This is a genomic window from Aeromonas sp. 75A (assembly GCF_051919425.1).
GTDB lineage: Bacteria > Pseudomonadota > Gammaproteobacteria > Enterobacterales > Aeromonadaceae > Aeromonas > Aeromonas veronii.
Genome location: NZ_JBQBES010000002.1, coordinates 1940001 through 1997671 on the forward strand (window position 1 = coordinate 1940001; position 57671 = coordinate 1997671).

48 protein-coding genes and 1 riboswitch (1 of these 49 only partly in view) are annotated in these 57671 nt (G+C 59.6%); of the genes, 27 read left to right on the plus strand and 21 right to left on the minus strand.

All coding sequences use genetic code 11. The features are described from left to right. Window positions 1-113 precede the first annotated feature (113 nt). Genes hemG through pepQ form a run of 4 tightly spaced genes read right to left on the minus strand, consistent with a single transcriptional unit; the run spans window position 114 to window position 4079 of the window. Complete coding sequence (gene hemG, locus ACTG2T_RS08935) at window positions 114-638, minus strand: menaquinone-dependent protoporphyrinogen IX dehydrogenase (protein ID WP_330125624.1); 525 nt, start codon at window positions 636-638, stop codon at window positions 114-116. Window positions 639-645: 7 nt separating this feature from the next. Beyond that, the gene (locus tag ACTG2T_RS08940) at window positions 646-2103 is read right to left on the minus strand and encodes a TrkH family potassium uptake protein (protein ID WP_005339482.1); all 1458 of its coding nucleotides are present in this window, start codon (window positions 2101-2103) and stop codon (window positions 646-648) included. Window positions 2104-2139: 36 nt separating this feature from the next. After that, window positions 2140-2757: a YigZ family protein gene (locus tag ACTG2T_RS08945; protein ID WP_330125625.1), complete on the minus strand. Its 618-nt coding sequence runs from the start codon at window positions 2755-2757 to the stop codon at window positions 2140-2142. Continuing rightward, the gene (pepQ, locus tag ACTG2T_RS08950; protein WP_330125627.1) at window positions 2757-4079 is read right to left on the minus strand and encodes a Xaa-Pro dipeptidase; all 1323 of its coding nucleotides are present in this window, start codon (window positions 4077-4079) and stop codon (window positions 2757-2759) included. Before pepQ ends, ACTG2T_RS08945 begins: the two co-directional genes overlap by 1 nt. A 191-nt stretch (window positions 4080-4270) precedes the next feature. On the opposite strand from pepQ, the gene ACTG2T_RS08955 reads away from it, so the two are divergent. The 6 genes from ACTG2T_RS08955 to ACTG2T_RS08980 all read left to right on the plus strand — a co-directional run bounded on the left by ACTG2T_RS08955 (window position 4271) and on the right by ACTG2T_RS08980 (window position 13431). After that, entirely contained in the window at window positions 4271-6208 is a 1938-nt protein-coding gene (locus tag ACTG2T_RS08955) for an acetoacetate--CoA ligase (RefSeq protein WP_330125628.1), read from the plus strand. Between the two features lie 204 nt (window positions 6209-6412). Continuing rightward, complete coding sequence (fadB, locus tag ACTG2T_RS08960) at window positions 6413-8560, plus strand: fatty acid oxidation complex subunit alpha FadB (protein WP_330125629.1); 2148 nt, start codon at window positions 6413-6415, stop codon at window positions 8558-8560. A gap of 21 nt (window positions 8561-8581) precedes the next feature. Further along, a complete protein-coding gene (gene fadA, locus ACTG2T_RS08965) occupies window positions 8582-9745 on the plus strand; it encodes an acetyl-CoA C-acyltransferase FadA (protein ID WP_439973784.1) in 1164 nt (387 codons plus the stop codon). A gap of 278 nt (window positions 9746-10023) precedes the next feature. Beyond that, complete coding sequence (locus ACTG2T_RS08970) at window positions 10024-10746, plus strand: response regulator (protein WP_005339475.1); 723 nt, start codon at window positions 10024-10026, stop codon at window positions 10744-10746. Then, on the plus strand, window positions 10743-12188 hold the full coding sequence (locus ACTG2T_RS08975) for an ATP-binding protein (RefSeq protein ID WP_069528615.1): 1446 nt from the start codon (window positions 10743-10745) through the stop codon (window positions 12186-12188). Before ACTG2T_RS08970 ends, ACTG2T_RS08975 begins: the two co-directional genes overlap by 4 nt. A 4-nt stretch (window positions 12189-12192) precedes the next feature. Then, window positions 12193-13431, plus strand: a complete 1239-nt coding sequence (locus ACTG2T_RS08980) for an ABC transporter substrate-binding protein (RefSeq protein WP_330125631.1) — start codon at window positions 12193-12195, stop codon at window positions 13429-13431. 75 nt (window positions 13432-13506) lie between these two features. Here the strand turns inward: ACTG2T_RS08980 and ACTG2T_RS08985 are convergent, their stop codons facing one another. Next, window positions 13507-13698 carry a hypothetical protein gene (locus ACTG2T_RS08985; RefSeq protein WP_005339471.1) on the minus strand — a complete coding sequence of 64 codons (192 nt, stop codon included), beginning with the start codon at window positions 13696-13698 and terminating at the stop codon, window positions 13507-13509. A gap of 169 nt (window positions 13699-13867) precedes the next feature. Here ACTG2T_RS08985 and tusA point away from each other — a divergent pair, with 169 nt between their 5' ends. Next, the gene (tusA, locus tag ACTG2T_RS08990; protein WP_005339470.1) at window positions 13868-14113 is read left to right on the plus strand and encodes a sulfurtransferase TusA; all 246 of its coding nucleotides are present in this window, start codon (window positions 13868-13870) and stop codon (window positions 14111-14113) included. Between the two features lie 21 nt (window positions 14114-14134). Continuing rightward, window positions 14135-14482: a RidA family protein gene (locus ACTG2T_RS08995; protein ID WP_021229265.1), complete on the plus strand. Its 348-nt coding sequence runs from the start codon at window positions 14135-14137 to the stop codon at window positions 14480-14482. 144 nt (window positions 14483-14626) lie between these two features. Here ACTG2T_RS08995 and ACTG2T_RS09000 read toward each other — a convergent pair whose 3' ends face one another. Continuing rightward, window positions 14627-15283: an OmpA family lipoprotein gene (locus tag ACTG2T_RS09000; RefSeq protein ID WP_005339468.1), complete on the minus strand. Its 657-nt coding sequence runs from the start codon at window positions 15281-15283 to the stop codon at window positions 14627-14629. Window positions 15284-15412: 129 nt separating this feature from the next. Next, entirely contained in the window at window positions 15413-15985 is a 573-nt protein-coding gene (locus tag ACTG2T_RS09005; RefSeq protein ID WP_128834545.1) for a DNA-3-methyladenine glycosylase I, read from the minus strand. Window positions 15986-16207: 222 nt separating this feature from the next. On the opposite strand from ACTG2T_RS09005, the gene glyQ reads away from it, so the two are divergent. Together glyQ and glyS are read left to right on the plus strand one after the other, a co-directional pair. Further along, entirely contained in the window at window positions 16208-17131 is a 924-nt protein-coding gene (glyQ, locus tag ACTG2T_RS09010; RefSeq protein ID WP_005339464.1) for a glycine--tRNA ligase subunit alpha, read from the plus strand. Window positions 17132-17140: 9 nt separating this feature from the next. Next, entirely contained in the window at window positions 17141-19222 is a 2082-nt protein-coding gene (gene glyS / locus ACTG2T_RS09015; RefSeq protein WP_330125632.1) for a glycine--tRNA ligase subunit beta, read from the plus strand. Between the two features lie 81 nt (window positions 19223-19303). Here the strand turns inward: glyS and ACTG2T_RS09020 are convergent, their stop codons facing one another. Beyond that, window positions 19304-20236, minus strand: coding sequence for an Abi family protein (locus tag ACTG2T_RS09020; protein WP_330125633.1), 933 nt, complete (start codon window positions 20234-20236; stop codon window positions 19304-19306). 585 nt (window positions 20237-20821) lie between these two features. Between ACTG2T_RS09020 and ACTG2T_RS09025 the strand changes: the two genes are divergently transcribed. Further along, complete coding sequence (locus tag ACTG2T_RS09025; protein WP_330125634.1) at window positions 20822-21586, plus strand: EAL domain-containing protein; 765 nt, start codon at window positions 20822-20824, stop codon at window positions 21584-21586. A 118-nt stretch (window positions 21587-21704) separates the two neighbouring features. On the opposite strand, the gene ACTG2T_RS09030 is transcribed toward ACTG2T_RS09025, so the two are convergent. Then, window positions 21705-23243: an ADP-ribosyltransferase gene (locus ACTG2T_RS09030; protein WP_330125635.1), complete on the minus strand. Its 1539-nt coding sequence runs from the start codon at window positions 23241-23243 to the stop codon at window positions 21705-21707. Window positions 23244-23441: 198 nt separating this feature from the next. Between ACTG2T_RS09030 and ACTG2T_RS09035 the strand changes: the two genes are divergently transcribed. Both ACTG2T_RS09035 and ACTG2T_RS09040 read left to right on the plus strand, forming a co-directional pair. Next, a complete protein-coding gene (locus tag ACTG2T_RS09035; RefSeq protein ID WP_330125636.1) occupies window positions 23442-23819 on the plus strand; it encodes a CesT family type III secretion system chaperone in 378 nt (125 codons plus the stop codon). A 126-nt stretch (window positions 23820-23945) separates the two neighbouring features. Next, the gene (locus ACTG2T_RS09040) at window positions 23946-24440 is read left to right on the plus strand and encodes a DM13 domain-containing protein (RefSeq protein WP_330125637.1); all 495 of its coding nucleotides are present in this window, start codon (window positions 23946-23948) and stop codon (window positions 24438-24440) included. A 74-nt stretch (window positions 24441-24514) separates the two neighbouring features. On the opposite strand, the gene ACTG2T_RS09045 is transcribed toward ACTG2T_RS09040, so the two are convergent. Both ACTG2T_RS09045 and ACTG2T_RS09050 read right to left on the minus strand, forming a co-directional pair. After that, on the minus strand, window positions 24515-26779 hold the full coding sequence (locus tag ACTG2T_RS09045; RefSeq protein ID WP_330125638.1) for a methyl-accepting chemotaxis protein: 2265 nt from the start codon (window positions 26777-26779) through the stop codon (window positions 24515-24517). 251 nt (window positions 26780-27030) lie between these two features. Beyond that, the gene (locus tag ACTG2T_RS09050) at window positions 27031-28035 is read right to left on the minus strand and encodes a substrate-binding domain-containing protein (RefSeq protein WP_005355925.1); all 1005 of its coding nucleotides are present in this window, start codon (window positions 28033-28035) and stop codon (window positions 27031-27033) included. 434 nt (window positions 28036-28469) lie between these two features. Between ACTG2T_RS09050 and ACTG2T_RS09055 the strand changes: the two genes are divergently transcribed. The 7 genes from ACTG2T_RS09055 to glpG all read left to right on the plus strand — a co-directional run bounded on the left by ACTG2T_RS09055 (window position 28470) and on the right by glpG (window position 34616). Then, on the plus strand, window positions 28470-29591 hold the full coding sequence (locus ACTG2T_RS09055; RefSeq protein WP_005339442.1) for a branched-chain amino acid ABC transporter substrate-binding protein: 1122 nt from the start codon (window positions 28470-28472) through the stop codon (window positions 29589-29591). Between the two features lie 66 nt (window positions 29592-29657). After that, window positions 29658-30584 (plus strand): high-affinity branched-chain amino acid ABC transporter permease LivH, encoded by a 927-nt coding sequence (livH, locus tag ACTG2T_RS09060; RefSeq protein ID WP_110304535.1) that lies wholly within the window; start codon window positions 29658-29660, stop codon window positions 30582-30584. Beyond that, window positions 30584-31852, plus strand: coding sequence for a high-affinity branched-chain amino acid ABC transporter permease LivM (locus ACTG2T_RS09065; RefSeq protein WP_005355922.1), 1269 nt, complete (start codon window positions 30584-30586; stop codon window positions 31850-31852). Before livH ends, ACTG2T_RS09065 begins: the two co-directional genes overlap by 1 nt. Continuing rightward, the gene (gene livG / locus ACTG2T_RS09070) at window positions 31849-32622 is read left to right on the plus strand and encodes a high-affinity branched-chain amino acid ABC transporter ATP-binding protein LivG (RefSeq protein WP_005339435.1); all 774 of its coding nucleotides are present in this window, start codon (window positions 31849-31851) and stop codon (window positions 32620-32622) included. The genes ACTG2T_RS09065 and livG overlap by 4 nt, the downstream gene beginning before the upstream one ends. 16 nt (window positions 32623-32638) lie before the next feature. Then, window positions 32639-33340 carry an ABC transporter ATP-binding protein gene (locus tag ACTG2T_RS09075; protein ID WP_005342433.1) on the plus strand — a complete coding sequence of 234 codons (702 nt, stop codon included), beginning with the start codon at window positions 32639-32641 and terminating at the stop codon, window positions 33338-33340. Between the two features lie 122 nt (window positions 33341-33462). After that, on the plus strand, window positions 33463-33786 hold the full coding sequence (gene glpE / locus ACTG2T_RS09080) for a thiosulfate sulfurtransferase GlpE (RefSeq protein ID WP_005355913.1): 324 nt from the start codon (window positions 33463-33465) through the stop codon (window positions 33784-33786). Continuing rightward, window positions 33783-34616: a rhomboid family intramembrane serine protease GlpG gene (gene glpG / locus ACTG2T_RS09085; RefSeq protein ID WP_005339431.1), complete on the plus strand. Its 834-nt coding sequence runs from the start codon at window positions 33783-33785 to the stop codon at window positions 34614-34616. The genes glpE and glpG overlap by 4 nt, the downstream gene beginning before the upstream one ends. Window positions 34617-34682: 66 nt before the next feature. On the opposite strand, the gene ACTG2T_RS09090 is transcribed toward glpG, so the two are convergent. After that, a complete protein-coding gene (locus ACTG2T_RS09090) occupies window positions 34683-37130 on the minus strand; it encodes a VolA/Pla-1 family phospholipase (RefSeq protein WP_330125639.1) in 2448 nt (815 codons plus the stop codon). A gap of 300 nt (window positions 37131-37430) precedes the next feature. Between ACTG2T_RS09090 and ubiK the strand changes: the two genes are divergently transcribed. After that, a complete protein-coding gene (gene ubiK / locus ACTG2T_RS09095; RefSeq protein ID WP_005339429.1) occupies window positions 37431-37688 on the plus strand; it encodes a ubiquinone biosynthesis accessory factor UbiK in 258 nt (85 codons plus the stop codon). Between the two features lie 54 nt (window positions 37689-37742). On the opposite strand, the gene ACTG2T_RS09100 is transcribed toward ubiK, so the two are convergent. From ACTG2T_RS09100 to trxA, 6 genes are all read right to left on the minus strand, one after another. Further along, complete coding sequence (locus tag ACTG2T_RS09100) at window positions 37743-38756, minus strand: GGDEF domain-containing protein (RefSeq protein ID WP_330125640.1); 1014 nt, start codon at window positions 38754-38756, stop codon at window positions 37743-37745. A 219-nt stretch (window positions 38757-38975) separates the two neighbouring features. After that, the gene (gene fre, locus ACTG2T_RS09105; protein ID WP_005339423.1) at window positions 38976-39674 is read right to left on the minus strand and encodes an NAD(P)H-flavin reductase; all 699 of its coding nucleotides are present in this window, start codon (window positions 39672-39674) and stop codon (window positions 38976-38978) included. Window positions 39675-39820: 146 nt separating this feature from the next. Beyond that, the gene (gene ubiD, locus ACTG2T_RS09110) at window positions 39821-41290 is read right to left on the minus strand and encodes a 4-hydroxy-3-polyprenylbenzoate decarboxylase (protein ID WP_005339421.1); all 1470 of its coding nucleotides are present in this window, start codon (window positions 41288-41290) and stop codon (window positions 39821-39823) included. Between the two features lie 33 nt (window positions 41291-41323). After that, on the minus strand, window positions 41324-42316 hold the full coding sequence (locus ACTG2T_RS09115; RefSeq protein WP_330125641.1) for a hypothetical protein: 993 nt from the start codon (window positions 42314-42316) through the stop codon (window positions 41324-41326). Between the two features lie 108 nt (window positions 42317-42424). After that, window positions 42425-43690 (minus strand): transcription termination factor Rho, encoded by a 1266-nt coding sequence (gene rho / locus ACTG2T_RS09120; RefSeq protein WP_005339417.1) that lies wholly within the window; start codon window positions 43688-43690, stop codon window positions 42425-42427. 204 nt (window positions 43691-43894) lie between these two features. Next, on the minus strand, window positions 43895-44221 hold the full coding sequence (gene trxA, locus ACTG2T_RS09125; RefSeq protein WP_005339416.1) for a thioredoxin TrxA: 327 nt from the start codon (window positions 44219-44221) through the stop codon (window positions 43895-43897). Window positions 44222-44334: 113 nt separating this feature from the next. On the opposite strand from trxA, the gene rhlB reads away from it, so the two are divergent. From rhlB to ACTG2T_RS09140, 3 genes are read left to right on the plus strand one after another with little or no spacing between them, the layout of a single operon-like run. Further along, a complete protein-coding gene (rhlB, locus tag ACTG2T_RS09130; protein WP_005339414.1) occupies window positions 44335-45624 on the plus strand; it encodes an ATP-dependent RNA helicase RhlB in 1290 nt (429 codons plus the stop codon). An 11-nt stretch (window positions 45625-45635) separates the two neighbouring features. Continuing rightward, a complete protein-coding gene (gene gppA, locus ACTG2T_RS09135) occupies window positions 45636-47126 on the plus strand; it encodes a guanosine-5'-triphosphate,3'-diphosphate diphosphatase (protein ID WP_330125642.1) in 1491 nt (496 codons plus the stop codon). A 30-nt stretch (window positions 47127-47156) separates the two neighbouring features. Next, window positions 47157-47411, plus strand: coding sequence for a Rho-binding antiterminator (locus tag ACTG2T_RS09140; protein ID WP_042054704.1), 255 nt, complete (start codon window positions 47157-47159; stop codon window positions 47409-47411). A 70-nt stretch (window positions 47412-47481) separates the two neighbouring features. Here the strand turns inward: ACTG2T_RS09140 and ACTG2T_RS09145 are convergent, their stop codons facing one another. The 3 genes from ACTG2T_RS09145 to prlC all read right to left on the minus strand — a co-directional run bounded on the left by ACTG2T_RS09145 (window position 47482) and on the right by prlC (window position 53097). After that, window positions 47482-48243 carry a class I SAM-dependent methyltransferase gene (locus ACTG2T_RS09145; RefSeq protein ID WP_280639533.1) on the minus strand — a complete coding sequence of 254 codons (762 nt, stop codon included), beginning with the start codon at window positions 48241-48243 and terminating at the stop codon, window positions 47482-47484. A gap of 54 nt (window positions 48244-48297) precedes the next feature. Beyond that, window positions 48298-50847, minus strand: coding sequence for a putative bifunctional diguanylate cyclase/phosphodiesterase (locus ACTG2T_RS09150; protein ID WP_330125643.1), 2550 nt, complete (start codon window positions 50845-50847; stop codon window positions 48298-48300). A 207-nt stretch (window positions 50848-51054) separates the two neighbouring features. Continuing rightward, a complete protein-coding gene (gene prlC, locus ACTG2T_RS09155; protein ID WP_330125644.1) occupies window positions 51055-53097 on the minus strand; it encodes an oligopeptidase A in 2043 nt (680 codons plus the stop codon). A 424-nt stretch (window positions 53098-53521) separates the two neighbouring features. Next, window positions 53522-53607: riboswitch (cyclic di-GMP riboswitch) on the plus strand. A 54-nt stretch (window positions 53608-53661) separates the two neighbouring features. On the opposite strand from prlC, the gene ACTG2T_RS09160 reads away from it, so the two are divergent. The 3 genes from ACTG2T_RS09160 to ACTG2T_RS09170 form a co-directional block, all read left to right on the plus strand. Further along, complete coding sequence (locus ACTG2T_RS09160) at window positions 53662-54891, plus strand: glycosyl hydrolase family 18 protein (RefSeq protein ID WP_439973785.1); 1230 nt, start codon at window positions 53662-53664, stop codon at window positions 54889-54891. After that, window positions 54888-55850, plus strand: a complete 963-nt coding sequence (locus tag ACTG2T_RS09165; protein ID WP_439973786.1) for an immunoglobulin-like domain-containing protein — start codon at window positions 54888-54890, stop codon at window positions 55848-55850. The genes ACTG2T_RS09160 and ACTG2T_RS09165 overlap by 4 nt, the downstream gene beginning before the upstream one ends. A 168-nt stretch (window positions 55851-56018) precedes the next feature. Further along, window positions 56019-57671 carry the start of a hypothetical protein gene (locus ACTG2T_RS09170; protein ID WP_330125646.1) on the plus strand. Its footprint extends 1854 nt past the window's final position, so only the first 1653 of its 3507 coding nucleotides appear in the window; its start codon is at window positions 56019-56021; the stop codon falls past the right edge of the window.

A 57671-nucleotide genomic window follows, 5' to 3' on the forward strand; every position in this document is an offset into this window, starting at 1 on the left:
TGCAAAAAATGGCACTTTTTACAGTTTTCCGGTTCAACCGTTGTTTTATTAAACAAAAGCCCCGCATCGGCGGGGCTGTTTCGGGCAAGAAACCCTGATTTCACATCACGCTGCTACCTTTTCGACCAGAATTCGCGTGCAAAGCTGCGCACCTTTTCCCAATCGGTAAATTCAATGTCCTTACTGGTGTCTGTACTACCACCGGTAATCTTCATGATCAGCTGGATGATGCGAGTTTGCCACCAGTTATAGCTGGAGTACTGCAGCGCGCCGGCAAACACCCCCAGGGTTTTCGGCTTCCAGGGGGAGAGACGCAGAAACTTCTTCATATAGGCATTGGTTTGCGGCGTCTGCTTCTCTGGTTTGCGGGCCGTCAGGTTGACACAGAAGAAGGCCGCATTGGCCACCTCCAACTGCTCCTGATGGGCATGAATAAAGCTGAACAGGCTGGGATGGAAGTTGCCATAACGGATAGAGGCGCCGATCAAGACCTTGGCATACTTGCTGAGGTTGCACATCGGCAAGGTGTGCAGATCGTGCATCACCACTTCGCATCCCGGCATCTGCTCCAGCATGACATCGACTATTTTGCGGGTTTGGCCATCCCGAGAGGAATAAAGCACCAGAATCTTGTCCATAACAACCTCAACTACGCCAGAATGCAGGAGTAAACAGTACCAGAAGCGTGAAAATTTCCAATCGGCCAAACAACATGGCCAACACCAGTACCCACTGGGCCGCTGGCGAGATATTGCCGAAGTTGGCTGATACCTCTCCCAAACCCGGACCTACGTTGGTGAAAGCCGCAGCTACAGCGGTGAATGCGGTCACTTCGTTCAGCCCCGTCATCAGCAAGAGCAGCATGAACATAAAGAAGAGAATAATATAGGTGGCGAAGTAGCCCCACACCGCCTCGACGATGCGCTCGGGCACCGCCCTATTCCCCAGCTTCAAGGTATAGATGGCTCTGGGGTGAACCAACCGCTTCAACTCGCGCATCCCCTGCATGAACAGGATCATAAAACGCATCACCTTGATGCCGCCGCCAGTACTGCCCGCGCAACAGCCGATAAAGGCGGAGAACATCAGCAGCATGGGCAGGAACGAGGGCCAGTCGGCATAGGTCGTGGTGCTGTAGCCGGTGGTGGTCCCCAGAGAGACCGCCTGGAAAAGACCGTGGTTGAGCGCCTCTTGCCAGGTGGCGTAGTGTCCGTGGGTCAGCAAGGCGACAAAGCAGATCATCACCAGGGTCGCCTGGATGGCCAGAAACACCTTGAGTTCAGAATCGTAAAGGTAGCGACCGAGCCGCACCGGGCGGTGTGAGAAAACGGTAAAGTGGAGCGCAAAGTTCACGCTGGCCAGCAGCAGGAACACCACGGTAATAAGGTTGATGACCGGACTGTTGAAGAAACCGATGCTGGCATCGTGAGTGGAGAAGCCACCGACCGACAGAGTCGAGAACGAATGGCAGACCGCATCGAACAGCGTCATCCCGGCGAGCCAGTAGGCCAGCGCACAGAGTGCGGTGAGCAGCAGATAGATGAACCAGAGCGCCTTGGCCGTTTCGGCGATGCGCGGCGTCACCTTGGTATCCTTCACCGGCCCCGGGATCTCGGCGCGATAGAGCTGCATGCCCCCGATCCCCAGCAGTGGCAGAATGGCCACCGCCAGTACGATGATCCCCATGCCCCCCAGCCACTGCAGCAGCTGGCGATAGAACAGAAACGCCTTGGGCAGATTATCGAGCCCGGTCAGTACCGTTGCGCCTGTGGTGGTCAGGCCGGAAAAAGATTCGAAGAAGGCCTCCGAGACCGACATATCCGGCACATCGCTCATGATGAAGGGCACCGCCCCCACACTGCCCAACACGGTCCAGAACAGCACCACAATCAGAAAGCCCTCTTTCGAGCGCATCTCCTTCTTGTGGTAGCGATTGGGAAACCAGAGCACCACGCCGAGCAGCAGGGCGATCAGAAAAGAGCTGACGAACTCGGCACCACCACCATCCCGATAGCCAAAGGCCACCAGTGCAGGCAACAGCATGGTCGAGCTGAACAGCGCAACCAGCAGGCCAACAATGCGAATAATGCTCAGAATGTGCATTACAGCTCCCTTTCCCCAATTAAAGAGCGATGGATTCTAGCCATCTAAGGGACTGAGGGATACCCGCCCATGAGTCCGGTCGGTCAATTCACGGTCCACCTGAGCCCAAACCGAGGACTCCCACGCCACCTGCAAGGTGACCTGCTGACCGTAATCCGCCGCCAGCAATTCGCCATTATGGCTGCTGATCAGCGACTCGACCGTCCCCATGTCACCGTAATCGCAGTGAATGAGAGAGGGAGTGCGTGGCACCTTGAGCAGGGTGGGCAGTTGCTTGAGGGCGGCACCGACGCCGCCCCCATAGGCTTTGACCAGTCCACCGGTGCCAAGCTGGATGCCGCCGTAGTAACGCACTACCACGGCGCAGATTTCACCGAGCCCCGAGCCCATCAACTGGGCCAGGATCGGCTTGCCCGCAGTACCGGACGGTTCGCCGTCATCGCTGAACCCATAAACCTGACTATCTTGCGGCGCACCAGCCACAAACGCCCAGCAGTGATGGCGCGCGGCCGGATGTTGGCGTTTGATCTCGTTGACCCACCCCTTTGCCGCCTCGACGGTCGGGGTGTGGGCGATCAGGGTAATGAAGCGGCTCTTATTTATCTCTTCGGTCAACTCCAGCGGGGCAGCTGGAATGGAGTACGCTGCCGCCATCAGAGTCCTGCTTGTCTGGTCATGTTCTCCACCCTGTTGGCGTGCAGCACCACGTTGTCTTCGATGCGGATGCCACCAAACGGCCGCAGTGCCTCTACCTTGTTCCAGTTGACCCGTTTGCCCTGTTCGCCCTGACGCAGCGGCTCCAGCAAACTGTCGATGAAGTAGAGTCCCGGCTCGATGGTGAACACCTGACCCACTTCCATCACCCGGGTGCAGCGCAGATAGGGAAACAGCTCGGGCGCCGCCAGATGGGTGCCGCGTTCATCCTGCATGAAACCACCCGCATCGTGCACCTGCAAACCGAGGAAATGGCCTAGGCCGTGGGGGAAGAAGACATTGGTCACCCCTGTGTGGATCATCTCGTCCACCGACATATCCACCAGCTCGGTGGTTTGCAGCAGGCGCGCCAGCTTATGATGCATCTGCAGGTGCAGCTCGCTGTAACGACGACCCGGTTTGATCTCCTTGATGATCTCCTGCTGCTGCTCGTCGAGGGCGGCAATCAGATCGGCAAACTCACCACGACGCCACGCCCAGGTACGGGTGATGTCGGAGGCATAACCGTGAAAATCGACGCCGGCATCGATCAGGAAGGAGTGGCGCTCCGCATCGGGCACCCGCACGGCGGACAAATGGGTGTAGTGCAGGATGGCCGCATTGCGGTTGATGGCGACGATATTGCCGTAGGGCGCCTCATTGGCCCCCTGCCCGACCGCCTTCATGTAGGCCAGATTGATCTCGAACTCGCTCGCCCCCGCCATAAAAGAGTCCTTGGCGGCGATATGGCCACGAACCCCGATCCGGTTCGCCTCACGAAGACACTCCAGCTCGTAGGGAGTCTTGTAGGCACGGTGATAGTGCAGGTAGTTGAGCACCGCCTCGGGATTGGGCTGGGTCAGCCCCAGCAGCTCGGCCACTTCCAGATGGCCCCCCAGATAGGCCCACTCCTGCTTGTTGGCAGGCAGATGGTCGGCCACCTGTTCCGGCCGGGTCAGGAAACGGATATCGAAGAACTCGACCCAGAAGGCATTGGGCAGGTCCGCCACCTTGTGCCAGAAATCCACTGGACGATAGAACAGCAGGATTGGTTTGTTCACCCCGTCCACCAGCAGCCAGCAGTGAGGATTGTCCAGCACCGGCAACCAGGCTTTGAAGTGCGGGTTTACCTTGAACGGGTAATCCTGATCATCGAGGAAGATGCGGTGGGTCTGGCCGGAGTGGATGGCCAGTCCGCTGAGCCCCTGTTGTTGCAGAATGTCGCGGGTGCGCTGCTGCAAGGTATCGAGGTGCTGGGCAAAAAGTTGGCTGTAGCTGCTCATGGCGTCCTGCTCCGAGGTGAATGTGATTGCAGCATAACATCAAGCGCTTGGCGGCTCGACCCGTCAAGCTGCCGCTTCGTGAGGTAACGCATACGTTACAAACGCGTTTGTTATCAACAAAGAACCAATCATTAACAAATCAAAAACAATTCAATACACTGCCGGTAGATACATGAAGTCAGGGATTACTCATGGACAACCTCTGCCTGTGGCAACCGGATCCGCTCGGGATGCAGCAATCCAACCTCTACCGTTTTATGGCGGAGGTGAACCGTTTCCACGGCTTGCAGTTGCAGAACTACCCGCAGCTTTATCAATGGTCGGTGGAGAAGACCACCCGTTTCTGGCCGCTGGTATGGCAGCACTGCGGCGTCAAGGGCGAGCTCGGCAATATAGTGGCGGAGAACCGTCAAGATATGCAGCGCACCCGCTGGTTCCCCGACAGCCGCCTCAACTTCGCCGAAAACCTGCTGCGCCGTCAGGACGAGAGCCCGGCCATCATCTCCCGCATCGAAGGGGGTCCAAGCAGTACTCTTAGCTGGGGTGAACTGAGTGATCAGGTGGCCCGGCTGGCTCAGTGGCTGCGTCATCAGGGGATTGGGCGTGGCGATGTGGTCGCCGCCTATCTGCCCAATATTCCGGAAACCGTGGTTGCCATGCTGGCAACCACCAGCCTCGGAGCAATCTGGACCTCCACCAGCCCCGACTTTGGCGAGGCCAGCGTGGTGGAGCGCTTCGGCCAGACCCAACCACGAGTGCTGTTTGCGGTGGATGGCTATCGCTACAACGGCAAAGCTATCGACATTCAACAGAAGGTCGCCAGCGTGGTGAGCCAGATCGGCAGCATAGAGCAGACGGTGATGATCCCCCTGCTCGGCAACCCGCTGCAGCTTGGTCACGACTGGCAGCAACTGCTGGCAAGCCTGCACGGTGCCCAGCTCGCCTTCGAGCCGATGGCTTTCAATGACCCGCTCTACATCCTCTACTCCTCCGGCACCACCGGCAAACCCAAGTGCATCGTGCACGGGATTGGCGGCACCCTGCTGCAACATCTGAAAGAGCACCAGCTGCACTGCGACATCAAGCCGGGGGAGCGAATTTTCTACTTCACCACCTGTGGCTGGATGATGTGGAACTGGCTGGTGAGCGCGCTCGCCTCCGGCGCCACCCTGGTGCTCTACGATGGCTCGCCGTTTTACCCGGATGGCAACGTGCTGTGGGATCTCGCCCGCGACGAGCAGGTCAGCTTGTTCGGTACCTCGGCCAAGTATCTCGATGCGCTGCACAAGCAGGGTTACGCCCCCATCAAGACCCACGACTTGCCGCACTTGCGGCTGATCTGCAGCACCGGCTCAGTGCTGTCGCCGGAGGGGTTCGACTACGTCTATCAGCAGATCAAGCAGGATGTGCAGCTCAGCTCCATCTCAGGTGGCACCGATATCTGCTCCTGCTTCGTCATCGGCAACCCGCTCAGCCCTGTCTATCGCGGCGAGAGTCAGGGGCGCGGCCTCGGTCTCGCGGTGCAGGTATTCAACGAAGCGGGCCAGCCGGTGCAGGGGGAGAAGGGCGAGCTGGTCTGCACCAAGCCGTTCCCGGCCCAGCCCATCTACTTCTGGGGCGACGAACATGGCGACAAGTACCACGCTGCCTACTTCGAGCGGTTCGACAACATCTGGTGTCACGGCGACTGGATCGAGCTGACCCCGACCGGTGGCATTCTGTTCTACGGCCGCTCCGACGCCACCCTCAACCCGGGCGGCGTGCGCATCGGCACCAGCGAGATCTATCGCTACGTCGAACAGCTAGACGAAGTGGAAGAGAGCATCGTCATCGGCCAGCAGTGGCAGCAAGACGAGCGGGTGGTGCTGTTCGTCAAGCTCAAGGCGGGCTGCAAGCTGGACGAGCCGCTGCGCGAGCGGATCCGCCAGCAAATAAAGCAACATTGCACCGCCCGCCACGTGCCCGCCCGCATCCTGCAGGTGGATGCCATCCCCCGCACCAAGTCCGGCAAGATCGTCGAACTGGCGGTTCGCGAAGTGGTACACAACCGACCGGTCAACAACACCCATGCCCTCGCCGATCCCGAGGTACTGAACCAGTATCGCAACCGGCCGGAACTGGCCAGTTGATAACAAACTCACATCTATCCGGGGCGCCGCAAGGCGCCTCTTTTTTGCCCGTTTTGTGATGAGGAGCTTTTACTCGAGATCTGTTAAACAAATGTTTTAAATAGGTGTTGAAAATGTCTCCTTTTGGATCAATAGTGAGCCTCGCCCCCTGCTGGGGATTAAGGAGCACCACTCCCCACTGAGTGGGAACAAGGAGACACTCTCATGATCTACCAAGGCGAAACCCTGTCGGTCAGCTACCTCGAAAACGGCATTGCCGAGCTGAGGTTTGATGCCCCGGGTTCAGTCAACAAGCTGGATCGCGCTACCCTGCTCTCCCTGAGCGAAGCGATCGCCGCATTACAACAAGAACGTGAACTAAAAGGTCTGATCCTCACCTCTGGCAAAGACGCCTTTATCGTCGGAGCCGACATTACCGAATTCCTGGAACTGTTCGATCTGCCGCAAGAAGATCTGCTCGGCTGGCTGAAAAAGGCCAACGACATCTTCAATGCCATCGAAGATCTGCCGGTTCCGACCCTCTCCGCCATCAAGGGCCACGCCTTGGGCGGCGGCTGCGAGACCATTCTCTCCACCGACTTCCGTCTGGCTGACACCACCGCCAAAATCGGCCTGCCCGAGACCAAACTCGGCATCATGCCGGGCTTTGGCGGCACCGTCCGTCTGCCGCGGGTGATCGGCGCCGACAACGCGCTCGAGTGGATCACCACCGGCAAGGATTATCGTGCCGATGACGCCCTCAAGGTGGGTGCCATTGATGCCGTGGTCGCCCCTGACGCGCTGCAGAGCGCTGCGCTGCAGATGATCAAGGACGCCATCGCGGGCAAACTGGACTGGCAGAGCCGTCGCGCCGCCAAAAAAGCCCCGCTGCGCCTCTCCAAACTGGAAGCCATGATGAGCTTCACCACCGCCGCCGGCATGGTTGCCGCCGTGGCGGGCAAACACTATCCGGCGCCGATGACCGCGGTGAAAACCGTCGAGGCCGCCGCAGGTATGGGCCGTGACGAGGCGTTGTCCGTCGAGGCACAGGGCTTTATCAAACTGGCCAAGACCGATGTCGCCAAGGCACTGGTCGGTATCTTCCTCAACGATCAGCACATCAAGGCGCTGGCCAAGAAGGCGGCCAAGCAGGCGTGCAAGGCCACCGGCCACGCTGCCGTACTGGGTGCCGGCATCATGGGCGGCGGCATCGCCTACCAGTCTGCCAGCAAGGGCATTCCGGCGGTGATGAAGGACATCAACGAGAAGGCTCTGGCACTTGGCATGGGCGAAGCCACCAAGCTGCTCAACGGCCAGCTCGAAAAGGGTCGCATCGACGGCATCAAGATGGGCCAGGTGCTCTCTGCCATCACTCCGACTCTCAGCTATGACAACGTCAAAGGCGTGGACGTCGTAGTCGAAGCCGTGGTCGAGAATCCCAAGGTGAAAGCCGCCGTACTGGGCGAAGTGGAAGGGATCATTGGCGAAGACGCAGTGCTCGCCAGCAACACCTCCACCATCCCAATCTCCCTGCTGGCCAAGGGGCTGAAGCGCCCGCAGAACTTCTGCGGTATGCACTTCTTCAACCCGGTGCACCGCATGCCACTGGTGGAGATCATCCGCGGCGAGCAAACCTCCGATGAAACCATCAACCGCGTGGTGGCCTATGCCGCCGCCATGGGCAAGTCCCCGGTGGTGGTCAACGACTGCCCGGGCTTCTTCGTCAACCGGGTGCTGTTCCCCTACTTCTTCGGCTTCAACAAACTGGTTGCCGATGGCGCCGACTTTGCCGCCGTCGACAAGGTAATGGAGAAGGAGTTTGGCTGGCCGATGGGCCCCGCCTATCTGCTGGATGTGGTCGGCATCGACACCGGTCACCATGCTGGTGACGTGATGGCGCAAGGCTTCCCGGCGCGGATGAGCAAGGAAGGCCGCACCGCCATCGACGTGATGTACGAAGTGAACCGCTTCGGTCAGAAGAACGGCAAGGGCTTCTACGCCTACGAGCAGGACAAGAAGGGCAAGCCGAAGAAGGTGGCTGACGCCGCTAGCTACGAGCTGCTGGCCCCCATCGCCAAGCCGAAACAGGATTTCGACAAGGAAGCCATCATCGCCCGCATGATGATCCCGATGATCAACGAGGTGGTGCTCTGTCTGGAAGAGGGCATAGTCGCCACGCCAGCCGAAGCCGACATCGCGCTGGTCTACGGTCTGGGCTTCCCTCCCTTCCGCGGCGGCGTGTTCCGCTATCTGGACACTATCGGTCTGGATCGCTACGTGGCCATGGCCGACCAGTATGCCGATTTGGGCCCGCTCTACCGCGTCAGCGACCGCTTACGCGAGATGGCCGCCCAGGGCAAAACCTTCTACTGATTGCGGAAAGGAGATCCACTCATGAAAGACGTAGTCATTGTCGACTGTATCCGGACCCCGATGGGCCGGTCCAAGGGCGGCGCCTTCCGCAACGTGCGTGCAGAAGATCTGTCCGCGCACCTGATGAAATCCATCCTGCTGCGCAACCCCAACCTCGACCCGAACGAGATCGAGGATATCTACTGGGGCTGCGTGCAGCAGACCCTGGAGCAGGGCTTCAACATCGCCCGCAACGCCGCGCTGCTGGCCGGTATTCCGAAGCAGGTGGGGGCGGTCACCGTCAACCGCCTGTGCGGCTCCAGTATGCAGGCGCTGCATGACGCCTCCCGCGCCATTCAGGTGGGTGATGGGGATATCTTCATCATCGGCGGCGTAGAGCACATGGGTCACGTGCCGATGAGCCACGGCGTCGACTTCCACCCGGGCATGGCCAAGTCGGTGGCGAAAGCCTCCGGTATGATGGGGTTGACCGCCGAGATGCTCGGCAAGCTGCACGGCATCAGCCGTCAGCAGCAGGACGAGTTTGCCGCCCGCTCCCACCGCCACGCCCACGCAGCAACAGTGGAAGGGCGTTTTGCCAAGGAGATCGTCGGGCTGGAAGGCCATGACGCCAGCGGCGCCCGCTTCTTCTACGACTATGACGAGGTGATCCGTCCGGAGACCACGGTCGAAACCCTGAGCCAGCTGCGCCCGGTGTTTGACCCGGTCAACGGTACCGTCACTGCCGGCAGCTCCTCGGCCCTGTCCGATGGCGCCGCCGCCATGCTGGTGATGAGCGCGGATCGCGCCAAGGCCCTCGGCCTCACGCCGCGCGCCAAGGTACGTGCCATGGCCATCGCCGGCTGTGACGCCGCCATCATGGGTTATGGCCCGGTGCCGGCGACCCAGAAGGCGCTCAAGCGTGCCGGTCTGACTGTCGGTGATATCGACCTGTTCGAGCTGAACGAGGCGTTTGCCGCCCAGTCCCTGCCCTGCGTGAAGGATCTGGGTCTGCAGGATCAGGTGGACGAGAAGGTGAACCTGAACGGCGGCGCCATTGCGCTGGGTCACCCCCTCGGCTGCTCCGGTGCCCGCATCTCCACCACCCTCATCAATCTGATGGAGGAGAAGGATGCCACCCTGGGGGTTGCCACCATGTGTATCGGTCTGGGTCAGGGCATCGCCACCGTGTTTGAACGGGTGTGATAACCAACCGGATCGACGGGATGCACTACTGAGAGTTGTCCCTTTTCGGGGCCTGTCTGACTGGCCCCTTTTCAAGTCTGTGACGATCGCCACACGGGGTGCTCGTCAGTGGTCAGAAGCTGTCTGTTGGCCGTCCCGTTTGGGTCGGCCTTTTTTCGTTTTAATCTTATCAATAGGCTGTTATTGCCTTAAACCTCACATTAGATAGGGGGCTTGCTTGCTTTTTACTCCCCCGACAGGTTCAATCTGCACAAAAAAATGGGTGGATGCACATACATATGTCAATGAGCAAACAACTGCTGATCGTCGATGACGACCAAGAGATCCGCGAGCTGCTCAATGAGTACCTGACCCGGGCGGGCTTTCAGGTATTGACGGCGGCGGAGGGCAACGAGATGCGCCAGCAACTCGCCCAGCACAGCCCGGACCTGATTATTCTGGACATCATGATGCCCGGCGAGGACGGTTTTACCCTCTGCCAGCAGATCCGTCGTGACTCCCAGGTGCCCATCATCATGCTTACCGCCGCCTCCGACGAAGCGGATCGGGTGATCGGTCTGGAACTGGGCGCCGACGACTATATCGCCAAACCGTTCAGCCCCCGTGAACTGCAGGCCCGCATCAAGGCGCTGCTGCGCCGCGCCGAATTCCGCCAGCCGGAAAAAGAGAAAGAGCCGAGCCGCCGCCTGCGTTTTGCCGAGTGGACCCTCGACACCCTGAGCCACCAGCTGACCCATGATGATGGCAGCCTGCTGGACCTCTCCGGCAGCGACGCCATGCTGCTCGGCATGTTCCTGCAACAGCCCGGCGTGGTGCTGGATCGCGACACCATCTCGGATGCCACCCGCGGCCGCGAAAGCCTGCCGATGGAGCGCGGTATCGACGTGCAGATCAGCCGTCTGCGCCAGAAGCTGGGCGACAACGGCAAGAGCCCGCGCATCATCAAGACCATCCGCGGTAGCGGCTACATGCTGATTGCCGAGGTGCACGAGCTGCCATGAGCAACAAGTGGTCCTGGGGGGCGCTGGTGCCCCGCTCCCTGTTGTCACGGATGATCCTGCTGCTGTTGCTGGCCATCCTGCTCTCCCAGACCATTCTGACCGGCATCTGGATGCAGCAGATCCAGAAGCGGGAGCTGGAGGGGATGCTCAGCACCACCCGCAACCTCGCCATGTCTGCCGCTTCCACCGTCAACTTCTTCAAATCCCTGCCGCTGCAGTATCGCCATATCGCGCTGGACCAGCTGCGCAACATGGGGGGCAGCCGCTTCTTCGTCTCGCTCAACGAGGAAGAGATACACATCAACGCCATCCCCGACAGCGAACGCAAGACGCAGGTGCTGGAGGAGGTACAGGGCGTGCTGACCCGCAAGCTCTCCGACGCCATGGCGATCAAGGTGGATTTCTCCCGACCCGATGACCTCCACGTCTTCAACAACGACACCTTGCTGGCGGATCTCCCCTCCTCCTGGGCCCGCTACACCCTGTCGCTGGAGCCGCTCAATCCACCGGTACTGGTGACCCAGATCGAGATCGAAAAGGGGGAGTGGCTCTATCTGGCGGCCCTGCTGCCCGCCCCCTACATGACCCTCGACGATACCGTGATGCCAAGCAATCAGGTGCGTTTCATCGCCCTGATGACGGTGTTCCTCTGCTTCTTCACCTTTATGCTGGTGCGCTGGCAGACTCGGCCGCTGCGCCGTCTCGCCAAGGCGGCGGTGAATCTGGGCAAGGATATCGACCAACCCTCGCTCAAGGAGGAGGGTGCCTCCGAGATCGTCGCGGCGACCCGCGCCTTCAACATCATGCAGCACCGCATTCGTCGCTATATCGATGATCGGGAACGGCTGTTCAGCTCGATTTCCCACGACCTCAAGACACCCATCACCCGACTGCGACTGCGGGTCGAACTGCTCGACGACGAGGTACAGATCGCCAAGTTCAACAAGGATCTCGACGAACTGGAGCTGATGGTGAAAGGGGCACTGCAGACGGTCAAAGAGACCGACATTCACGAGAATATCGAGGAGATCGACATCAACGCCCTGCTTGAGCAGATGGCGGAGTCGATGAACCTGCACGACGAGCGGCTGACCATCGAAGGCCACTGCAAGTGGCCCTACCGCGGCAAACTGCTGGCGCTCAAACGCTGCATCGGCAATCTGGTGGACAACGGCATCAAATATGGCCAGCAGGTGCGCATCATCATCATGGATGACGAGGAGATGCTGATCCTCTTCATCATGGATGAGGGCCCCGGCCTGCCGGACGATCAGTTCGAGCGCATCTTCGAACCCTATTACCGGCTCAGTACCGATCAGGCTGGCACCGGCCTCGGCCTTGGCATCGCCCGCAACATAGCCCACGCCCACGGCGGCGATCTGGTGCTGGAAAACCGTCCGCAAGGTGGCCTGCAGGCCACGCTCTCCCTACCAAGGCAGTAACCTTATGAAGTGGTTGTCTTTTTCTGTCATCGCCCTGCTCTCTGCTCCCGTTGCAGCCTCCCAGGTGGAAGTGCTGCACTGGTGGACATCCGGCGGCGAAGCAAAAGCGGTCGAAGTGCTCAAATCCGAGTGGACCAAACAGGGCAACCAGTGGAACGACTTTGCAGTGCAGGGCGGCGGCGGCAAGAGCGCCATGACGGTATTGAAGAGCCGGGCACTGGCCGCCAACCCGCCCGAAGCGGCCCACCTCAAGGGTTACGAGCTCAAGGAGTGGGCCGGGCTCGGCTTCCTGCGCGATCTCACCCCCATGGCCGAACACCTCGGCTGGTACAGTCAGATGCCGCCCATGGTGCGTGCCACCCTCAGCCAGAATGGTGCCCTGATGGCGGTGCCCACCGGCATCCACCGGGTCAACTGGCTGTGGCTCAACCGCAAGATCTTCGAGCGCAACAAGCTGACTCCGCCCACCAGCTGGGTCCAGTTTGTCACCGTCGCCGATCAGCTTAAGAAACGGGGCATCACCCCGCTCGCCATCGGCAACGAGCCCTGGCAGCTGGCGGTACTGTTTGAAACAGTGGCACTCGGTGAGGGCGGAAAAGAATTCTATCGCAAGGCGTTCCTCGAGCAGGACAGCGCCACCCTGACCGGCCCCGACATGGTTCGGGTGTTGACCCGTTTCCAGCAGCTGCGCGCCTACGTGCCGCAAAAATACGCTGGTCTGAAGTGGCATCAGGCCACCAATCTGCTGGAGAGCGGTGGCGCCGCCATGCAGGTGATGGGGGACTGGGTGAAGGGTGAACTGAGCGCGGGCAACTACCGGCCGGGTGAGGATATCGCCTGCCTGCCGAGCCCGGGCAGCGCCGGACTGTTCAGCTACAACCTCGACTCCATCGCCATGTTCAAACAGCGGGATCCGGCCCAGCTGCAGGCGCAGGGGGATCTGGCTCAGCTGCTGATGACGCCGCAATTCCAGGAGGAGTTCAATCGGGTGAAGGGGTCGATCCCGGCGCTGACCAATCCCGACATGAGCAAGTTCGACCGCTGCGCCGTCCGCTCCTATCAGGATTTCCTGCTGGCGGAAAAGCAGGACAACCTGCTGCCCAGCATGGCGGAAGGGATGGCGACGCCGACCAATATGCGGCAAGCGATCCTCGATGTGCTGAGCAACTTCTTCAACGACCCCAAGGCCAACCCGGAGCAGACGGCGCTGCATCTGGAGCGGGCGATGCGCTCGACCCGCTGATCCGGGCACATTACCAAACGGCAGAAATGACAAAGGCGGAATTGCTCCGCCTTTGTTGTTGAATCGTCATCCGATTCAGGATTGATCGTTCTCGTCCTCATCCTCGTCATAGTAATCGCTGAGCTCGATCCAGAGCCCCAACCCGACCATCACCATGGAGCCGAACCAGGTACCGGTATTCCCGATCGGGCTGCCCATCACTATCATGGCGAAGGACAAGAACCCCATGCCTGCATAGGCCTGCAATCTGCCGTAGGAGACCTGCATATTCACCTCCTTGTTGAATATGGTTCAATTTTTATATTACTCGTCCGGCGCAAGCTGGATAGGGCCGAATAACATTTCGGTTACATATGCTGGTTGATGGGGCGTTTGTTTGATTATTTTTTAGCCCTGAGTATCATTGGCAGCCGAATAGGTTGAAGGTTGATAATAGATGAGTGATTTATTCTGCGGCGCAACCCACGAGTTGGACGCAATCGGGCTTCGTTGCCCGGAACCCGTTATGATGGTTCGCAAGAAAGTGCGGCTGATGGCGGATGGCGAGACCCTGCTGGTCAGTGCCGACGATCCTTCAACCACCCGCGACATCCCCAGTTTCTGCCGCTTTATGGATCACACCCTGGTCGCCAGCGAGACAGAGCAGGCCCCCTACCGCTACCTGATCCGCAAGGGTCAATAAGCCCCCGTACCGGAGCACTCCATGACAACCATTACCCGAATCGGCACCACCCAGCGTTGGTCAGACGTGGTCATCCACAATGGCACCCTCTACGTGGTGGAAGTGCCCGTCAGCGAAGAGGCCGACATCCACCAGCAGACCCGCGAAGTGCTGGCAAGCCTGCAGCGCCTGCTGGAAGCCAACGGCTCCGGCGTCGACAAGATCCTGATGGCCAACATCTATCTCAAAGACATTGGTGACATCGCGGCCTTCAACGAGCAGTGGGATGCCTGGATCCCTGCTGGCACCGCCCCCGTGCGCGCCTGCGTACAAGCTCGCCTGGCCCACGAAGGCTACAAGGTGGAAGTGCAGCTGACTGCGGCTGTCTAAGAGGCGGTTCTTCCCCTCATCCCCGGCCCTTCTCCCACAAGGGGAACAGGGAGCAAAGAACAAGGAGCCATTGCTCGCAACGGCTCCAATAGAAAGGCCCCGCCATTACTGGCGGGGCCTTTTCGTTACCGAGACCTGAACGACTTAGGCGGTCGGGGTCAGGGTAATGGTCACGCGGCGGTTCTGGGCTTTGCCAGCGGCGGTGCTGTTGGTAGCAACCGGCTGATCCGGGCCTACGCCGGTGGTGGAGATGCGGCTACCTGCTACGCCCTGACCAATCAGCTGGGCAGCAACGGCATCGGCACGATCGCGGGAGAGCTTCATGTTCAGATCGCGGGAACCTGTACTGTCGGTGTGACCGACCACGTTCAGGCGGGTCTTGTCGAACTCGGCAACCACCATGGCTACGCCGGAGAGGGTGTTGGCACCGGCCGCTTTCAGCTGGGAGCTGGAGCTGTCGAAGGTCACGTTGTTCGGCATGTTGAGGATCAGCTCATTGCCATTGCGGGTCACGCTGACGCCGGTGCCCTGCAGCTTCTCGCGCAGCTTGGCTTCCTGCACGTCCATGTAGTAGCCGATACCGCCACCCAGCGCCGCGCCAGCAGCAACGCCGGTCAGGATGCCCTTCTTGCGGTCACCCTTGCTGGAGGAGAGCGCACCTACGGCCGCACCGGCAGCGGCGCCAGCCAGCGCGCCCCATGCACCTTTGGAGGTCTGGGATTCACCTGTGTAGGGGTTGGTGGTACAGCCGCTCAGGGCAACGGTCAGTGCCAGAGCAGGCACCAGGATCTTGGCTCGCATGAAAAAACCTCTGTGAAAACAATCCGGCACCATGCCGGGGGCCGGATTGTAACGCGCTGGCACGCCATTGTCTGACGCAAGCCTGAACAGATGGCGAGAGTGATGTTTTTTTGGGCAATCGACGGGTTGTCAGCGCGGTAACTGACACTCGGCGTGGCAAGGACAGCTGACCAGATGATCGTTCACCATCCCCACCGCCTGCATAAAGGCGTAACAGATGGTGCTGCCGACAAAGTTGAAGCCGAGCTTCTTGAGTGCTTTCGACATGGCATCCGACTCCGGTGAGGTCGCAGGAATATCGCCATTGCCCTGCCGCTGGTTAACGATGGGGGCGCCGCCCACAAAGCCCCACAGGTAGGCGGCGAAGTCGATCCCCTGCTCCTGCAACGCCAGATAAGCGCGGGCATTTCTGATGATCGACTGCACCTTGAGCCGGTTGCGGATGATGCCGCTGTCCTGCATCAACCGCTCTACATCCTGCTCGTCGAACCGGGCAATCTGCACCGGATCAAAGTCGGCATAGGCGCGGTAATAGCTCTCGGTGCGCTTGAGGATGGTGATCCACGACAGCCCCGCCTGCTGGCCGTCGAGGCAGAGCTTGGCAAACAGCTCGCGGGCGTCATAGACCGGTCTGCCCCACTGTTTGTCATGGTATTCAATGTATTCCGGGTCTTTGGTCACCCAGGCGCAGCGCAGTTCCATTTCCTCTCCCTCGTTATTTCAGCGGTTTGCCCGACCCTGCCCACTCTACAGGCGGCACTGCTCACATCATATACCGGACAGCCCGCCCGACCAGCCAGAGCGCAGCACCATCCCGCGAATCCGCTGCAATTTCGCCTATTATCCGACCATGCCAGACGGTATACTCCCTCGGTTCACATTCAGCAAATCTTGCTCTGATTTTCATTTCGCGCGAAAAAAATTATGCAAAAATTCGATGTCAAAACCTTTCAGGGCCTGATCCTGCAGCTGCAGGACTATTGGTCCCGCCAGGGCTGTACCATCATTCAGCCGCTGGATATGGAAGTGGGTGCCGGTACTTCCCACCCCATGACCTGTCTGCGTGCCCTGGGCCCGGAGCCCATCGCCTGCGCTTACGTGCAACCGTCCCGCCGTCCGACTGACGGCCGCTACGGTGAAAACCCGAACCGCCTGCAGCACTACTACCAGTTCCAGGTGATCATCAAGCCTTCCCCCGACAACATTCAGGAACTCTATCTGGGCTCCCTGAAAGAGCTGGGCATGGATCCCGAGATCCACGACATCCGCTTCGTGGAAGACAACTGGGAAAACCCGACTCTGGGTGCCTGGGGTCTGGGTTGGGAAGTGTGGCTGAACGGCATGGAAGTGACCCAGTTCACCTACTTCCAGCAGGTTGGCGGCCTCGAGTGCAAGCCGGTCACCGGCGAGATCACCTACGGTCTCGAGCGTCTGGCCATGTACATTCAGGGCGTGGACAGCGTCTACGATCTGGTCTGGTCTGACGGCCCGCTGGGCAAGACCACCTACGGCGACGTGTTCCACCAGAACGAAGTGGAGCAATCCACCTACAACTTCGAGCACGCCGATGTGGAGTTCCTGTTCCACTGTTTCGAGCAGTACGAGAAGGAAGCCCAGAATCTGCTGGCACTGGAAAAACCGCTGCCGCTGCCTGCCTACGAGCGCATCCTCAAAGCCGCTCACTCCTTCAACCTGCTGGATGCCCGCAAGGCCATCTCGGTCACCGAGCGTCAGCGCTACATCCTGCGCATTCGCACCCTGACCAAGGCCGTGGCAGAGGCATACTACGCCTCCCGCGAAGCGCTGGGCTTCCCTATGTGTCAGCGCAGTGAGAACAAGCAAGGTTAAGGAACGGACATGGCACAACATACATTTCTGGTAGAGATCGGTACTGCTGAGCTGCCGCCCAAAGCCCTGCGCTCCCTGGCCGAAGCCTTTGCCGACAACTTCAAAGCCGAACTGACCAAGGCCGATCTGGCCTTTGGCGACGTCGAGTGGTTTGCCTCACCGCGCCGTCTGGCGCTGAAGGTAAGCGAGCTGGCTGGCGAGCAGCCGAGCAAGAGCGTCGAGAAGCGCGGCCCGGCCGTGGCGCAGGCGTTCGATGCCGAAGGCAAGCCGACCAAGGCTGCCGAAGGCTGGGCCCGTGGCAACGGCATCACCGTTGAGCAGGCCGAGCGTCTGGTCACCGATAAGGGCGAGTGGCTGGTTCACACCGCCAAGGTCGAAGGCCGTCCGGCCAAAGATCTGCTGGGCGAGCTGGTAGCCTCCGCACTGGCCAAACTGCCGATCCCGAAAATGATGCGCTGGGGCGACAAGACCATCCAGTTCGTGCGTCCGGTCTTCACCGTGACCCTGCTGCTGGATGGGGAGCTGGTTCCCGCTCACATTCTGGGTATCGACTCTGCCCGCACCATTCGCGGTCACCGCTTTATGGGCGAGAGCGAGTTCACCATCGACAACGCCAGCCAGTACCCGCAGATCCTGCAGGAGCGCGGCATGGTGATTGCCGACTTTATGGCGCGCAAGGCCAAGATCAAGGCTGACGCCGAAGCGGCCGCTGCCGCCTTCGGTGGCGTGGCCGATCTGGACGACGCCCTGCTGGAAGAGGTCACCGCACTGGTCGAGTGGCCGGTGGTGCTGACCGCCAACTTCGAAGAGAAGTTCCTGGCCGTTCCGGCTGAAGCGCTGGTACACACCATGAAGGGTGACCAGAAGTACTTCCCGGTCTACGACAAGAACGGCAAGCTGCTGCCGAAGTTCATCTTCGTCACCAACATCGAGTCGAAAGACCCGAGCCAGATCATCAGCGGCAACGAGAAGGTGGTTCGCCCCCGTCTCTCTGACGCCGAGTTCTTCTTCAAGACCGACCTCAAGCAGACCCTGGCCTCCCGCCTGCCGCGCCTTGAAACCGTGCTGTTCCAGCAACAGCTGGGCACCGTCAAGGCCAAGGTCGAGCGTATCGAGGCCGTCGCCGGCTTTATCGCCCAGCGTATAGCGCCTACCGAAATTGACACTTTCACTCAGGCCCGCCGTGCCGGTCTGCTCTCCAAGTGTGACCTGATGACCAACATGGTCGGCGAGTTCACCGACACCCAGGGTGTCATGGGGATGCACTACGCCCGTCACGATGGCGAAGACGAAGCGGTCGCCGTGGCTCTCAACGAGCAGTACATGCCGCGCTTTGCCGGTGATGCCCTGCCGTCCGGTCTGGTTGCCTGCGCCGTCGCGCTGGCCGACAAGTTCGACACCCTGGCCGGTATCTTCGGCATCGGCATGCTGCCGAAGGGTGACAAGGACCCGTTCGCCCTGCGTCGCGCTGCCATCGGTGCCCTGCGCATCATGACCGAGAAGCAGCTGGATCTGGATCTGGTTGAACTGGTTGAAGAAGCGGTACGCGTCTACGGCGACAAGCTGACCAACAAAACCGTCGTCACCGACGTGGTCGACTTTATGCTGGGCCGCTTCCGCGCCGCCTATCAGGACGAAGGCATCGGTGCCGACGTGGTGCTGGCCGTACTGGCCCGCCGCCCGACCCGTCCGCTCGACTTCGATCGTCGCGTCAAGGCCGTCAGCCACTTCCGCACGCTGGATGCCGCACTGGCACTGGCTGCCGCCAACAAGCGCGTGAGCAACATTCTGGCCAAGGTCGAAGGCGAACTGCCGACTGCCGTCAAACCGGAACTGCTGGTCGATGCCGCCGAGAAGGCGCTGGCCACCCAGGTTGCTGAACTGCAAGCCGAACTGGCCCCGCTGTTCGCCGCCGGTGACTATCAGGCTGCCCTCACCCGTCTGGCCGCCCTGCGCGAGCCGGTCGATACCTTCTTCAACGAGGTGATGGTGATGGCCGACGACGAAGCCCTCAAGGCCAACCGCCTGGCGCTGCTGAACAACCTGCGCAACCTGTTCCTGCAAGTCGCGGATATTTCGCTGCTGCAGTGATATGGTTGGGTAAGTGATATTAAAAAAGGCGCCGTAAGGCGCCTTTTTATTATTTTCTATAAAAGCATCAAATAAATAACATTAGAGTGCTTCTATTATGTATTTACACCCTGATATTGAAATCAACTCTGGCTTCTTGTGAGTGCGAATTTCAGCCAGAAAGCGCTTTAATTTATTCTTTCTATTAATGCTTATATCTTTTCCCTTTGCTCTATGACGACAAATATCAAGCATATCTTTTGAAGCAATATATTTTGCCTTTTTTATTAATTTTTGTGAGTCAAGGAGTGAAAGTTTATCTTTTGATATAATGCCTATCAGTTGCTCAATTTTAGCAATCTTCTTATTTACATATTCTATTGCTTCCGCTTCTGTTGTAACTGATATACCTTTCCACAACGGCTCATGATGAGAGAGTCGATTCCTAAATATTCTTAGCTCAGAAACGATGTCATACAGAACTGTATGGGTTACTTGGGAACTCTGATCAGGCCAATTTTTAAATGCTTTCTTGGTATATTTAGGCCATAAGAAATCGGGACCATTAAGTTGGTAATGACAAGGATGTAATATGAACTCCCATGTACTAAAATCTGTTGCCGCAACAACCACATCAAATGCAGGTCGATGATTTGCTGGAAGTTTATTTTTTCCTTGTATTTTTCTTTGATTATTTATTTTAGTGTTTACGTTTGTCCGAGCCTTCTCGAAGTTTTGTTTAAGATTAGTATGGTTAAAATTCTCTTTAATTAGTGCTGGTGGGAACTTATGATTTCCAATCTGATCATACCAATAATCACCAAACGCATTCACTGCAGCTGTATTTATAGCATTACGTAACGCTACCTCAGCAGCTTGAAGCAAAGGATAAATCGCACTACATAAAACTTTGTTCCAGATATAAACGCCATATACTTCTTCTATGGAATGTTCTTGGAAAAAGTTTATATACGTATCAAGTCGCGGTGTAGATATATATGGAGTTATTTTATTATAACTAATATTTTTATACATGTTAATTAAGATGACAATATTGGAGTTGACTTATAATATCATACGAAATGGTTTGATTAAAATATATCACAAGTCCTTACACCATAAATATTTATGATGCTTAATGAAAAAAAACACATAAACAACCACTTTTACATTGACTTTTATTTTTTTTTCTTGTACATTTCACATCGAGCTAGTGCGGACCCCTTTTGAGTTTTACTCTCTATGTCTAGCACAATGGCATAAAAATGTTAGCTAGTGTAGAACCCTTTCGATAATTATCGATATTTCTGACACAATGGCACGAGAATTTAAACCCCTGTACATACGTACAGGGGTTTTTTGTTCATAGCGATATTATAACGTTAACTCGTAGCCTCGATTCACTGTCAGGTGCTATCGGACTTTCGCGTAAATGGATTCTCCCACCATATCGGTCACCCGCATTTCCCCCTCCAGCTGGCCGCCCCTGAATCACGGCAACAACTGTAATCAAAACCTCTCGTTCGTCCGATTACGCTTCGCTAATCGAGCCTACAGGGGGGTAATGAGCTGTTATCATTTGAGACAGTGCCCAGCGCCGCCACGCCCAAGAGGAAAGTCATGGATATACCTGCCGCCCCATCCCCCGCCATCTGCCAGCTGTGTCAGGAGAAAGCAGATCTCGACTTCGACTTCACCATGGCCTTTCAGCCCATCGTCGATTGCAGCCAGCGCACCATCTTCGGCTACGAGGCGCTGGTGCGGGGGCTCAACAACGAGCCGGCGCAGAGCGTGATTGCCTGGGTCAACGATGGCAATCGCTACCGCTTCGACCAGCTGTGCCGCATCAAGGCCATCGCGCTGGCGGCACGGCTCGGTATGAAGGGGATGCTGAGCATCAACTTTCTGCCCAATGCGGTCTATCGCCCGGAGCGCTGCATCCGCACCACCCTGCAGGCGGCCCGCGAACACCACTTTCCCATCGAGCAGATCATGTTCGAGCTGACCGAGGTGGAGCAGGTGCAGGATAGCCAGCATCTTCGCGGTATCGTCGATCACTATCAGGCGCTCGGCTTCAAGACGGCGATCGATGACTTTGGCGCCGGTTACTCGGGCCTCAACCTGCTGGCCGATTTTCATCCCAACATCGTCAAACTCGATATGCACCTGCTGCGGGGCATCGACCAGGACCCGACCCGACAAGCCATAGTGCGCCACTGTCTGGCGCTGTTTGCCGAGTTGCAGATCACCCCGCTGGCAGAGGGGATCGAGACCCGCGAAGAGATGGCCTGCCTGCGGGAGATGGGCGTCAGCCTGATGCAGGGCTATCTGTTTGCCCGCCCCGGCTTCGAAACCCTGCCGGAAGTAGATTTCGCCAGCTTGTAAGCAAATCGGCCTGCACTGACCCCCTCAGCCTACTCCCGCCCGAATAAGAAAACGGACACCCGAGGGTGTCCGTTTTTATGTCATATCACCTTGCCCCGAGGGGTTGTGTGCTGACGGTTTACAGATAGCTCTCATCGACGCCGATATGGGCCAGCGCAGCCAGCTCGAGCGGTGTCAGCTGGCTGGCGGAGTCGATCATGGTCGGCTCGCCACGGGCGGACCCGGGCAGTTGCAGCCGCTCCTTGAGCGCATCGGTCAGGCTGCCCACCAGATTGCCCATGCGGGTCAGGCGGGAGACCAGCACGGCCTCAGGACTGCTTTCGCTATCGGCAAAGCCGGAGACCTGAGCCACCGCGAAGTCGCAGATAGCCCTGGCCCGATCACCAAAAGCCCCTTCCAGCTGTTGCAGCACCTGCCGTGCCTCGCTGTCGCCGAGACGCCCCAGCTCCGCCTGCATATGGCCGGTGTCAAAGCGCAGTCGCGCCCCGGCATCGAGCCGTTCCTCTCGCGGCTTGAGCGCGGTATGGTCCACCCACGCCTGCTCGGTCTGACCGGCAAACTGCATCAGGCCGCCCAGCACCAACCGCTGGTTGGGACGCGCCGAGGCGAGGCTGTCGAGGGCATGACCAAGGGAAGAACCCTTGGCATCGCTGCCGCTGGCCAGCGAGAGCGCCAGAGTACGCAGGGTTTGCAGGTCGCCGCGGGTCTGCAACTTGGCCATGTGGGAGCCATTAATGGAGCCATCGGCAATGTGCTGATGCAGGGCGTTGAGATCGCTGCTGCTCAGGGTCACCTCGGTAGAGGTTTGATCCCGCAGCAGGTAGCTGGCCTGATAGCTGATAAGATCCAGCGCCAGCTTGTAGCCGGTGGCCGGGGTCTGCCGCGCCATGGCGACCTGTTCGCGAGCAGCCCCTTTGCTCTCACCGCTTTGGACGGGTGCCGCATCCGCAGTGGTGGCCGCACTTTGCGCCGGTTCGCCAGCGATTTCAGCCTTGACGGCCCGCTGCAGGTCGGCCACTTCACCCATCGCGGTGTGCAGCTGGCTCATCGCATCCTGCAGCAGTTCGGGGGTGGCGCTGGCGAGCAAGTCGGTCACCTTGCCCCCCACAGTGCCCCACTGCTGGAGCGGGATACCGGCGATGGGGCGGGCCAGCAGCCCGGCAGCCAACTCCCGGAGTTCCGGCTGCTCGGAGCCGACGACAACAGCCTGCAACGCGGTGCAGAGAGAGCGCAGTGGGCCGTTGCCGGTCGCCAGAGTGGCGTGCTCCTTGCCCAGTTGTTCGGCGGCGATGTTGTTCAATACGTCCGCCTTGGCAAAGCCACCCAGCGAGCTACCAAATGCAGCCTGCTTCATCAGACGCTGAAGATCCTCGGGGGAAGCTGCGGTTTGCGCCTTCGGCGCAGCGGCACTTTTGCCGCTCCCAAGCAGGTTGCCAATCCACTCTTTGATGGCCACAAACGGGCGGGCCAGTTGGGCCCCCAATCGCGAAAGCTGCCCCTGCCCCTTTTGCGGTTCGCTGCGGTTGCCCAGCAAGATCGCATCTTGCCCGGTAGCGACCTGACGCGCCTCCAGCTGGCCCATCCGGCCAACCCCTGTGGTTGCGTCACTGTGGTGAGCGACGGCCTGTGTGCCGACGGTGTTTGCTTGAATCTGCATGATGATTGTCTTCTTGTGATGTTTCGCCGCCAGTCTAGGAGAGGCCATCAACAGGGACTATCGGGATTGGTCGCGATTTTTGTGCTGAGCGCGGCGTGCTATCTCGCTGACCGAAAAGCTAAAAAAAGAGAGCCACCATTAACAGTGCCGCTGGCGGTGACCTGCTCTAATGGCGCCATCATCAATCTGGAGCCATCAATGAACTCTCTTTATCACGCCGCCATCCACCAGCTGTTTCTCTCCCTCTCCCTGCCTGCGCCGCAACAGGAGGAGAGCGTCACCAGCCTGCAGATCGGCGAACTGACCTGCCATCTGACCGAACACCCGGCCGACTATCTGCTGATGTTTACCCGCCTCGACGCGGCCACCAGCGCCCAAGCCGCGGCCCAGAACCTCTTCAGTCAGGACCCGTGCAAGCCGGTACTGGGTTTCGATACCGAGAGCCTGACACCGGTACTGTGGAGTCGTCAGCCCTTGCAGCAACTGGATCGCCCCCAGATCCACCACCAGCTGGAACAGCTGGTACACGCCGCCAGCGAGATCAACAAAAGCCAGGACGGCACCATCCGGCCTTGATCCATTAGCGTGACCACACCCCAAGTCACCATAGATGGATAACTACACCTCTGCCCTGAGCAAACTGGGCAGCGGGCCCCCGGACTGGTATGGTTTTGCCATCAATTCATCAACGACCGAGATATCATGAAACGCAAAACCATGGCCCTGCTGCTGGGCACCCATCTGCTGGTCGCGGCGGCAGGCTTTGCCGCCGGAGTCTACACCCTGCCGATCCTGATCGCGCCACCCGCACCTGATACCGAGCAGGTAGCGGCCAGCCAGCAGCAAGCGAGATTCCACGGCACCTTTCGCCGGGATCTGAAAGACAGCGATCGGCTGCACTGGGGGGAAGGCAAGGTGAGCATAGGGCCGGATGCCGTCAGCCTGATGGGCAAGCTGGCCCCCGGGCCGGACTACCAGCTCTACCTCTCCCCCGAGTTTGTCGAGACCGAAGCCGATTTTGCCCGCCTCAAGGATCAGATGGTGCGAGTCGGGCCGGTGAAGACCTTCGACAACTTTATCGTGCCGCTGCCCGCCACGATCGATCCGGCCCGCTACAGCAGCGTGATCGTCTGGTGTGAAACCTTCGGCCAGTTCATCACCGCCGCCCGTTACCAGGATGAGAGACCGGAGCAGTAACCTCGCCCCAGACCCGCACCATGAAAAAGGGCTGACATCGCTGTCAGCCCCTTGGCTATCCGATCCGCTCGTCATTAACGCTCCGGCTTGGTCATCTCCCGCAGCAGCTGATCGATGCAGCCTACGACCTGCTCTGAGTTCTGCTCGATCTCGCGATAGAGCGCCTCAGCCTCTTCATGCTTGTGCTGATTTTTCAGCTCGATAATCTGCTGGATCACCTGATGCAATCTGGCGTGCGGGGCGGCCATCGCCCTGAAGGCCGGTTGATCGCCGCAGCATGCCTGCCCTTCACTGAAGTACCAGTGGCCAAGGCGGCACTCCTTGTCACTGACCGCCTCGCTGCGCGAGAGCCCCTCCTGCCCATCCAGATAAGCGCGCACCCGAGTCTTCCAGCCCATATGAGCGGCGCGGGCGCGACTCAGCACCATCCGCACGTTGGAACCATCCTGGAACTGTCCGGCCAGATCCCCCAGCTTGTCCACCAGAGTCGCCACATGGCTGGCGATATGGGCGGTATCCCGCGCCACCAGCGTGGTGGCCTGGGAGATCTCGTGGACGCTGACGATATTGCGGGTGATCTCGTCGCTCACCGAGGACTGCTCCTCCGAGGCAGCGGCGATCTGGGTGTTCATGTCGCGAATGCTGTTGACCGCCCCCTTGATCCGGCCGAGGGCTTCTCCCGCCTGATTGGCCCGCTCCACCGACTCCCCCGCTCGCGAGACGCTGTGTTCGATCATGGTCACCGTGGTGCCCACCGCCCGTTGCAACTGCTCGATGGTGCCGCGGATCTCGGCGGTGGAATGCTGGGTGCGCCCGGCCAGCGAGCGCACCTCGTCGGCCACCACCGCAAAACCGCGCCCCTGTTCACCGGCCCGGGCCGCCTCGATGGCGGCGTTGAGAGCCAGCAGGTTGGTCTGCTCGGCGATGGACTGGATCACCGCCAGCACCGAGCCAATCTGCTCGCTGGCCTTGGCAACCTCTTTCACCGTGTTGCCCGCGCTGGCGATCTCCTCGGCCAGCTGTTCGATCATGTTGACGCTCTGCTGCACCACCTCATCACCGGTGACCGCCTGATTGTCCGCTTCGTTGGCCGCTTCGGCCGCCTGTGCCGTGTTGTTGGCCACCTCGTGTACCGTGCTGGTCATCTCGGTCATGGCGGTGGCGAGCTGGGTGGTCTGTTCCTGCTGGCGCGTCATGCTGCCAAGGTTGCCTGCCGCACTGCGCGACAACCGCTCACTCTCGCCAGCCAGTTCGCCCAGAGTGGCGGTGAGCTGGCTGATGGTGTCGCGGATCTTGGCAACAAAGCCATTGAACGCCGACCCGAGCCGGCGGATCTCCTCCGGCCCCGCCACCGGCAGCTTGCTGCCAAGATCGCCGGAGCCATTGGCCAGCGCCTCCAGCGCCTTGACGCTGTCGAGCAGCGGTCGATTGATGCGATTGAGTGCAAACGCCATCACCATGGCAATCACCAGAACCCCGACCAGAGAGATGATCGCCATCTGCCAGCCCTGACGAGCCAGATCGGCCGCGACCAGACTGTGATCACAGGTCAACTCGATGATACCGACCGCCTTGCCGGAGTAATCGCGCAGGGGGGCCGCCATCAACAGCAAATCACTCCCCTGCTGCGTCATATTGACGAAGCGTTCCTCACCGGCCAATACCGGCTGATACCACTCCATCGCCTCACCAAGCCGGGATGTGCCAACCAGCGTCACCAGCTTGCCCTGCTCAAACAGATAGATGGCGAGCTGCACCTGCTTGTCCAGCAGTTGGCCAAACAGCTTTTCATCCAGGGCACGACCAAACTCCACCGAACCGACCGGCTGCCCGTTGAAGGTGACCGGCACGACCCCGCGCAAACCGGTACCAGCCACGCCAATCTCCAGCCCGCCAACGGCATGATGCTCGCGATTCACCTCAACCACAGTGGGGCGAATGGCAGAGAGGTCATCACCGTGTTTTTCAGGTTTGTGTACCCGATAGAGGGAAGTGGCTGGCGGCAGGTGGAACTGGAACTGCTCGATCCCCTGCGCCTTGATGGCGGGCCAGAGCGGATCAAACAGATTGGCGAGGGTCTGCCAATCCTTGTCGGCCACCGCCTTGGCTGCATCCGGCCGCTGGGCGATCAGGGTCGCCGCCAGCACGGTTTCATGGCTGGTGTTTTTGATCACCGCTTCCACGTTCTGGAGCTGGCTCCGCAGTGCAGCCTGCTCGGCCGCGAGCGCCCGCTGGCGATTTTCAAACAGATTAAAGGTAAGCAGTACCACGGCGAGCAATACGATGCCGCCGATTGCCAGCAGCGTGATCTGGTGACCCAGCTTGCGAGGGGGGAACATAAGACACCATCCTTGACAGTCATACCCAACCTACAGGATGGAACGGTTAAGTCGGGAGTCCATCAGAACTTAACCCTTTGTTGATATTGATCAAACGATTAACAAGCAAAATGCGAGGTGGGTCAAACGGGGGGAATATTCACTCACAAGGCCGAGATCGGCACTGCGAGCCACAGGTTGAAAGTAACCCGCCCATAAACAAAAACCCCCTCGTGACAGAGGGGGTTTTTCGTTTTGGCAACGGGCGCGGATTAACGCAGCGGTTTGACCGAGCGACGGACGATCAGCTCGGGCTGTACCGTCATCGATTCCACTTCCAGCTCCTTGTTGCGGATCCGGCTGACCAGATGCTTCACCGCCAGCTGGCCCAGTTCGGCCTTCGGGTGACGGATGGTGGTCAGCGGCGGGCTGGAGAAGCGCGCCATCTCCACATCGTCGTAGCCGATGATGGAGATATCGTCCGGCACCTTGACTCCCGCTTCCCAGGCAGCGCAAATCGCGCCGATCGCCATGGGATCGTCGAAGGCAAAGACCGCGGTCGGACGAGGCTGCAGGGCCAGGATGCGCTGCATGGCATCGAAGCCGCTCTGGCTCTCGTAGTCCCCTTCAAAGACCTGCTCATCTTTGAGGGTCAGACCGTGTTCGCCCAGCGCATCACGTACCCCGTCCAGTCGCTGCTGGGTGGTCGGCTTGGAGAGCTGGCCAGTGATGCAGACGATGTCGCGGTGCCCCAGCTCCAGCAGATGGCGTACGGCCATGCGGGCGCCGATGCGGGCGTTGTCGTTGATGACGTTGGCGAAATCGCACTCCGTTCCCCAATCCAGTACCACCTGCGGCACGTTCTTGTGGATGCGCAGCATGTCGCGCAACGGGGTGTCGATATCGGTACCCAATACCAGCAGTCCATCCACCCGTTTTTCCATCAGCATTCTCAGGTAATGCTGTTGGCGAGGCGGCTGGTTTTCGGTGTTGCAGAGGATCAGGCTGTAGCCCTGTTCGAAGCAGTACGCTTCAACCCCTTGCACCACTTCTGCGAAGAAGGGGTTTACGCTGGTGGTCACCAGCATGCCAATGGTCTTGGTCGAATTTATTTTAAGACTGCGCGCTACCGAGTTGGGCGCGTAGTTGAGTTCTGCCACCGCCTCAATCACTTTCTGGGTCGCGTCTTCGCTGACCCGCCGAGTGTGGTTGAGCACATGTGAGACGGTGGAGATGGATACGCCTGCGCGCGAGGCGACATCCTTGATAGTGGCCATCTCTGTCTCCTGACTGTCAAAGGCGGAACATTAGCAGATTTCCCGAATAAAGGCTTGGTTTTAACGAGCTCTGCCACGGAATTGTCAATGCCGGCTAATTTAGGCGCTCATTTCTGTTTGCGCAAATGGATTGTGGTCAAAATGGGAGCGCTGTCAGAGTAAAATATCGCCAGATTAATCCTCTGGCGTTTGTCAGAATAGCCTCTCGTTACCAAGATGTTAAGTCAACAAATCAAAATTAAGCTCTGATTAGTAGAAAATAACAGGTCATTTATTTCAAAATCCACCCATCCAACCCCCTCTGGTTAGTATCTTTAACAGCTTGTTATTGCCCCGTGAGGAATGATAGAACCATACCTATAGCCGGATGCACGGGATGTAGATCCGGAATGGCACACGGAAATGAAACAATCCACTGATTAAGGGACGAATCAATGCATAAGTTGAGCAAAATCACAGTTGGCGCAGCGGTTTCTTTGGCTCTGTTTGGATCGATCTCCATCGCCCACGCGGCAGACACCATCAAGATAGGTATCGCAGGCCCGGTCACCGGTCCGGTAGCCCAGTACGGGGACATGCAGTTCACCGGCGGCAAGATGGCGGTCGAGCAGATCAACAAGGCTGGCGGCATCAATGGCAAGCAGATCGAAGCGGTCGTCTATGACGATGCCTGCGATCCCAAACAGGCGGTGGCCGTTGCCAACAAGGTGGTGAACGATGGCGTCAAGTTCGTGGTCGGTCACCTCTGCTCCGACAACACCCTGCCCGCCTCCGACATCTATGAAGACGAGGGGATCCTGATGGTCACCCCCGCCTCCACCAACCCCAAGATCACCGAACGCGGTTACCAGCTGACCCTGCGCACCATCGGCCTGGATAGCGATCAGGGCCCGACTGCCGCCAAGTACATCATCGAGCAGGTCAAACCCCAGCGCGTGGCCGTTATCCACGACAAGAAGCAATACGGCGAAGGGATCGCCTCCAGCGTGAAAGCGGCGCTCGACAAGGCTGGCGTGAAAGTGGTGGCCTTTGAAGGGATCACCGCCGGTGACAAGGACTTCTCCGCTCTGATCGCCAAGCTGCAGAAAGAGAACGTCGATTTCGTCTACTACGGCGGCTATCACCCGGAGCTGGGACTGATCCTGCGTCAGGCTGGCGAGAAGGGGCTGAAAGCCAAGTTCATGGGCCCGGAAGGGGTGGGTAACAAGGATATCTCCGCCATCGGCGGCCCGGCTTCCGAAGGCCTGCTGGTGACCCTGCCGAACAAATACGATCTGGTGCCGGCCAACGCCCCGCTGGTTGCAGCGTTCAAAGCCAAGGGTCAAGACTCCTCCGGCCCGTTCGTCTGGACTACCTATGCCGCGGTGCAAACCCTGGCAGCCGGTATCGCCAAGGCGGGTGAAGATGACCCGGCCGCCGTTGCCGCCGCCATCAAGGCTGCGCCGATCGATACCGTGATGGGCCCCCTGACATGGGCTCCGAACGGTGACCTGAAAGGCTTCGAATTCGGTGTGTTCCAGTGGCACGCTGACGGTACTTCCAGCCAAGTCAAATAATCTGCCGATCGGGGGTGAGTACGCTCACCCCCTCCTCTCTTTGCGGGCAAGTACAGGGAACGCAGTATGTCCGAACACTTCCTCTATCTGGTTCAGCAGCTGCTGAACGGATTAACCATAGGCAGCACCTATGCGTTGATCGCCATTGGCTACACCATGGTCTATGGCATCATCGGCATGATCAACTTCGCCCACGGCGAGGTGTACATGATCGGCTCCTATGTCGCTTTTATGGTGATGGCGGGGCTCATGATGATGGGCATCGACAGCACCTTTCTACTGCTGGGAGGCGCCTTCCTGGTCAGTATCATCATCACCGGCACCTATGGCTGGAGCATCGAGCGGGTCGCCTACCGGCCACTGCGCGGTGGCAACCGGCTGATCCCCCTCATCTCCGCCATCGGTATGTCGATCTTCTTGCAGAACATGATGCGGATGGCACAGGGCTCGCGGGATATTGCCATGCCCAGCCTGATCTCAGGTGGCTGGACCCTGGGGGGTGAGGATGGTTTTCAGGCCAGCCTCTCCTATATGCAGCTGATCATCTTCGTGGTGACTTTCATCACCATGCTGGCGCTGACCCAGTTCATCGGCCGCTCCCGCATGGGCCGCGCCTGCCGCGCCTGTTCGGAAGATATCAAGATGGCCAACCTGCTGGGCATCGACACCCACGTGGTCATCTCCATCACCTTCGTGCTGGGGGCCGCGCTGGCCGCCGTCGCCGGGGTGCTGCTCGGCATGTATTACGGCGTCATCAACCCCTACCTCGGCTTTATGGCCGGTCTGAAAGCCTTCACTGCCGCTGTATTGGGCGGTATCGGCAGCATTCCCGGCGCCGTACTGGGCGGCCTGCTGCTCGGCGTGGTTGAAGCGCTCACCGCCGGTTATCTCAGCACCGAGTACAAAGATGTGATGGCGTTTGCCCTGCTCATTTTTGTGCTGCTCTTTATGCCTACTGGCATCCTGGGTCGTCCGGAAGTGGAGAAAGTGTGATGAAACATCAATTTATCCACGCCTGTATCGCCAGCCTGGTGTTGCTGGTGCTCTCTTTCTGGCTGCTCGGCTTCAAGCTGGAGACCGATGGCTCCAGCCTGCAGGTAGTGAGCCGCCTCGATGTGTCGCTGGCCTGGCTACTGGGGGGCGCCACCCTCGTTTTCTGGTTCCAGATGCTGCGCGGCCAGATCGCCAAGCTGTTTCAGGCCTCCATCAGCGGCTTCTCGGTCGGCTTTACCAAGCTGGTGCTGCCGAGCCCGGAAGAGGCGCCCAAGCTCTATAACCTCACCGCCGTGCTGGTGCTGCTGTTCGCGGTGAGCTGGCCCTTTATGGCCTCTCGCGGCGCCATCGATCTCGCCACCCTCACCCTGATTTACATCATGCTGGGGCTGGGGCTGAACGTGGTAGTCGGCCTCGCCGGTCTGCTCGATCTCGGCTATGTCGGCTTCTACGCGGTCGGTGCCTACAGCTATGCCCTGCTCAACACCTACTTCGGGCTGAGCTTCTGGGAGTGCCTGCCCATCGCCGGGCTGATGGCCGCTACCTTCGGCTTCCTGCTCGGTTTCCCGGTACTGCGGCTGCGGGGGGACTATCTGGCCATCGTCACCCTGGGTTTTGGCGAGATCATCCGCATTCTGCTCAACAACATGACCACCCTGACCGGCGGCCCGAACGGGATCTCCGGCATCCCCAAGCCGACGCTGGGGGGGCTGGAGTTCAACCGCACCGTCAAGGATGGCGGCTTTGATACCTTCCATAACTTCTTCGGCATTACCTACAACGCCAACCACAAGGTGATCTTCCTCTACCTGATGGCGCTGGTGCTGGTGGTGGTGACCCTGTTCGTCATCAACCGCCTGCTGCGCATGCCCCTTGGCCGCGCCTGGGAAGCGCTGCGGGAAGACGAGATCGCCTGCAAATCGCTGGGGCTCAACCCCACCATCATCAAGCTGACCGCCTTCACCATAGGCGCCACCTTTGCCGGTTTCGCAGGCAGCTTCTTTGCCTCGCGGCAGGGCTTTATCAGCCCGGAATCCTTCGTCTTTATCGAGTCGGCCATCGTGCTGGCGATTGTGGTGCTGGGCGGCATGGGCTCCCAGATCGGGGTGGTGCTGGCAGCCATCGTAATGACGGTGCTGCCGGAGCTGGCCCGCGAATTCAACGAGTACCGCATGCTGATGTTCGGCCTCTTGATGGTGTTCATGATGATCTGGCGGCCACAAGGATTGCTGCCGATGACCCGTCCGCATCTGGAGTTGAAGAAATGAGTACACATCAGAAGTTAATGGAAGTCTCTGATTTGTCGATGCGCTTCGGGGGCCTGCTGGCCGTCAACGGGGTAAAACTGGATATCGACAAGGGCGAGGTGATCTCCATCATCGGCCCCAACGGCGCAGGCAAGACAACCATCTTCAACTGCCTGACCGGCTTCTACTGCCCGAGCGGCGGCACCATCCGCTACAAGGGTGAGGAGATCCAGGGGCTGCCCGGCCACCTCATCGCCCGCAAGGGGATTGTGCGTACCTTCCAGCACGTACGGCTGTTCAAGGAGATGACAGCGGTGGAGAACCTGCTGGTTGCCCAGCACCAGCACCTCAACACCAGCTTTATCGCCGGTCTGTTCAAGACCCCGGCCTTTCGCCGTGCCGAGCAGGAGGGGCTGGAGCGGGCCGCCTTCTGGCTGGATAAAGTGGGCCTCAAGGATCTCGCCAACCGCGCCGCCGGCAACCTGGCCTACGGTCAGCAGCGCCGCCTCGAGATCGCCCGCTGCATGGCGACCCGTCCCGAGCTGCTGATGCTGGACGAACCGGCCGCCGGCCTCAACCCGAAGGAGACCGACGAGCTGGACGAGCTCATCATGAGCCTGCGGGACGAATTCGGGGTCTCGGTGCTGCTGATCGAACACGATATGAAGCTGGTGATGGGCATCTCCAACCGCATCTTCGTGGTCAGCCAGGGCACCCCGCTGGCCCACGGCAAGCCGGATGAGATCCGTAACAACCCGGCAGTGATCAAGGCCTATCTGGGCGAATCGTAGGACCCAAGGAGTCACGATGTTAGAACTTCGCAACGTATCGACCCACTACGGCAAAATTCAGGCGCTGCACGATGTCAGCGTCGAGGTGAAAGAGGGTGAAATCGTCACCCTGATCGGTGCCAACGGCGCTGGCAAGACCACCCTGCTGATGACCCTCTGCGGCGAACCCAAGCCCAGCAGCGGCTCCATCTGGTTTGAGGGGGAACAGATCAGCTCCCTCACCACCGCCCGCATCATGCGCAAAGATATCGCCGTGGTGCCGGAGGGGCGCCGCATCTTCGCCCGCCTGACGGTGGAGGAGAACCTGCTGATGGGCGCCTTCTTCGTCGACAAGGCAGAGCAGCATGGCCTGCTGGATCAGGTGTTCACCCTGTTCCCGCGCCTGCACGAACGCTTGCAACAACGGGCGGGCACCATGTCCGGTGGCGAGCAACAGATGCTGGCCATCGGCCGCGCCCTGATGAGCAAACCGCGCCTGCTGCTGCTGGATGAACCCTCGCTGGGGCTGGCCCCCATCGTCATCCAGCAGATCTTCGACACCATCGAACAGTTGCGGCAGAAGGGGATGACCATCTTTCTGGTGGAGCAAAACGCCAACCAGGCGCTCAAGCTGGCCGACCGCGGCTATGTGCTGGAGAACGGCCACGTGGTGCTGCAAGACACAGGAGCCGCCCTGCTGGCCAACCCGGCGGTGCGGCAGGCCTATCTGGGCGGTTAACCCACTGACCCGCATGCCATATCCACAAGGGAGCCGCTGGCTCCCTTATCTTTTGTGGGGTTAGTTTGCGCCCAAGCTTGCGGTACACTGGCCCGTAATCAACCTATTCGCAGGACATCCCGATGGACCAGTTTGCCCATATCAATGCCCATGATGCCCACCAGAAACTGAGCGCGGGTGAAGCCCGTCTGGTGGATATTCGCGACCCGCAATCCTTTGAAGCGGCCCACGCGGTTGGTGCCTTCCACCTCACCAACGGCACCCTGGTGCGCTTTATGAACGAAGTGGATTTCGATACCCCGGTCATCGTGATGTGCTATCACGGCAACAGCAGTCAGGGGGCGGCCCAATACCTGCTGCAACAGGGTTATGACGAGGTCTACAGTCTGGATGGCGGCTTCGAAGCGTGGCGGCGGGAGTTTCCCATCGAGGCAGGCGAGGCATGATCCAGCTGCTGGTGCTCGACAACGCCCGCATGGCGCAGGCGCTGGTGGACTATCTGGCGACCCTGGGCATCTCCTGCGAGCTGACCCAGTCCGAGCTGGGGGTCACCATCTGGCTGGCGGACGAGCAACGCCTCGCTCAGGCCCAGTTGGAGGTGAAGCGCTTTCTGGCCGAGCCGGGCCACCCGCGCTACATGGAGGCATCCTGGCAATCCGGCCGCGCCGATGCCCGCATCGACTACAGCAAGGGGATGACGGACCCCATCACCGACTTCCTCCATCAGGCGGGGCCGCTGACGCTGGTAGTGATCATCGCCTGTCTCGCCATCTACGGGATCGAGGCCATCGGCCTGCCCATCTACGACGAACTGGCATTCCACCCGACACTGGCCCAGTTCACCGACTGGCAGGCATGGCGTTATTTCACCCCCGCCCTGATCCACTTCTCGGTGCTCCATCTGGTGTTCAACTTGCTGTGGTGGTGGTATCTCGGCGGCCAGATCGAGCAGCGCCTCGGCAGCGGCAAGTTGCTGATCCTGCTGCTGGTAGGCGCCGCCCTGCCCAATATCGCCGAGTTCTTTGCCAGCGGCCCGCTGTTTGGCGGCCTCTCCGGCGTGGTCTATGCCCTGCTCGGCTACTGCTGGCTGCGCAGCAAGCTGCAACCGGCCTGCGGCCTGACTCTGCCACCGGCGCTGATGGGCTTTATGCTGTTCTGGATGGTGCTCGGCTTCTTCGACATGCTCGGCACCAGCACCGCCAATATCGCCCACCTGACCGGTCTGCTGGTCGGCCTGCTGCAAGGCTGGCTGGATCGCAACCACCAGCCGACCTGATTTTTCAGCAGTTGCAGAAACGAGAACGCCGCCCCGAAGGGCGGCGTTTTTTTACGCGATAGGCAGTTACTGCTTGATCAGGGTGTCATCGGTTACCTTGACCGCCGCACCGCCACTCATAAAGAAGCTGGCGAACTGGGTCTGGATCTCGGTGGTGACCGCGCCAGCCTGATCGAAGTTCTCGTCAGGAGCCAGCAGCGAGCTATGGCCCCCTTTCAGGAAGCGCGCAGCATGGTGACCCGCCGGGAGCACGCCGGAACCCTTCAGCTCTTGCAAACCCAGCACCCGGAACAGCGGCTCGGTGCCACCCAGCGGCGCAGAGGCGATGCTGTTGGGGATCACTTGATCCGGCAGATTGAGGGCGCCATCGCCAACAATTTCGGTCGCGAACAGCGGGAAGCTCTTGGCGATGCCACTGCCCAGATTGATCGGGTCCGCAGAGTCCAGCACTGACTGGGCGGCAAAGGTATAGCTCTGCAAGGTGCTCGCCGCACCCGCCTGCGTGGCGGCATCCAGACTGGGCAGGAACTCGTTGACGAAGCAAGTGGCGGCAGCCGTTTTGCAATTCGGTGCATAGGCAGTAAAGCCCGCTTTCAGCGCCGGACTGCCCGAGGTGAGCACGCTCATCTTGATGGTCGGCCCGAAGCTCGGCGAGTTGAGCAACAACGGCGCGATGCCGCCACCCGGCATCGCCAGACCACCGGTATCGAACTTGAACAGGGCATCAGCCTGAGTACTGCCGGTGGTCTGGTTGGCGACAGCCAGCAGATTGGCCCCGGTAATGGCACCGAGTGAGTGACCGAGGAAGTGAACTTTCAGACCGGCACCACCCAATTGGCCACCCAATCCCTTGGCATTGGCCAGGCCGACAGCCAGTCGCAGCCCCAGCAGATCCGCCACGCTCTGTTTCAGGTTGTCCCGCGCCACCGTCAGATAACCCAGATTCAGATAAGGAGTCGGGTTCTCGGAGGTGGTGACGGTATCCATGCTGCCGCTCAAGGCGTAGCCACGTTCGCCGTGCAGCGGATGATCGATCACTACCACAGCGACATTTTTGGCTGTTGGTGTGACTTGCAGACCAGCACCAATCTGGCCCAGCGCCAGCGCATAGGCGTTCTCCTTGATGGAGGTAACCCCGTGTTGATAGATGATCACATCGGTAATGGTATTGAGCGGTGCAGCGGCGAAGATCCGCAGCGGTACCGATTGTACTTCGCTCAGGGTAGGCAACGGGTTGAAACGGCCGATATTGCGCTCGGCATCCAGCGGCTTGCCACCGGAGGTGAGGGTCACCCCGATCAGCTTGCTCGCCTCGGTCAGCAGTTCACTCTGACGGCTCGGGTCGGTGATCAGCTCACCCAGCAATGCCGGGTCCACGCCCGCCCCGACCAGTCCACCGATCACCTCGGTATCGCCCGCTTTCAGCGCGTTGGCGATGGCATAGAGGCTGGGAATGGCGCCGTGCCAGGATTGGGTCTTGGCCTTGTCCCAGGAGCCGGCTATCGCCGGGGTTGAGAGGAAGTAAGGGAGTTTGACGGTACCGGTATACACCTTGGTTAGCTGGGCAACCCCGTTAAGCGGCATACCAACACCAAAGGCGGCTGTCAGTGTATCTTTCTGATCCTGCGGCAAGAATGGCTCATTCGCCAGCTGGGTCAGAAAATCCACCCCGCCATTAAGACCATTGATGGTATAGGTTGCCGGCAGGCTGGTGTTGCCTCTGGCATCCTGTTTCCACAGAGCCGCGGCGTCCAGGCTCGGGCTCTTCAGCACCGAAGCGGCGGCACTTTTCACTGCCAGCAGCACATCGGCACCAGATTGGGTGGCAAACCAGTCGGAGAAGATCACCCGATCGCTGGTGATCCCGGTGGCCGCTTTGAACAGACCTTCCTGCAGCGAGATCAGGCCGTTGATGGTCTGCTCCTGAGTAGTTGCGCCAGCTGTCGATTTGAAGCTGCTGTAATCGCCTCCCGCCTTGAGCGGTGTGCCGCGACTGTCCTTGAGGGCATCGGTCGCCACGATCATGTAGTAAGAAGAGGGATTGAGCGGCTTGAGCGGAACCAGATTGAGCTTGCCGTCCCCGCCGGTGACCACAAAGTCGGTCCCATAAACCAGTGGCTTGCCGCCCTTGACTCCGTTGGGTTGCAGAGTGACCGGATCCAGCGTGAGCTCGAGCAGATAGAGGGGCGCAACGGCAGAAGCATACTCGCTGGCCGCCGGTGCCGGCACAGAGACACCGGTCACGGTCGCCGGTACCAGCTGGACAGGTTGGGTGGTTGACCAGCCATCAAGGGTGGATAGGGCAGATACCGGGTTCGACAGATCAGCAGTTTCTGTCGAAAACTTCAGGGTACCGTCGCTGGCACGGGGGGCCAGCACGCTCGGGCGCACCCCGTTGGCGCCACTCAGGACGTAGTCGAGGGAGCTGGTGGTGTCTCCCTTGTTGTCATCTCCACCACATCCGGCCAGCAGGGCGCTGACAACAGCTGCATAAATTAGCTTCTTCTTCTTCATTTTTTATTCTCTTTTTATAAGGTTGTTATCCATCACAAGCCAACGGGGTCATCACGACCTCGACTGCAAAACGTTAACATAAAACCAACACCAAATAAGACTCATGCTGGACAGTTCTGGCTCAGCTTTGTGGTGCATGTCATGGTTTCAGGTTAACAAAGGGGCGCAAGGGTAGCAGTTGTGGCCCCATCACCAGACCCGACCAGCCAGCGGGCACCATCACGACTAAAAAGCCGCCGCGATCTCGGCAAAGTGAGGGAATTGTCGGTAGAATGTCCGCCAACGCTTAAGGAGGACATCATGATCGACCCGAAGAAACTGGAAGAGATCGCCAAGCAGGTGCATAACTCCCTGCCGCCCGGCATTCGCAGCATGGGTGAAGAGGCCGAGAAGAAGATGCGTCAGGTACTGCAAGCCCAGCTGGGCAAGCTGGATCTGGTCAGCCGCGAAGAGTTCGACGTGCAGACCAAGGTGCTGCTGCGTACCCGTGAAAAACTGGCCGCCCTCGAAAGCAAGCTGGCTCAGCTCGAGCAGCAGCTCGGCGCCAAAGGCGAATAACGAAAACCCCAGCTCGGCTGGGGTTTTTGCTTTGTATTGAACCTGTAAAAAACATCACACCTGAAGCAGATACCAGGCCCGCTTGCCGCGTGCCTTGGCCTCATACATGGCACGGTCGGCCACCTCCAATGCCTGCCGGAAGCTCAATGGCTCCTCCTCCCACAGGGCGATGCCGATACTCAGCCCCACCCGTTGCGGGCAACCGGGTTTGGGCACATAGCCGTGCATCCGGCTGATCAGGGCGTCAGCCAGCTGTGCCAGGCCATGGCTCGACACATCCCGGTGCAAATGCACCACAAACTCGTCGCCACCGTAACGGCCGCATAGCGCCGAGCCCGGCATGATAAGGCGCAACCAGTCCGCCATCTGCTGCAATACCAGATCGCCGCAGGCGTGCCCAAGCTGGTCGTTGATCCCCTTGAAATCATCCAGATCGATAAAGAGCAGCGCCCCCGCTCCTTGCGGCTGCAGCTGGGCAAACGCCTTGCCAAACCCCTGCCGGTTGAGCAAGCCGGTCAGCGCATCGCTGTTGGCACGCTCCGCCAGTCGCTGCTCATAAGCCTTGCGCTGGGTGATATCGATATGGGAGCCCATGATCCGCAGCGGCTTGCCATCGCCATCCCGATCGACGACCCGGCCCCGATCCCACAGCCAGGTGATCTCCCCGGTCGGGCTGATGGTGCGGTATTCGGCTTCGTAGAAGGGAGTTTTCCCCTCAAGGTGGGCAAAGTAGCTGCCCATGGCATGGGCGCGATCGTCGGGATGGAGCTTGGCGCTCCACTGATCGAAATGAGGGGCCATGTCACCGGCCTGAAAGTTCTGCAGATTGAAGACCCGCAGCTCGCCGGTGGGAATAGTGCCCTGCCAGAGACAGATGCCGGTGCCATCGAGGGCGGCATTGAGCTTCTCCTGCAACAGGCCATTTTCATGCTTCAAAGCGGCGATCTCTGCCTGCAAACGGGCCATTTCACCGCCATGAGGGGACGGGCTCAGCGTTGCGACCCGCTCGACAGAGCCGGTCTCTCCCCTGTCATCCTCCGCAGATGCCCTGCCCTCTTCACTCAACACGGCGCCTCCTTGTGCTTGCTCTATGGATGCTCTTGTCAATCCCCCACAAAGATGCCATCAGCTAGGCTCGATTAGTAGCCACTCATAGCCAAAATATTGAAAAATAATGGGATAACGCCGCGATAATCCGCTCATTCGGGATGATCCGGTACTGCGGCAGCCCTAAAAACAAAAGCCCCCGGCAAAACCGGGGGCTGCGTCATCCAGACGGGGATCCCGTCAGATAAATTCGTAGGCGTCACCGAAGATGCGCTCAGGCTCGGCGCCGAGGATCTTGAACTCCTCCCGCGCGGCCCCCGCCATCTCGAAACGGCCGGCGACATAGATGTCGTAGTCGTGGAGACTGACGAAGTCATCCATGATCGCCTTGTGCACCAGCCCGCTCTTGCCGGTCCAGTCAGCCTCCGGCTCCTGCACCACCGGAATAAAGGTGAGCGGCGCATAGTCACGCTCCCACTGCTGCATCTGCTCCAGCTCATAGAGCCAGTGAGCCTGACGCACACCCCAGTAGAAGAACACCGGACGCTTGCTGCCCGTGTCGATCAGGTACTCCAGAATGGAGCGGGCGTAAGAGAAACCGGTGCCGCCCGCCATCAGGATCAGCGGACGGGGGGATTCATCGCGCAGGAACGCCTTGCCAGCCGGCAATTCGACCTCGATCTCCCCCTGCTCGCGCATGCGGGCCAGCACCTGACCGGCGTAGGCGTTCTCGGGAGTAGCACCGATTTGCAGCTCCAGCACGCCCGGGCGGGTCGGCGAGTTGGCGATGGAGAAGGGGCGCTTGTCCGAATCGCTCATCACCACCAGCAGATACTGGCCCGGCTTGAAGCTGATCGCTTGCTGCGGCGTCAGGGCCACATGCCAGATGGTGTCGACATATTCGCGCAGTTCCTCTACGCGGCATTTGATACGTTGCATTCTTGTCCTTGTGGCGGGCTCGCTCGGCCCGCTTCGCTCATTGTTTCACTATGGAGTGACGACCAGCAGCCCTGGCCCCGTCAGTCGAGAATACTCAAATCAGTGCGGATCGCATCACTTTTTGCAGCAAAGCTGTCATGTTTGCCTCATCCGAGGATATTGAGCTCATCCCAGATGGCATCAACCTTCTGCTTCACCGCCTCATCCTGAACTATGGGCTGACCCCACTCCCGATTGGTCTCGCCCGGCCACTTGTTGGTGGCATCCAGCCCCATTTTGGAGCCGAGGCCGGAGACCGGCGAGGCGAAGTCCAGATAGTCGATCGGGGTGTGCTCGATCAAGGTGGTGTCCCGTGCCGGGTCCATCCGGGTGGTGATGGCCCAGATCACATCCTTCCAGTCGCGAGCGTTGACGTCATCGTCACACACCACCACGAACTTGGTGTACATGAACTGGCGCAGGAAGGACCAGACCCCCAGCATCACCCGCTTGGCATGGCCCGGGTAACGCTTCTTGATGGTCACCACAGCCATCCGGTAGGAGCACCCCTCCGGCGGCAGATAGAAGTCCACAATCTCGGGGAACTGCTTCTGCAGCAGCGGCACGAACACCTCGTTCAGCGCCAGACCCAGCACCGCCGGTTCATCGGGCGGACGGCCGGTGTAGGTGCTGTGATAGATGGCATCGCGCCGCTTGGTGATGTGGGTGATGGTGAAGACCGGGAACTCGTCCACTTCGTTGTAGTAACCGGTGTGGTCGCCATAAGGGCCTTCTGGCGCCATCTCGCCCGGCTCAAGATAGCCTTCCAGCACAATCTCGGCGCTGGCGGGCACCTCCAAATCGCAGCTGATGGCCTTGATCACTTCGGTACGGCTGCCGCGCAGCAGACCGGCAAAGGCATATTCGGAGAGAGTATCCGGCACTGGCGTCACCGCGCCGAGAATGGTCGCCGGATCGGCACCGAGCGCCACCACCACCGGGAATCGCTCACCGGGATGGGCCTCCTGCCACTCGCGAAAATCGATGGCACCGCCACGATGATCCAGCCAGCGCATGATCAGCTTGTTTTTGGCGATCTTCTGCTGGCGATAGATGCCGAGGTTCTGGCGCTTCTTGTAGGGGCCACGGGTGATGGTGAGGCCCCAGGTGACCAGCGGTGCCACATCGCCGGGCCAGCAGTGCTGGATCGGGATCTGGTCGAGATCGACCGCATCTCCCTCCTGCACCACCTGCTGGCAGGGGGCGGAAGAGAGTCGCTTGGTCGGCATGTTGAGCACCTGCTTGAAGATCGGCAGCTTCTCCATCAGCTCCTTGAATCCCTTGGGCGGCTCGGGCTCCTTGAGATAGGAGAGCCAGACCCCGACCTGACGCAGGGCGCCCACATCGGGCTGGCCCATGCCCATGGCAACCCGATCCGGGGTACCGAACAGGTTGGTCAGCACCGGCATGGTGTAGCCTTTGGGATTTTCGAACAGCAGAGCCGGGCCACCCGCACGCAGGGTGCGATCGCTTATCTCGGTCATCTCCAGATAGGGATCTATCTCGCGGGTGATCCGCTTGAGTTGTCCGTTTTGTTCCAGCTGCGCGATGAAATCACGCAAATCCTTGTATTTCATGCAAGTTCCCAACCGGGTTCAGGAGGTCACGCATTATAACCCTGGCTGCCCATCGGGTGTACCCGAATCGGGCAGCAGACTCGGTGCAATGGGTGGCATGTCACGCTGACCGAGGCGTCTGGCCAGCGCAGAGAGCAGTTGGGGCTCGTCCACCTCCATCAACAGACCGGCCACCAGCGCCCCGTATTGACGGTTGGAGAGTTCCGCCAGCAGGTATTTCTGGGCTTGCGGCGGCAAGGGGGAGAGTGCGCTCAGTTGGCGCAGGGCGGCTCCCTTCAACCCTTCGTTGCCACTGGCGGCAATCAGCAAATCGCTGGCAGCACTGCCGTGATGGAAGCGGTTGATGGTAGAGAGTGCACGCAGCGCATCCTGATCTGCCGGCCGCCGCCACAGCATGCCATAGAGCGCCGGTTCCCCGGTGCGCTGCAACAGATGGAACAACAGGTGATTGTCGGGCAGATAGATATTCTGGCTGGCCAGCGCTTGCGCCTCCCGCATCCAGATCGGCTGCGGCAAGGTGTCGAGGGCCAGCAACAGGGCTTGCTGCTGCATGGCGAGATCGGGGTTACTGCTGTAGTAGATGGACTTTAGCTGGAAGCTGCCCTGGGCAAGCTGCTGCCGATAGCGCTGCATCAGTGATTGCAGCTGCCACGCCCCCAGCAGCTGACGGGCCTGCGCGGCAAAATCATAGACAGGTTGCTGCACCAGAAAACCGTCGACCTGCTGCTCCATGAGCCACTCGGGGGCCTTGTCGGCCTGAGCCTCGACCCACTGTTGCAACGCAGGGGATGCAGGGGTGGTAGCGGGAATATCCCGCAGCAGCTGCAACAGCAGGAACTCCCGCCGCTCGCGACTCAGGGTCGCCAGCAGAGAGTCGATGGCTGCAAATTGCCCCTCCTGCAGACGGCCCGCCAGATAGCGCTGGTGAGTCTGCAACGTCTCGGCTGTCACCGCGATCGGCGCACTCTGCGCGCAGGCTGGCATTGCGCTCAGCAACCCCAGCAATAACCAGAAAACAGGCTTCATGACGTCTCCATCCATGTGACATCGGGATCTCATACTACTAGGGCGACCGGAAAACAGATAAACAAAAACCGCGACCAGGGCCGCGGTTTCGTCATTTTCTGACCGGACTTACTTCTGCTGGCGCCGCATGGCGTCGAAGAACTCGTCATTGGTCTTGGTCATCGCCAGCTTGTCGATGAGGAATTCGATACCGTCGATCTCGCCCATCGGGTGGACAATCTTGCGCAGGATCCACATCTTCTGCAGCTCGTCACCTGAGGTGAGCAGCTCTTCTTTACGAGTACCTGAGCGGGTGATGTCGATGGCCGGGTAGACGCGCTTCTCGGCAATCTTGCGCGAGAGGTGCAGTTCCATGTTGCCGGTACCCTTGAACTCTTCATAGATAACCTCGTCCATCTTGGAACCGGTATCGATCAGTGCGGTGGCGATGATGGTCAGGCTACCGCCCTCTTCAACATTACGCGCGGCGCCGAAGAAGCGCTTGGGACGGTGCAGGGCGTTGGCATCCACACCACCGGTCAGTACCTTGCCGGATGACGGGATAACGGTGTTGTAGGCACGGGCCAGACGGGTGATGGAGTCCAGCAGGATCACCACATCTTTCTTGTGCTCGACCAGACGCTTGGCCTTCTCGATCACCATTTCGGCAACCTGAACGTGACGGGAAGCAGGTTCGTCAAAGGTGGAAGCGATCACTTCACCTTTCACCATCCGCTGCATCTCGGTCACCTCTTCCGGACGCTCGTCGATCAGCAGAACGATCAGTTCACAATCCGGGTGGTTGTAGGCGATGCTCTGGGCGATGTTCTGCAGCAGCATGGTCTTACCGGCCTTGGGCGGCGCCACGATCAGGCCGCGCTGGCCTTTACCGATGGGGGATGCCAGGTCCAGTACACGGGCGGTGATATCTTCAGTAGAGCCGTTACCCCGTTCCATACGCAGACGTTCGTTGGCATGCAGGGGGGTAAGGTTTTCAAACAGGATCTTGTTGCGGGAGTTTTCCGGGCGGTCGTAGTTGACCTCATTGACCTTGAGCAGTGCGAAGTAGCGTTCGCCCTCTTTCGGTGGCCGGATCTTGCCGGAGATGGTATCACCGGTACGCAGGTTGAAGCGGCGGATCTGGCTCGGGGAGACGTAGATATCGTCAGGGCCTGCCAGATAGGAGCCGTCTGCACTACGCAGGAAGCCGAAACCATCGGTCAGGATTTCCAGCACACCGTCGCCAAAGATATCTTCACCACCCTTGGCGTGCGCCTTGAGGATTGCAAAAATAATATCTTTCTTGTGCGCCCGAGCCAGATTTTCCAACCCCATGGATTCGCCAAGCTTGACCAGCTCGGACACAGGAGTGTTCTTTAATTCAGTCAGATTCATAGTGGTGAAAGTCTGTAAGCAAGGATTGAAATGAGGAGACAGTCTGCTGGATTGATGCTGATCGGATTTGATTGCCAGGCTGTGGTTAGCAAAGAGTCAGGCAAAAAGGTTAGCAAACGAGCGATAAACTAGCACCAATCGGGATGAGCGTCTAGGTGATAAAACACAAGGAGCGCATTATTGCAATGCGCTCCTCTTTAATTATTACAGGTTGCCGTCCAGGAACTCTTTCAGCTGAGTCTTGGACAGTGCACCGACCTTGGTCGCTGCCACTTCGCCATTCTTGAACAGCAAGAGGGTCGGGATACCACGAATGCCGTACTTGGGCGGAGTATCAGAGTTATGGTCGATGTTCAGTTTGGCTACGGTCACGCGACCTTCGTACTCTTGGGCAACTTCTTCCAGGATCGGGGCAATCATCTTGCACGGACCACACCACTCGGCCCAGAAGTCGACCAGAACGGCGCCATCGGCTTTGATTACATCTGCCTCGAAGCTGGCATCGCTCAGCTGAACAATCTTGTCACTCATCTCCAACTCCAGTCAGTAATTAAGGCTTTATTGACATATCAACAAAGGCAATAGTTGCCCTATTTGAAATGATCCTGTTTATTATTGCAAGCCTAACCTGATAACCTACCGCCATGAGCAAAACACACTTAACGACCGACAAATTCGCCCAAATGGGCCTCGAACCCGAAGTTCTGGCTGGTCTGGAATCAAAGGGATTTCACTATTGCACGCCCATCCAGGCACTGTCTCTGCCACTGCTGGTAGAAGGTCATGACCTCGCCGGTCAGGCCCAGACAGGAACCGGCAAGACCATTGCCTTCCTGGCCGCGACATTCAACTATTTGCTGACTCACCCGCTGACCAAGCCCCGTCTGGTTAACCAACCCAGAGCCATCATCATGGCGCCCACCCGGGAACTGGCAGTACAGATCTATAACGATGCCGACAGCATCGCCGCCTCTACCGGCCTGAAACTCGGCCTCGCCTACGGTGGCGAAGGTTACGACAAGCAGCTGGCCGTGCTGGAGCAGGGCGTCGACATCCTGATCGGCACCACCGGCCGCATCATCGACTACTTCAAGTCAAAGGTGATCGATCTGAGCAACATTCAGGTCGTGGTACTGGACGAAGCGGATCGCATGTTCGATCTGGGCTTCATCAAGGACATCCGCTTCCTGTTCCGCCGCATGCCGCCCGCGACCGAGCGTCTGAGCATGCTGTTCTCCGCCACCCTCTCCCTGCGCGTGCAGGAGCTGGCCTACGAACACATGAACCACCCGGAACATGTGCAGGTAGAGCCGGAGCAGATGACCGGCGTGCGGATCAAGGAGGAGCTGTTCTACCCCTCCAACGAAGACAAGATGTTGCTGCTGCTCTCCCTGATGGAAGAGGAGTGGCCGGAAAAAGCTATCGTCTTCGCCAACACCAAGCATGTCTGTGAAGACGTTCATGCCTGGCTGGAGAACGACGGCCACCGCGTTGGTCTGCTGACTGGCGATGTGCCACAGAAGAAGCGGATGAAGATCCTCGAGGATTTCACCAAGGGTGCGCTCGATATTCTGGTCGCCACCGACGTGGCCGCCCGTGGTCTGCACATCCCCGACGTGACCCACGTATTCAACTATGACTTGCCCGACGACGCCGAGGACTATGTTCACCGTATCGGTCGTACCGGCCGAGCCGGCAAGAGCGGTCACTCCATCAGCCTGGCCTGTGAAGACTATGCCTTCAACCTGCCGGCCATCGAGGAGTACATCCACCACGCCATTCCGGTCAGCAAATATGATCGCGAAGCGCTGCTGGATGACGTGACCCCGCCGAAACGGGTGTTCCGCAACCGTCAGCCGGTGAACCGCAACATGCGGGATCGTCAGGGCGGTGGCAACAGCAACAACCGTCGTCGTCCGCCGCGCAAGAGCTAAGGACAGGCCCGTTGCACAACTCGCCTCTCTATGCCGCCATCGACCTCGGCTCCAACAGCTTTCATATGCTGGTGGTGCGCGAGGTCGCCGGTGCCCTGCGCACCGTCGCCAAGGTAAAGCGCAAGGTTCGCCTTGCCGCCGGGCTCGATCCGGAATTTCGTCTCAGCCGTGCCGCCATGGAGCGGGGCTGGGACTGTTTGCGTCTCTTCTCCGAACAGTTGCAGGACATCCCGGCCGACAATATACGAGTGGTGGGCACGGCCACACTGCGCCTTGCCACCAACGTCGACGAGTTCCTCAGCGAAGCGGAACGGGTACTCAACCACAGCATCGAGATCATCTCGGGCGAGGAAGAGGCCAAGACCATCTATGAAGGGGTCTCCTGGACCTCTGCCGGGGAAGGCAACCGGCTGGTGATCGACATCGGCGGTGCCAGTACCGAACTGGTGATTGGCGAACATAGCGAAGCAAAACTGCTCAACAGCCTGCACATGGGCTGCGTCACTTGGCTCAACAATCACTTTGGTGATGGCGAGCTCTCTGAAGCCCGTTTCGAGCAGGCGATTGCTGCCGCCAAGGCGGTGCTGGAGAAGGTGGCGGAAGATTACCGCATCCTCGGCTGGCGTACCTGTGTCGGCGCCTCCGGCACGGTACAGGCGCTGCAAGAGATCATGCTGGCGCAAGGGAAGAGCGAACGGGTCACCCTGCCGAAACTGCAGGAACTGATGGGTCAGGCCATCGCCTGCGGCAAGCTCGACCGGTTGCAGCTGGAAGGGCTGGCGGCCGAACGGCTGACCGTGTTCCCCTCCGGCCTCGCCATCCTGATCGCCATCTTCGAAACCCTCGATATCGAGAGCATGACCCTCGCGGGGGGCGCCCTGCGTGAAGGACTGATCTACGGTCTGCTGGGCAACAATCACGACTGTGATGCCCGGGATCGCACCGCCGACAGCCTGATCAGCCGCTATCAGCTGGATAAAGAGCACGCCGAACGGGTGCGCGATACCGCCGTCGAGGCGTTCAACCAGCTGCAACCGGCCTGGCGACTCTCCAAACGCTACGGTCGTCCGATCTTGCGTTATGCCGCCCTGCTGCACGAGATCGGCCTCTGTATCGAGTACAAGAAGGCGCCGCAACACGCCGCCTACATCATCGACAACATCGACATGCCGGGCTTTACTCCCGCGCAAAAGAAGCTGTTGTCGGCCCTGCTGTTCAACCAGCGGGACGAATTCAAGCTGGAACCGCTGGAAAAGCAGGGTGCAGTCACCGGTCGTCAGGCGATCCGGCTGGCCCGTATCCTGCGCATCGCGCTGATCCTCTGCATGCGCCGCACCCAGGGCACAGTGCCCAGCTTCACCCTGCAGGCAGAAGAGGAGTCACTGACCCTGACCCTGCCCAAGGGCTGGATGGATGAACACTACCTGCGCGCCAGCGAGCTGCGCTTTGAAGTGGAACGCCAGCAAAAAATGGGCTGGGCTACCCGCGTACAGGAAGCCTGACTCAGCAACCTGCCTGTTTTGGAGCCGATCATGCCGGATTATCAACCCATCAGCTGCGATCTCTACGACTGGCTCGAAATTGCTGCCAGCTGGCAACTGCCGGTGACCCTCACCAGCCGCGATGATCGCCAATGGGATGACAAGATCCGCACTATCGAAGCCAGCGAAGGGGTCGAGTATCTGCTGCTGCACAGTGGCGAGCGGCTCAGTCTGGCAGAACTGGCGACCCTGCGCCTGAACTGGCAAGGGGAAGAAAAGCTGATCCGCTTCGCACCAACCAACTGAATCCAATACGAAAAAGGAGGGCCAACATGACGTTGGCCCTCCTTTTTGCATCTGCGGCTCACACCGGCCGTTAACCCGCCGCCAGCGCCGCCATCACGTAGACATCGAAGCGGTTGCTCTTGGTCTCAATGGCCATGCTGGGCTTCTGTTCGTTGAGCCAGCCGGCGTAATCCGGCCGCTTCACCACCACGCGCTTATCAGCCATCTTGAGCGCGGCAGGCAACAAGGCATCCGCATCGAGATCCGGCCCCACCAGCGACTGGAACACCCGCATCTCTTTTTTCACCAGCGCCGACTTCTGCTTGTGAGGGAACATGGGGTCGAGGTAGATCACCTCGGGCCGCTCCGGCAGCGCCAGCAGATTGTCCACCGCCGGGCCTTGCAGCAGGTGCATCCGCTCACTGACCCAGGGGCCAATCTCGGGATCCTGTGCCGCCCGTGCCAGCCCATCCTGCAACAGAGCGGCCACCACAGGGCTGCGTTCGATCAGGGTCACCTTGCAACCGAGGGAAGCGAGCACGAAGGCATCGCGCCCCAGACCGGCAGTGGCATCCACCACGGTGGGTGTGGCGCCGGCCTTGAGCCCCACTGCCTTGGCGATGGACTGGCCGCGACCACCACCAAACTTGCGACGATGTGCCACCGCCCCTTCCACGAAGTCCACATAGACGGCACCCAGCTTGGGCTCATCCAGCTTGCGCAGTTCCAGTCTCTCTTCAGTCAGTACCAGCGCAAACGGAGCCGGAAACTCCACGTCGGCAAGGCGTAAACGCAGGGCGTCGAGCTCGCCATCACGGGCGGGGACTTCACTGAAAACCTGAATATGGGGCATAGGAGACAGACTCATGGCACGTACAGAAGCGGCCATGATAACAGAAGCGGTGGATCAGCTCACGACAGTGAGGTTCATCCCTTGACGGTTGAGAGCGAGGTAATCAATGAGATCGTCATAGGCCAGCGGGCGGCTGAGCAGATAACCCTGGGTGAAGGCACACCCCTTCTGGCAGAGGAAGTTGAGCTGCTCGCGGGTCTCTACCCCCTCGATCACCACCTGCATGCCGAGGTTGTGCACTATGTTGATGATGCCGTCGAGCAGCATCCTATCCTGCTCGTTGAAGGGGATATGGCGCACGAAGGAGCGGTCGATCTTGACCAGATCTACCGGGAAGGTGCGCAGATAGTTGAGGGCCGAGTAGCCGGTACCAAAATCGTCGATGGCCAGCTTGCAGCCCGCCTCGCGCAGGGCATCGATCCGCACCCTGTGCTGATCGCTGCTCTCCATCAGCAGAGATTCGGTGATTTCGATGACGATGTCGGCAGGATCGAGCCCGAAGTGCTGGATCACCTTGAGCCACTCGCTCGCCTCGGGGTCAATGGTCTGGAACTCCATGGTGGAGCGGTTGATCGACATCTGCAGATCCGGAAAACCGGACTGCTGCAACCGCGCCAGATCCCGGCACGACTGCCACAATACCAGCGTCCCCAGCCCCTGAATCAGACCTGCCTCTTCCGCCAGCGGAATAAACTCGGCAGGGGATACCTGCCCCCAGTGGGGGTGATACCAGCGCACCAGCGCCTCCAGCTTGGCGACCCGTCCGCTGCGGTTGTCCCAGATGGGCTGGTAGGCCATGGTCAGCTGCTCCAGCTTGATCGCTTCGGCCAAATCCTGCTGCATCTGGTGGCGCTGGCGCACCTCTTCCCGCATGGATGAGCAGTAGGCACCGAGCAACCTTCCCTGCCGCTTGGCCGCAAACAGCGCCTGTTCGGCGTTGCGCAGCAGCTCGTCGCTCTCGCTGCCATCGACCGGGCAGAGGGTCATGCCGATGGTCGCGGTCACATAGAGATGCTGGTTGGCCAGCATAAAGGGACGGGCAAAGCTGCCGATCACCTGCTTGGCAAACACCTCGGCCTGACGGCGGGTGACGATGCCGGGCACCAGGAACGCGAACTCATCGCCACCGATACGGGCCACCAAATCTTCGGTGCGCACCCGGCTCACCAGTCGATCCGACACCTCCCGCAACAGGGCATCGCCAGCATGGTGATCCATGCTGTTATTGACCGCCTTGAAGTTGTTGAGGTCGAGCACCATAAGCGCGAAGCGCTCGCCCCGCTCGCAGAAGCGGGTGAGGCAGCGGCCAAACAGCCAGCGGTTGGGCAGGCTGGTGAGGTTGTCGTAGTTGGCCTGGGTAGCGATCTTCTGCTCGGCCACCTTGGTCTGGGAAAGATCGCTGAAAATGGCGATATATTGCTGGATTTTGCCGGCTTCGCGCAGGGTGCTGATCATCAGCTGCTGCGGATAGAGCTTGCCGTTCTTGCGCTTGTTCCACACCTCGCCACGCCACACCCCCACCCGCTCCAGCGCATGGTACATGTCGGCATAGAAGGTCTGATCGTGCAGCCCGGACTTGAGCATGCTGGGACGCTGGCCCCGCACCTCGTCGCTGCTGTAGCCGGTGATCTGCTCGAAGGCCGGGTTGACCGAGATGATGCGGCTGTCGGCATCGCACACCAGAATCGCTTCGGAGAGGTTGTCGTAGACCCGGTGAGAGAGCTTGAGCTGCTCCGCATGGCGCTTGAGGGGATCAATATTCTCCAGCAGCACCATCAGGTAGTCCGGCTGCTGCTGCTCGTCGCGGATCAGGGTGACAGTTACCCGCCCCCACAGGATCTCGCCCCCCTTGCAGAAGTAGCGCTTCTCCTGGGTGAAACTGCTGCGCTCGCCGCGCCGGATCTCTTCGTAGCACTCAAGGCTGCGCTGCCAATCCTCCGGGTGATTGATGTCGGAGATGGAGCGATGAAGCAGCTCGTCGAGGGGATATCCCAGCATCTTCTCGATAGCCGGATTGGCCCAGAGAATGCGGCCGGTGAGATCGAGCTTGCCGATCCCCACCGGGGCCTGAAACAGCATGCTCTGCAGCACATGGGGGGTATCAGGCAAGAGTTGCGGCAGCTGGCGTTGCAGCATCAGCGCCAGTTCGCGACCGGCCAGCGGCCCCAGCAACCGGAGCAGCCCCATCACCTTGGTCATATTGGCCTGCGGCTGACGATAGAGCAGGCAGCAGATACCTATGGTCTCGCCATCCGCATCCTTGAGGGCGATCCCGGCGTAGGCCTGGGCTTGCCACGCATCGGCAAGCGGCATCGCGGGGAACAGCTGCAACAGACGATCGCTGAACCAGGCTTCCCCCTCCTGCCAGGTAATGGCATCGGGAGAATCAGTGATTGGCAGCGTCAGGGTATCGGGGTCAAGAGAGGGGGGATGGGCAGCCTGAACCGTCAGGTGGGTAGCATTTGATTCCCTGCTGGCGATCAGGACGACATCAGCCATCACAGCAGCGGCGATTTCACTCACAAAGGTATCGAAATATCCCTGGCCGCTCGAATGAGCCAGACTTGAGATGATTTGATAGACGGAATCGAGTGCTCGCCTCATGGCAAGTGGCTTTCTCTCCTTGAAGGTTAGAACACGACTCTACTGAAGAGCCGTGAGCAGTGCAAATATGCAATCAGCAAGATATTAAAAAGCCTTGAAAAAAGGGACCAAAAGGTCCCTTTTTGTCGCAGAAATCACGACTCGATCCCACTATGCCGCAAAACAGTGTACCTGCTTGAAGCTCACACAGGCGGCGGGTCAGGAATCTCAGGCGGCGATCCCGCTGTGTCGCAACAGCGCATCCACCTTGGGCTCACGGCCACGGAAGGCTCGGAACAGCTCCATCGGCTCCTTCGAGCCCCCCTTCTCCAGAATATTCTTCAGGAAGGATTGGCCGGTCGCCGGGTTGAAGATCCCCTCCTCCTCGAAGCGGGAGAAGGCATCGGCAGAGAGCACCTCAGCCCACTTGTAGCTGTAGTAGCCCGCCGCATAGCCGCCCGCGAAGATGTGGGAGAAGCTGTGCTGGAAGCGGTTGAACGCCGGTGGCGTCATCACAGCTACCTGACTGCGCACCTCATCCAGCAGCGCCGGAAGCTGCGCCGGATTGGCCGGATCAAACTCCTGATGCAGGCGGAAGTCGAACAGAGCGAACTCAAGCTGGCGCAACATCTGCATCGCCGCCTGGAAGTTGCGGGCGGTCAGCATCTTCTCCAGCAGATCGGCAGGCAGCGGCTCGCCGGTCTCGTAGTGGCCGGAGATAAAGGCCAGCGCCTCGGACTCCCAGCACCAGTTCTCGAGGAACTGGCTCGGCAGCTCCACCGCATCCCACGCCACGCCGTTGATACCGGCGACACCGGCCACGTCGATGCGGGTCAGCATGTGGTGAATGCCGTGGCCAAACTCATGGAACAGGGTGACCACTTCGTTGTGGGTGAACAGCGCCGGTTTGCCATCCACCGGACCGTTGAAGTTGCAAGTCAGGTAGGCCACCGGTTTTTGCAGTGAACCATCCTGACGGTAGCGACGACCCAGGCAGACATCCATCCAGGCGCCGCCCTGCTTGTGCTCGCGGGCATAGAGGTCTAGATAGAAGCTGCCGCGCAGCTCGTCGTCGGCATCAAAGATATCGTAGAAGCGCACGTCCGGGTGCCAGGTGTCGATGCCGAGGCGCTCGCGCACCTTCATGCCGAACACCCGCTTCACCACTTCGAACAACCCCTTCACCACCTTGCTGGCGGGGAAGTAGGGGCGCAGCTGCTCATCGGAGATGGAGAACTTGTGCTGTTTGAGCTTCTCGGCGTAGTAGGCGAGATCCCAGGCGGCCAGCTCGCTCTGACCATGCTGCTCGGCGGCGAAGGCGCGGATCTCCTCCAGCTCGGCTTTGCCTTGTGGCAGGGATTTGGCCGCCAGATCGGTGAGGAAGCTCACCACCTGTTCGGTCTTGTCCGCCATCTTGGTGGCCAGGGAGAGCTCGGCATAGTTGGCAAAGCCCAGCAGCTGGGCCAGTTCGCGGCGCAGGGTGAGCAGCTCGCTCATGATGGCGGAGTTGTCCCACTTGCCCACATTGGGGCCTTGATCGGAGGCGCGAGTGGTGAAGGCTTCGTACATCTCGGCGCGCAGCTCGCGGTTGTCGGCATACATCATCACCGGCAGATAAGAGGGGATATCCAGCGTGAACAGCCACCCCTCTTTGCCTTTAAGTTCAGCCATCTGGCGGGCAGCGGCACGCACACTGTCGGGCAGACCGGCCAGCTCGGCTTCATCGGCCACCAGCTTGTGCCAGCCCTGGGTGGCATCCAGCACGTTGTTGCTGAAACGGGAGGCCAGTTCGGAGAGGCGGGCCTGAATTTCGCCGTAACGCTGCTGCGCCTCGGCAGGCAGACCGATGCCGGAGAGGCGGAAGTCACGCAGGGTGTTCTGGATCTCCTTGCGCTGGGCGCCGCTCAGCAGCGGGAAATCATCGCTCTGGGAGAGGGCCAGATAGGCCTGATAGAGCCCTTCATGCTGACCGACATAGGTCTGGAATTCGGAGAGCAGCGGCAGGCAGGCGTCATGGGCCTCGCGCAGTGCTTCGCTGTTGAGTACGGAGTTGAGGTGGCTGACCGGTGACCAGATCCGTGACAGACGGTCATTTACCTCTTCCAGCGGGGCAATCAGGCTATCCCAGGTATGGGGATCACGCTGGGCCAGCACATCGCTGATCTTCTGCTTGCAGTCAGCAATAGCCTGCATCACGGCAGGCTGAACCTGCTCCGGCTTGATCTGGCTAAAAGGGGGCAGCGAATCCATTGTCAGCAAAGGGTTATTCATCCCGGTTACCTCTTGTTTGGTCTTGAACAGACCGCTTTAGCAGCTCTGTATGGCTTTCTAACATGTGGCCAAGCCACGCAATAATCAAGCGGGAATCCACCTCTCGGCACTGTTTTCCCCTCTTTGTGAGCTCAAACACCTCTCTGCCAGATACTGGACGGCAACAGCATGAATAATCGGTACTTTTTTGCTCTTTTTGCGGCTTTTTCAACTCTCGAACCACAAGGGAGCAGACCAAATCCAATCGACAAAAGAGTAGGTTACAGCGGCCTATCACCGGCCCTTTCCATGCTTGGAAAATAACCAACCGACAAGTTAATAACCAAAACAAATCATGCACATACGTTGATTAATTTGTTTTTAAGTGCATATCATAAGCAGCCTGTTACTCAGGTCACTTGATTCTCTGTGCTGCACAGAAATCGGGTGAAAAAGGCAAAGTGACCCGAAAGGGCGCGACGCAAAGCCACCGGTCTAAGGGAAAACACCTATGACAGCGGGGCTGCCCCCGGGAGCGTTCGGCCATAGCTGTACGCTCCGTTTGTACTGTATGGAGATATCAAGATGAACAAATTGAAGTTATCCCTGCTGGGCTGCCTGCTCGGCATGGGTGCCCCCATGGCATATGCCGCCAGTGCCGGTCAGGCGATGGTTAACCCCCAGTCCGGCGTAGTGGTCGGCTACTGGCACAACTGGTGTGACGGCTCGGGCTACAAGGGCGGTATCGCCCCCTGCGTCAAGCTCGATCAGGTCAACCCGCAATACAACGTGGTCGATGTCTCCTTCATGAAGGTCTATGGCAGCGATCCCATCCCCACTTTCAAACTCGACCCGGCCATCGGCATGAGCGAAAGCCAGTTCATTGAGCAGATCGCCGAGCTGAACCGTCAGGGCCGTGCCGTGCTGCTGGCGCTGGGCGGTGCCGATGCGCACATCGAGCTGCGCAAGGGTCAGGAGCAGGCCTTTGCCGACGAGATCATCCGTCTGGTGGAGACCTATGGCTTCGACGGGCTGGATATCGATCTGGAGCAGGCCGCCATCACCGCCGCCGACAACCAGACCGTGATCCCGGCGGCCCTGCGTCTGGTCAAGGATCACTACCGCGCCCAGGGGAAAAACTTCCTCATCACCATGGCGCCGGAGTTCCCCTATCTGACCCAGACTGGCGCCTACATCCCCTATATCCGCAATCTGGAAGGGTACTACGACTGGATCAACCCCCAGTTCTATAACCAGGGTGGCGACGGTATCTACATCGATGGCATCGGCTGGATTGCCCAGAACAACGATGCCCTGAAAGAAGAGTTCATCTACTACATGGCGGATTCGCTGAGCAACGGTACCCGCGGCTTCTACAAGATCCCCCATGACAAGCTGGTGTTCGGCATTCCGACCAACATCGACGCCGCCGCCACCGGCTATGTGCAGGATCCGCAGAAGCTCTACAACGCCTTCAACCGCCTGAAGAGCGAGGGGCAACCGCTGCGTGGCGTGATGACTTGGTCCATCAACTGGGACATGGGCCGCAACGCCGCTGGTCAGTCCTACAACGAATCCTTCATCAAGAGCTACGGCCCCTTCATCCACGATCAGGAGATCACGCCGCCGGTCGACAACGGCAAGCCGGTGTTCAGCGGCCTGAGCGATACCCGTATCAAGCAGGGCACCGCCTTTGATCCGCTGGCCGGTGTCAGCGCCAACGACAAGGAAGATGGCGACCTGACTGGCCAGATCCAGGTGGAAGGCTCGGTAGACACCCAGCGTATCGGCCTCTACCCCTCACCTACAAGGTGAGCGATCGCGACAACAACGTCACCGAGCAAGTACGTACCATCGAGGTCTACAGCATGAAGCCGGTGTTCAGCGGTGTCACCGACACCACGCTGGAACTGGGTACCGCTTTCGATCCGATGACCGGCGTCAGCGCCCATGATGAAGAAGATGGCGACCTGACCGCCCAAATCAAGGTCAGCGGCAACGTCGACAGCAGCAAGGTCGGCCGCTACACCCTCACCTATCAGGTGAGCGACAGCGCCGGTCAGCAGGTAACCCAGCAGCGCAACGTGACCGTCAGGGAGCAGGGCGCCGTCTGTGAAAATAGCTGGGATGCCAAGAAGGTCTATGTGGGCGGCGACATCGTCAGCCACAACGGCAAGAATTGGCTGGCCGGCTGGTGGACCCAGAACGAAGAGCCGGGCACCACGGGTGACTGGGGCGTCTGGCGCGTACAGGGCGACAGCGATTGCGGCGGCACAACGCCACCCGCCGAAGGCAGCAGCGACTTCACCGTCAGCGCTATGGGCTCCGACTACACCATTGTCAACGGTCAGGTCAGCATCCGTTTCAACGTGACGACCGCCAACCCGGTACAGATCACCGCGACTCTGGAGCAGAGCGGCCACAGCCACGGCACCACCAGCAGCCAGGTGAACGGCACCAGCACCCTGGTACTGCAGGGCAGCAACGTCACCGATGGCAGCTACGACGTGGTCATCACCGGTCTGGCAGACGGCCAGCAGCCGGTGGTGCAGCGCTTCCCGGTTGCGCTGACCGAAGAGAACAGCGGCGGTGGCGAGGGTGACTACCCGGCCTACGCCCCCAACACCAGCTATCAGGCCGGTGATCGGATCAGCAATGCCGGTGGCAACTACGAGTGCAAACCCTGGCCATACAGCGGCTGGTGTGGCGGCTCGACCAGCCACTATGCACCGGGTACCGGCAGTGCCTGGAGCGATGCCTGGATCAAGCTCTGACCTTGCCCCAACCACTAACGGGGGCTGACAGGCCCCCGCCCATATCCTGCCCGTCGGCCACGCTGCCGATGGGCAGGATGCACTGACCCGGACGGGTTAGCCCTTCTCTTTTACATGCTTGCCAACCACCAAAAAACGTCCAACAACAACCAAGATAAGGAAATCACCATGCCAAGAACCACCAAGCTTGCCACCCTGCTCGGTCTGCTGCTGTCGGCCCATGTCGTGGCCGATGAGCGCGAACAAGCCTATTTCAAACAAACCTATCAGGAACACTACGAGCAGATGACGGCGCGCCTCGCCGCGCTGCATCAGAGTGCGGCTGACGAGCAGAACGTGATCATCAAGGATGGCAAGCGCCACCTTGCCATCAACGGCCTGCTCTACCCGCTGACGGCGGATAACCACATCCTGTTCGATCTGCCCAAACCCCACTTTTTCGACGAAACAGCCATTCGTAACGTCTTTGATTTCTTTGATGAGGAGTGGGAGCTGACCTGGTACGACGGTGGGGTCGTTGCGGTCAACAAGCGCTTTGGCAACTATGACTACGGCAACGGCTGTCTGCTGGAGTACTTCCCCCACGGCCAGATCCAGAATGGCGAACGCACCCGTGTGGTGATGGAGACCAGCTCCTGCAGCGTCAACTCGTTTGCCACCTCGCTGCAATATCTGGACAAAGGCGAGGAGCTGACGGCCGACCAGCTGGGGCTGGACGCCAGCCTGATCACGGCGGTCGAGCGCTATCAGGATCGGCTCTATGTCAGCCAGAACGGCAATCCGGGCCATGTGGCCATTATCGATATCCCGAGCCGCCAGCAGATTGGCGAGATCCGCGGCACCGAAACCGGCAGTACCACGGCCTACAACCAGGTCAGTGAATTGTTTGTCCGCAACAACCTGCTCTACGTGGTCTCGCGCTACTCGCACCGGGTCGATATCTTCGATCTGGCCGATGAACATCGCCATGTCACCACCCTGGGAACCGGTCGGGATTCCGGCAGCAACAGCCTGCACCGCGCCCAGGCCGTCTTTGCCAATCAGGATTACGTGCTGGTGGCCGATGCGCTGAGCGAGATCAAGGTCTACCGCCAGCAGGATGTGACGCCGGAGAACAGCCTCAAGACCCCCATCGCCGGTCGGCTCGCCTTTGAAGGAAAATACAGCCACCGTCTGGTGCAACTCCATCAGGTGGGTGACTATCTCCTGGCCCACACCGCAGGCAAAAACTACTACATCTATGACCTGCGCAAACTGGCTGATGCCATCGCCAGCAACACACCGCTGGCGCCTGAGCAGGTGATCGCAGACAGCAATCTGCAAAAAATCGACATGGATGGCGATCGACTGGTGGTGAACTTCAAGGACCGCATCGAATGGCATGATGTCGATACCCTGATCGCCAACGACTTTCAGTTCAAGAACCCGACCTTTACTGTTCGGGAGATCAACCAGCAGCCCGTGGCGGCGCTGAAAGATCTCCAGCTGGCGGGCTCGGCACTTGTCACCGCCAACGAACGCGGCCTGGGTTTCAACCAGCTGCTGAGCAAGGAGATCAGCTTCACGGCCGACGAGCAGTTGCCGGCTCGCCCGCTGATCTTCGATCAGCTGATGCCGGCCGCAGTCAGCTACATACTGCGCAATGACGAACCCTACGAGGTACTGATCGATCGCGCCCAGCGTTCGGTCAACATCAATTCGCTGGTCAAGACCGAGCTGCTTGATAACGACACGGTGCGCATCACCAACTATGCCGCCAGAGAGCTGCATGACATCAATATCGAGTCACGCCTGAACGGTATCAACAAGTGGCTGATCCTG

Coding starts and splice junctions, on each gene's coding strand:
- ACTG2T_RS09055 (WP_005339442.1), top strand. CDS start 28,470: ATGCATAAGTTGAGCAAAATCACAGTTGGCGCAGCGGTTTCTTTGGCT.
- tusA (WP_005339470.1), top strand. CDS start 13,868: ATGAGTGATTTATTCTGCGGCGCAACCCACGAGTTGGACGCAATCGGG.
- ACTG2T_RS08940 (WP_005339482.1), bottom strand. CDS start 2,103: ATGCACATTCTGAGCATTATTCGCATTGTTGGCCTGCTGGTTGCGCTG.
- ACTG2T_RS08995 (WP_021229265.1), top strand. CDS start 14,135: ATGACAACCATTACCCGAATCGGCACCACCCAGCGTTGGTCAGACGTG.
- glpE (WP_005355913.1), top strand. CDS start 33,463: ATGGACCAGTTTGCCCATATCAATGCCCATGATGCCCACCAGAAACTG.
- rho (WP_005339417.1), bottom strand. CDS start 43,690: ATGAATCTGACTGAATTAAAGAACACTCCTGTGTCCGAGCTGGTCAAG.
- ACTG2T_RS08975 (WP_069528615.1), top strand. CDS start 10,743: ATGAGCAACAAGTGGTCCTGGGGGGCGCTGGTGCCCCGCTCCCTGTTG.
- fadA (WP_439973784.1), top strand. CDS start 8,582: ATGAAAGACGTAGTCATTGTCGACTGTATCCGGACCCCGATGGGCCGG.
- ACTG2T_RS09140 (WP_042054704.1), top strand. CDS start 47,157: ATGCCGGATTATCAACCCATCAGCTGCGATCTCTACGACTGGCTCGAA.
- glyS (WP_330125632.1), top strand. CDS start 17,141: ATGGCACAACATACATTTCTGGTAGAGATCGGTACTGCTGAGCTGCCG.
- ACTG2T_RS08945 (WP_330125625.1), bottom strand. CDS start 2,757: ATGGCGGCAGCGTACTCCATTCCAGCTGCCCCGCTGGAGTTGACCGAA.
- ACTG2T_RS09020 (WP_330125633.1), bottom strand. CDS start 20,236: ATGTATAAAAATATTAGTTATAATAAAATAACTCCATATATATCTACA.
- ACTG2T_RS09150 (WP_330125643.1), bottom strand. CDS start 50,847: ATGAGGCGAGCACTCGATTCCGTCTATCAAATCATCTCAAGTCTGGCT.
- glyQ (WP_005339464.1), top strand. CDS start 16,208: ATGCAAAAATTCGATGTCAAAACCTTTCAGGGCCTGATCCTGCAGCTG.
- ACTG2T_RS09000 (WP_005339468.1), bottom strand. CDS start 15,283: ATGCGAGCCAAGATCCTGGTGCCTGCTCTGGCACTGACCGTTGCCCTG.
- ACTG2T_RS08980 (WP_330125631.1), top strand. CDS start 12,193: ATGAAGTGGTTGTCTTTTTCTGTCATCGCCCTGCTCTCTGCTCCCGTT.
- ACTG2T_RS09035 (WP_330125636.1), top strand. CDS start 23,442: ATGAACTCTCTTTATCACGCCGCCATCCACCAGCTGTTTCTCTCCCTC.
- ACTG2T_RS08985 (WP_005339471.1), bottom strand. CDS start 13,698: ATGCAGGTCTCCTACGGCAGATTGCAGGCCTATGCAGGCATGGGGTTC.
- ubiK (WP_005339429.1), top strand. CDS start 37,431: ATGATCGACCCGAAGAAACTGGAAGAGATCGCCAAGCAGGTGCATAAC.
- ACTG2T_RS08970 (WP_005339475.1), top strand. CDS start 10,024: ATGTCAATGAGCAAACAACTGCTGATCGTCGATGACGACCAAGAGATC.
- prlC (WP_330125644.1), bottom strand. CDS start 53,097: ATGAATAACCCTTTGCTGACAATGGATTCGCTGCCCCCTTTTAGCCAG.
- ACTG2T_RS09050 (WP_005355925.1), bottom strand. CDS start 28,035: ATGGCCACTATCAAGGATGTCGCCTCGCGCGCAGGCGTATCCATCTCC.
- rhlB (WP_005339414.1), top strand. CDS start 44,335: ATGAGCAAAACACACTTAACGACCGACAAATTCGCCCAAATGGGCCTC.
- ACTG2T_RS09115 (WP_330125641.1), bottom strand. CDS start 42,316: ATGAAGCCTGTTTTCTGGTTATTGCTGGGGTTGCTGAGCGCAATGCCA.
- ACTG2T_RS09065 (WP_005355922.1), top strand. CDS start 30,584: ATGAAACATCAATTTATCCACGCCTGTATCGCCAGCCTGGTGTTGCTG.
- fadB (WP_330125629.1), top strand. CDS start 6,413: ATGATCTACCAAGGCGAAACCCTGTCGGTCAGCTACCTCGAAAACGGC.
- ACTG2T_RS09045 (WP_330125638.1), bottom strand. CDS start 26,779: ATGTTCCCCCCTCGCAAGCTGGGTCACCAGATCACGCTGCTGGCAATC.
- ACTG2T_RS09040 (WP_330125637.1), top strand. CDS start 23,946: ATGAAACGCAAAACCATGGCCCTGCTGCTGGGCACCCATCTGCTGGTC.
- livG (WP_005339435.1), top strand. CDS start 31,849: ATGAGTACACATCAGAAGTTAATGGAAGTCTCTGATTTGTCGATGCGC.
- fre (WP_005339423.1), bottom strand. CDS start 39,674: ATGCAACGTATCAAATGCCGCGTAGAGGAACTGCGCGAATATGTCGAC.
- trxA (WP_005339416.1), bottom strand. CDS start 44,221: ATGAGTGACAAGATTGTTCAGCTGAGCGATGCCAGCTTCGAGGCAGAT.
- glpG (WP_005339431.1), top strand. CDS start 33,783: ATGATCCAGCTGCTGGTGCTCGACAACGCCCGCATGGCGCAGGCGCTG.
- ACTG2T_RS08955 (WP_330125628.1), top strand. CDS start 4,271: ATGGACAACCTCTGCCTGTGGCAACCGGATCCGCTCGGGATGCAGCAA.
- ACTG2T_RS09030 (WP_330125635.1), bottom strand. CDS start 23,243: ATGCAGATTCAAGCAAACACCGTCGGCACACAGGCCGTCGCTCACCAC.
- livH (WP_110304535.1), top strand. CDS start 29,658: ATGTCCGAACACTTCCTCTATCTGGTTCAGCAGCTGCTGAACGGATTA.
- ubiD (WP_005339421.1), bottom strand. CDS start 41,290: ATGAAATACAAGGATTTGCGTGATTTCATCGCGCAGCTGGAACAAAAC.
- ACTG2T_RS09090 (WP_330125639.1), bottom strand. CDS start 37,130: ATGAAGAAGAAGAAGCTAATTTATGCAGCTGTTGTCAGCGCCCTGCTG.
- ACTG2T_RS09005 (WP_128834545.1), bottom strand. CDS start 15,985: ATGGAACTGCGCTGCGCCTGGGTGACCAAAGACCCGGAATACATTGAA.
- ACTG2T_RS09145 (WP_280639533.1), bottom strand. CDS start 48,243: ATGCCCCATATTCAGGTTTTCAGTGAAGTCCCCGCCCGTGATGGCGAG.
- hemG (WP_330125624.1), bottom strand. CDS start 638: ATGGACAAGATTCTGGTGCTTTATTCCTCTCGGGATGGCCAAACCCGC.
- ACTG2T_RS09075 (WP_005342433.1), top strand. CDS start 32,639: ATGTTAGAACTTCGCAACGTATCGACCCACTACGGCAAAATTCAGGCG.
- pepQ (WP_330125627.1), bottom strand. CDS start 4,079: ATGAGCAGCTACAGCCAACTTTTTGCCCAGCACCTCGATACCTTGCAG.
- ACTG2T_RS09025 (WP_330125634.1), top strand. CDS start 20,822: ATGGATATACCTGCCGCCCCATCCCCCGCCATCTGCCAGCTGTGTCAG.
- ACTG2T_RS09160 (WP_439973785.1), top strand. CDS start 53,662: ATGAACAAATTGAAGTTATCCCTGCTGGGCTGCCTGCTCGGCATGGGT.